Genomic DNA, 57671 nt, shown 5'->3' on the forward strand with positions numbered 1-57671 from the left:
CCAGAGCGAACATTGCCTTGAATGCATCCGGCTCAAGCTGCTGTATGTCTATTCTGTTTTCCATATTTATTTTTTGTTTGTCATTATTTAGCTTTTGAAAGCACCATTTTTATGGCTAAAAAAGTCAGTACACTGGCCATAAACCATTTTTGCGCCCTTACCCAAAGTGGATTTCTTGTAAGGAAAGAAGCCATTTTTGCAGCGGTCATTACAATAATAAAATTGATGGTGAAGCTGATAAAAATCTGTGTAATACCCAATGCCATACTCTGACCTAATATAGAGCCATATTCCGGTTTGATAAATTGAGGAAAAAAAGACAGGTAAAATACAGCCATTTTAGGATTCAACAGATTGGTTAAAAAGCCCATCAGGAACAATTTTCGAGGTTTGTCTTTGGCAATATGCTCATTCACTTCAAAAAATGTTTTGCCATTGGGTTTAATGGCCTGATACGCCAAATACAACAAGTAAATAGCGCCCGAAATTTTCAGTATCCCGTAAGCAAAGGGAACAGCCAGTAATATGGCAGTCAATCCAAATCCCGCCAGGACGATATGAAATAAAAAACCACAGATAACGCCAACTAGTGAAACAAGCCCGGCTGTTTTACCCTGCGTAATGCTTCTTGAAATAAGATAAATCATATTCGGCCCCGGGCTGATAACCATCAGGAAGGCAGCCAAAGCAAACCACAAAAGTTCATGAATCGGGATCATCGTTGTTTAAATTTAAGCTGTGAGTTTTTTGGATATCAAATTGTCCAGTGAATATTTTCCACTTCCCTGAATGAACAGTGCCAGACATAAGCCGAGCATCAGCAAATGATATTCGAATCCTTCACCTTCCTTATCGCCAAACCAGTTCATGAAAAAGCCATGCTCGAGATGTCCGCCAAATAAAATTATTCCGATAAAAAGTCCACCCAATGCAATTGCCCAAAAACGGGAGGCAAAGCCCATTATTATAAAAATGGGTGCAAAGAACTCTATTACAATAACCAATAGCCCCACCAACCACGGCTGTCCCATCTGTTGCAGCCCCTCCAAAGTTTGGGTAAACCCATAGCCATCAAACCAGCCCAACATAGCCCTCGCTCCGTGTGGAAACATAACGATACCGATTGTCAGGCGAATGATCAGACCTGTATAATCATTGTGTGTACTAAAAAATTTCTGTTTCATCATTTTCTTTTTTTATTCTAGTTCATATCTTGTTTACATTCCCTTCAAATATTGTGGTTAATGCAGGTAATTGCTATTGTTTCCCTAGTAGTTCGAATAAACTCGAAAATCCCTGCGCTCCATGCCCATCAGCTATTCTACGGTCCATGAGGTTTTTGATTTCTTGCATGCGCAGAGTTTCCACATTTTTTGATTTTCGATGATTGATGAGGTCATCAAACATCGCGGCTTGAACCTGAAGCGGCCCCAAGTCGGGCTGGTATGTACCCAACTTAATTTCATTGACCATTAGGGACAGCAGCGGGCCATAGCCCTGTAGGGTGCCCGCAACCCGTTGTGCAAAAGCGGTTAAATCCACACCTTCTGTATGCACCAATTGAAGGGTATGCAAAAAGCCGATTAAAAATTCATAGCCAATTGCTACCTGCGCTAAAAAATCTACAGCCGCGGCTCCTGCGTCCTCTCCGTAGTAAGTAATGGCACCTAGCTTTTCCAACAGCGGATACTGCGCATCAAAAACGGTTGGCTTACCACTGAATAATAACTGTGCTTTGGCGGTTCCGATGTCTATCGGGTCTGCCAATATTTTGCCATCGATATAGGAAGCGTTCTCTCTTTCAGCCCACTCAGCAAAATCACGAGCCTGAGCAGGCGTGCCGCTCGTTAAATTGATGAATACTTTTCCGGCAACCGCACCAGCTACCTGTTTGAGCACTTCATACACAGCCGTATTGTTTAACAGGCAGGTCACAACCTGGTTACTGGCAGCAACTGCCTCACTAAGTATTTCTATTCCAGCTGCACCTGCTTCAACTAGTGGTTTACATTTTTCCGCATTACGGTTCCACACAACCGTATCATAACCTCGATTGATAAATGTATGGGCTATCGCGGCTCCCATATTACCCAATCCAAGTACCGTTACTCTCTTCCTTTTGTTGTGAGGTATTTCAGTTTTGATGTTATCTATATTCATATTTAATTGTATTTTAAAAGTTCTGTTAGAATACTCTTCGCACAAAAAGTCCAAAGTTGCTGTAGTGTTCCGTATTTGACCCGTATTGGTCAAAGTTTACACCCAAACCATATTGTACACCTTTATTGTCCACTCCTAATCTTGCATATTGAACACTCTTTAAGTGCCCGTTCCAATGCATTGAAGTAATATATTGAAGCTGCAAACGCGCATAAAGATTGAAATCCTGATTTTTGCTACCTTGATATTCCACAGAACCGAACAGCTCAAGACTGGGGTTAGACCAAACATCCATTCTCGTAAAAATGAGATACGATAAGTCATTTTTTTTATTGAAATACCAAACAAAAGCCGAAGGCACAAACCGATTTCCCGGTGCATAGATAGAACCCAAACCGGTTGCCCAGCGTTTATTTATTTCGTAAATAAGATACGATTGGCTCATCACTTCAATCCCCCGCTTTTTGTCGTAAGGAAGCAAAATAGAAGACGTGTTAAAAAATCCAAACGGCTTTTCCGCAATGATTTTGCCGGAAAACATATGCTGATAATAGTAACTCGAATGCCCTGCAGTGATTTCCACAGGGACTTGCGCCTCGCTGTGCAAGCACCACATGCAGAAAAACAGGCAGGCCAGCAAGTGTATTATTTTCGTTGTTTCTTTAATCGTTCCCTTCAAATTTCTTTTTGTTAGGCTGTGGTCGGATAATTATTACAGTCAACCACTGTTTAAAATATGGACACATGAAGTGCTGAAAACGTGACAACCTATTCAGGATATTTTCTTCCGTTGGTGATTTGTCTTGTCTTTTCGTAACGAAAGAAATGCATCTTATCTAAACTTCATTGTACGTTTTCTGTAATACCATACGAAGATATGAAGGAGCCTAGCCGTCAATACTGTAAGTATGACGGCAAAAAATGTAGTTTTTTCTGTTTTTGATGTAGAACTCGCGATTATGCAGGAATTTCAATTGTATTTTTGAACTCAGTGGGGAGCTGACCTTCGTAGCTTCTGAATGCCCGGGAAAAATGAGAAGAGTCTGTGTAGCCAAGTTGAAACGACACCTCTTTGACAGACATATTCCAAAAGCTCAACAGGTACTTTGCCTCCTGCATGATATGAAACTCAATCCATTTTTTCGCCGAAAGCCCGGTGTATTCTACTAATATTTCGCTCAGGTATTTTGGTGATATATGCAACTGTTCTGCATAAAAAGCGACATCTTTATACTGCGAGAAATTCTTTGAAACTAATTCTCTAAACTTTACAACGGTATGTTCTTTACCGTTGAGTTCCTTTTTATTGCCCCGGTACAGGTTCCAGAAATATTTCTGTGAAATAATCAGGATTGAATATAGTATTCCCGATACCGCTTCGGGCTTATCAGCGATTGCCCGAAGCGTACTGAAAAGCTGTTGCATTTCTTCAAATTGACTGTCGGAGAGTTGGATTACACTCTTTTCATCGGGGCAAAAAAATTCAAGGGAATAGAAAAATGACCTACTGAAATTATTCACGAAAATATCATCATAAAAAAACAGGGTGTCATTTGATGGGAAACTGGTATTGAGCCATTGGCAGGTCATTCCAGGGCCAATCGTCAACAGGCTTCCTCGTGTTAAATCATAATCGGTAGTGCCTATCCTGATGCGAGCTCCTTCACCATAATACAGACCGATAGTATAAAAGTAGTTTTTAAAGGGATTGGTGATTTTCAAGTCTTCAAGACACGTTTTTGATGCCAGATAATAAGGCGCTATATGGCCATCATTTTTTTGAGACCTTAAATATCGGAGCAGATCAAAGTTATCTGAATGTTTTTGTATCATAAGGAAGATGTCTAAAAATTAGTATAATCCTGGGAATGCTTTTCCGTCCAAATTGAAAAATGATAATTATGAAATGTGAAGTTTATTCTCAAGTCAAACTTATTATATCAGAAAATACTAAAATACGCAATTATTATCATTTGATAATGTATGGTTATTTATACTTCGTTGTATATAAATGTCCAGAATAAACAAGGAGTAGATACTACTTATCCACTCCTTACTGTGACTGGTTTTATTTTCGTATTACTTTTCCCAATCTGCCAGCGCATCAGCCAAAGCAATGGCTTCAATCTCAATCAATGCATCCGGCGAAAACAATGACGATACTTCAAAAATAGTATCTGCCGGATAAGGGGGGGTAAAGTATTTGCCTCTCAATTCGACAATCTTCTCAAAGTTCTTCATGTCGCGGAGCATGATAGTGACCTTAACCACGTTTTTCAGACTTGAACCTCCAGCTCTCAATACCTTGTCCAGATTTTCAAAAGCCATTTTTGCCTGTGCATCAAAGTCACCTATGCCTATAAGCTTTCCATCCTTGCCAATAGCGGTTTGTCCCGAAATAAACAACAGATCGCTTACACGATGTCCCTGTGCCAGACGGAATGGTTCATAAGCGTCCGGCGTAATTTTAATTTGTGAAATTTTCATGATAATAATTTGTTTTTTAATGGCAATGAAGCTTGCTTGAGTTGATTTTTATGTATCCTTTATTCAATGGTGACACAAGCAGGTTTCATTTTTTATTTATTTGAAGTTATAGATGTGTTCCTTTGTGCGAACGTTTTTCCTGTGATGGCCTATACTGAAAGTTAAGTGCCGATTATCAAGAATCTGTTCATTTTCATTGTTCTCTTTCTAACTATTTTCAAGATTTAATTCTTTGACGATTTTCCGGGTATGGCTAAGGGTTGCCTCCGGCCATAACATTTCACGGTGAAAAGGAATCAAGGGTAACCCGTTCATCGTTTTCATCACCCAATGGGGATCTGCTAAGGCTGCTTTTCCGATAGCAACCAGCGTTGCATGGTTGTCCTTCAAGGCAACTTCCGCCTTTTCAAGATTATGGAATCCACCGTTGGCGATTACAGGAATGCCCGTTGCCTGCAGGATAACCGATGCCAGTGATATTCCGTCTCCAAAAAAGCTGTCCCGTTCCCATTCGCCCGTCTGCACCGCTACGTGAACAAAATCGGGTTTGCTTGCCTTTATTTCTTCTGCCAGTTCTTTTGCAGTTTCAATACCGTGTGTCCATCGGTAGGTACGGTCATTTACTTTCCCCTCTGAAACCCGTAAACCGACAATGAAATCCTTTGGTACGGATGTTTCTATGCCAGCGATAATTTCAGCAATAACACGGAAACGGTTCTGCATAGTGCCACCATACTGGTCGTTTCGATGGTTCAGTTCCGGTGTGAGGAACTGGTCTAACAAATAACCATTTGCCCCGTGAATTTCTACACCGTCGAAGCCTGCCTTGTAAGCGTTTACAGCTCCATTGACAAAACCCTGTTTCATTCTTTCAATATCCATCAAGTCCATTTCTTTAGGGGTAGGAAATGCCCCCTGGCCACCGTAGGAAGACATTTTTGTGCCAATAGGTTTTAAGGCAGACGGGGCTAAGGTGTTCTCACTATATTGGGATAAAGCACCTGCGTGCATCAACTGGGCGAAAATAAGGGAGGGAGATTGATGGACAGCACGGGTTACCTTTTCCCATGAAGCGCTTTGCGCATCGTTTACAAGTGCAGGTTGGTTGTTATAACTCTGGCTACCGTATACATCGGTGTAAATACCCTCGGTAATGATAACTGCAAATCCTCCAATTGCAAATGCGGAATAATAGTCCTTCATTTCGTGCGTAGCCAAGCCGTCCGCCGTAGCGCTCACGCGTGACATGGGGGCAACTACCGTCCGGTTGATCAGTTCTCTTTGCCATGTAATGGCGTTCTGAAAAATAGGATGATGTTTCATTTGCTTCTTAATATTATGAAGCAAAGTTGACGGTAATTGATGGAGAAAAAATTGATCTAGGTCAAGACGGTTTATTTTTTTTCTTGATGCGGCTTATAAATTCAGCTGATACACCCAAATACGATGCAATCAGATATTGGGGTACTTTGGATGCTATGTTTGGGTAGTTTTCCAAAAAGGCATAATATCTGCTTTTGGCATCCTGAACATTGTTATAGATAATTCTTTTTTGCAATGCGCCCAGATAACTTTCTAATATTATCCGAAAGTACCGCTCCAAACGGGGAAGTTCAGCCAGTAACTGCTGAAAAGAATAGTGGCTAATCTGTAAAACGGTCGTTCTTTCTATGGCTTGTATGTTGTATATTGAGGGCTTCTGTTTGGAAAAGCTATCTAAGTCAGAAGCCCACCAGTCGTCGATAGCGAAAAACAAGATTTCCTCATTGCCATTGTCAGCGTTGATGTAAAATGCTTTTAATGCTCCCGAAACGACATAACTATCATAACGACAGGTATCGCCATTACGCAAAAGATAGTCCCCCTTTTCCAATGTTTTCTCCGTCCAAAAACGCTCGAAAGCTGAAATTTCATCCTGCGTAAGATCTATATATTTCGAGATGTTTTTTAATAAAGTATTTTCGACCATATAAGTATTTCATTTTCGTTTACAATTTAGTAATTATAAATACCTGTCAGCCTCTTTTATTTCGAGGTCATTGATACTTGCGTACCGTTTTTTCATTAAGCCGTTTTCATCGAACTCCCAATTCTCGTTTCCGTAGGCTCTAAACCATTTACCCTCTTTGTTTCTGTACTCATATTCAAACCTAACGGCAATTCTATTATCGGTATGCGCCCAATACTCTTTTTTGAGCTTGTAACCCAATTCTTTTTCCCATTTCTCGGTCAAAAATCTTACAATTTCTTTCCGACCATTGATAAACAGGTTTCGATTTCGCCATTCACTATCAATGGTATAAGCCATTGATACCTTTTCGGGATTTTTGGTATTCCAAGCATCTTCTGCCATTTGGATTTTTTGCTTTGCTGTCTCCAAAGTAAATGGAGGTAAGGGATGTTTCTGTTCCATTGTCTTAAATTAAATTGTTTACGATTTTTTTTGATTTCTCGACCAACTCATTTGATTTAAAGAGCTGGCTTTCTATAATTGAACTTTCAAATAACAGGTAGATGTGATCGGATAGCAATTCCTCTCCGAGTTCTTTTTCAAAGAATTTTCTAAGGTCGTTTTTGTGTGCCTGTATAACTGAAAGTATAGTACCTTGTTCTTTTGATATTTCCGACAGGATGTTCAAAAAACTGCACCCCCTAAAACCTTCCTTTTCGTTCATATAAATAATGAAATCAAAGGCGTTCAATATTCTTTTTTTGGTGCTTTTCGATTTTGATACGTATGTTATCAATTCAGAAAACCAATATCCATGTCTTGCATTTAAAAACGCAACACATAGGTCATCTTTTGATTTAAAGTGTTGGTAAAAACTTGCTTTGGCAACATTGGCTTCACTGATAATCTGATTAATTCCAGTGCTATTATATCCCTGTTGATGGAACAGTAGTGAAGCGGTATCAATAATTCTTTCTCTTGGGGTATTCATGTTTATATCCTTTATGAAAGCAAATGTATAGAATAATAACTGAACAGACAAGTCTGTCTATTTATTCTTTTTAGAATACCCATTATTTTAGCCGTTATCCATCTTGCTGTATCAAGTGCTGTAAATCGGGGTCATTCTTAATCCGCTCCATTTCGCTTTCCACAATATGTACAACGTCCGCTTTGACCTGCCTGTAATTGGCTTCGATGACCTGCTTCATATTGTCGTTGCCGTCTTCATCGGTAAAGGATAATATCTGCGGTATCTTTTTGTAGGCTTTGGTTTCGGCAGACACCTTTTCATTGTCCACCACGATAAATAATCTTTCAGTACGTTTAATAACTATTAATCTTCCAAAAAAGAGTTCGAGTTTCGTACCAGTAAGTTCACAGTAACTTTAAGCCTTCAAAATCCTTGATTTTGAAGGCTTTTTTGTGTCCGATCATTGATCCTGGCAAAGTTAGGGAAACATAATCAACTAATACGGAATTCATAATGAGTTCGAGGGATGGTTCGATTATCTATCAAGTTCCACAAAGAAAAAACCTTGTGTTTCAATCAGGGCTTTTGCTTTTATTTATTAACTATTCTTCCTTTTGAACCGAGGTGCAATGATTTCCAAATTGGTACCAACCTGATCGCGGAAGTAAGCAACTGCCGTTCCGAAACCCGCTTTTAAGCCATCCTGTTCCTGAAAAACGATCTGTGCACCTTCGGGTTCAACACCGACTTCCTTTAAACGCTTCATTGCAGGATCCATATCATCTACTTCAAAACAAAGATGCATGGCATTGATTTGATTATTTTTATATGATACTTTTTCAGGTGCGGGAAGTACATACTATAAAATATCCATATTCAAATTATCCAATTGAAGGTTGCCTTTGAAAAGGTATCATCCTGGCCTTGTGTTTTAGCCATTCTCGGACCACCGATTTCATCATTGTTGGCTATTTTAACACCTGTTAATCCTTCGTAAAAAGCAACGGATTTTTCCAGACTGCTTACGGTGATTCCTACATGATTGGCACTTGAGAACCCTGCTGTTTTTTCGTTTTCTATTTGATCAAATGCTGAGCGAATTAATGTGCTTGATGTTTACTTAAATCTTTGAAAGCCCATTAGCAATCACCTGCATTTCTTGTTGTGTGATGTTTATATCCATCGCTTGCGCGTTGGCTATCGCTTGTGCTTCATTCCTGGTCCCGGCTAAAACCACGGTAATGGTGGGTTGCAGGCTTGTCCAACACAATACTAATTGAGCAAGAGTGGCATTTCTCGCTTCAGCTATCGGGGAGCTTGTGTCTAAAAAAGTACTTACCTTTTCCAAGTTGAACTGTTTGAAATAGCCATGTCTATGGTCATTTTCTTTCAACTTTCCGTTTTTAAAAAATTTTCCGGTAAGCAACCCTCTTTCCATTGGGCTGTATACGATAACTCCGAGACTGTTTTTTTGGGCATAAGGCACCAAATCTGCTTCTATACTGCGATTGAGCATTCTGAAACTTATCTGGTTGCTCGAAATTGGCTATGTTTTTCTTGCTTCCATTACCTGTGCTACCCTGTAATTACTCATACCTGCTGCATGAATTTTCCCCTGTTGAATCAACAATTCCAACGCTTCCATTGTTTCTGCAATTGGTGTTGTGTTGTCGGGCAATTGGATTTGCAAAAGATCAATGTAATCCGTCCCTAAGCGTCTCAAACTTTCTTCCGCTTCTTTAATCACATTGTTTTTTGAAGCGAATTTGTACACGGATTTTTTTTCCTGAGTTTTCCGAATCAAAAAAATTCACCTTTTCCGTTGTTGCTACCTTCCCATACCAAACCGAATTTGGTAAGTAGTTGAATCTTGCTTCGGTCATATCCTTTTATGGCCTTCCCCATTATTTCTTCACTCAGTCCAAAACCATAGAATGGAGCTGTATCAAGAGTTGTAACCTCATTATCAATAGCATCTCTCACTGCAGCGATGCTGTCTTTTTGTTCGTTCCCGCCCCACATATTGCCTCCTATGGCAAAAGCTCCGCAAGCGATAGATGATAATTTTAAGTCGGAGTCACCTAATGTTCTGTATTCCATTTTTATAGTTTATTAATAAAATAAATTTGTGATGTAAGCTGTTTAGACTTTGTCTATATGGCTGCTGTTAAATAAATGTTCATGACAATTGTTTTTTTAAAATGAAAGCCTCTCTTATATGTTTCAAATAATCGCGATGATACTTATCGACGCGCTCAGCTGTTGCGTTTTTTTCCAGATCGTGAAAATGAAATCCATCAATTCTTTCCATGCCGACAAACTGATTCATCTTATGAAAACCAAATAATATACCATCATCCACAGCGGTCTGATCGAAAAATTCTCCCGGCAACGTGAAAGCCGTAGAGGGTGCATTCCAAGTGGAGGTAACCATGTATTTTTTACCTTGCATTAACCCACCTGTCCCATAATTGATTTCAGGATGGTTGCGGCTTCTTCCATCGCTTCTGTAAATGCCGTTTTGATGACCGGCGGAGAAAACTTCATCGATGTATTTTTTCAAGCGATTCGGTACCTGAAACCACCAAATAGGTGTATGATAAATGATAACATCAGCCCATTTAAAATGCTCTACTTCTTCGAGCGCATCAAAATCATCATTGATATTGGTGATCCGTAATTCAAAATCGTTTTTCTCGAAAAACGATTTTGTCCACTCCGTTAAGGTATTGTTGAATGTCCCGCCTGAATGTGCGAAGACCTGTCCGCCGTTTATAATAAATATCTTCATTTTATATAACCATATTAGTTGATTGTGCAAAATTCTATCATAATATTATATTATCAAAATAATTTAAATTGCATATTTGTATCATAAAAATAATAGATATGAAATGGAATTTGGAATGGCTGCGCACCTATAAAGCGATTTATGAAACAGGAACGCTCTCTGCTGCAGCACAGCAATTGTTTATTTCCCAACCCGGCGTAAGCCTGCATTTGAACTCACTGGAAGCCTTTACGGGTTATAAATTATTTGATCGCTCTGCACGAAAAATGGTGCCCACGGAAAAAGGAAAAATCCTATATAACTATATTTTAGATCCGTTAAAGAAACTGGAAACGGGCGAGGAACATTTTCATAAACATTCACAGGATGAGCGTGCCACAATCAGCGTGGGCATGTGTTTTGAGACTTTTCAATACACATTGGAAGAGCATATTTCCGGATTGCCGTTTAACCTGATTATTAAGTTTGGTGAATACCCGCAAATGCAGCACGATTTGGACAGCGGTTTGCTCGACTTGATTATTACGCCGCAAAAAGGCGATCAACAAAATTTGGTATATCGTCCGTTTTCTAAGGAAAGGATTGTGCTGATTGCCGGCAGTGAAACCGACACGACTGCACTGGAAAGGCTATTACAAAAGAATGAAATAAAAGCAGCAGCCGATATACTAAAAAAGCAACTTTGGTACAGCACGGCGGCGGATATGGAGCATTTAAAGAATTTCTGGTTGAAGCACTTTGGTGAGCATCCCGATTTTAGTCCGAATTACATTGTACCCAATATCAGTTCCATAATTCGTTGTTTGAGCGAGGGTAAGGGTTTTTCGATTGTTCCCGATTTTCTTTGCAGAGAAGCCATTGCTTCAGGGAAAATAATATTGGTTTGGGAAGGCAATCATCCGATGGAAAATATTCTTTATTTCGGAACAAGGAAAAAGACGATGTACTGCGATGAAATAGATCGATTAGAACATTTACTCGAAAAGAGATGGGAATTAGTGGACTAAAATTCATGGAATAATAGTTCTCGGGTATAAATTTAAAAATTTATTTAACATTCTGAATATCAATGCCTTTCAATTGATTTAGTCGTCTTAAATCATCCAAAAAGGAGTTCGAGTTCTGTACCAGCGGGTGCACAAAAACAGGCTGTCTAAAAAGGTCTCTTAAAAAAGAACCCTGTCATTAAAAAATGGCAGGATTTTTCTGTTTTTTGTCCCTAAGATTTTGTATCTTAAGGTGCACCCAAAAAAATATGTGAAACATAGAATTCAAAGCGCTTCCCGCCAATAGTCTGAGGCTTTTTCCTGAGAATATTTTCGAGCGTATCCCATTGAACCATCCGTTTCGGTTGGTGAGTGAGGTTGTAGAACGGTTGGATCTTGAACATATCACACGACCAGTTTCCATCCCAGGATGCTCATCAAGGTATAGTTCTACGACTATTTGAGAAATATGTATTCCTGCCGCAAGATCGAGCGTGCCCTTCACGAGAACATCGTTTCATGTTGCATTCGGAGAACAGTCCCCCGGATTACCATACGATCAATTATTTCAGGGGAAAGCATCTTAAGGGACAGATACAGGAGCTGTTTGCCAGGATTGTTCGGTTGCTGCATAATATGGAATATGTCAACTGAAAGTCCAGTTTGTAAAAGGTACCAAGATCGAATCGGCTTCTGGTCGCTATATCTTTGTTTGGAAGAGATCGATGGAGAAGAATAAGGTAAAACTGGAGACGAACATCGCTTCGGTCCTTGCGGATATCGACGTACAGATCGCCAAAGACCAACTTAATTAGGGCATCAAGAGGTCAGCAGGGCCATTGATAGTATCCAACTGAAGGAAAAGTTCAAAGCGATCAATGCCAGGCTCAAAAGAGTGGATAAATCCACCGTTAAACAGCTGAGGAATCTTGAAGAGGACTATCTGGCCCGATTGGAGAAATATGAGGAGCAACAGGAAGTACAGGGAGATCGCAACAGTTATAGTAGGACCGATACCGATGTAGTGTTCATGCGGATGAAAGTGGACCACATGAAGAATGGTCAGCTTAAACCGGCCTACAATACACAGATCAGCACCGAAAACTAGTTCATCACCCATCCATCAAACGACTGCCGACACCAGAACCCTGCCTGAACATCAGAATCACAAAATATAGACTTTCTGCTAAAACCCAAAAATGAAATCAGGATTGAAATTGCAAAAGCAATAAAACCGAAATAGGTGACTTTTTAGACACCTGCTATTTTTATAATCCATTTATTATTCCATAAACTCCTTCGTACAGCTATTATACACTTGTTTTACATCCTTCACCTTAGAAAACTCTTCAAACATTACCTTTTTATCATCACAAGTATATCCAAATTGAAGAGCTGCTGTATTGCAACTAGGACACATAATATCTACAAAATAAACTTTTTGATTATTATAGATACCCTCATATAAATTACTTTCCATAGTACCCTTTTCTGTACACACAAGTTCCTTTTCAAATTTATGTTTCATAGATAAAGCGCAGGCTGAAATGTTTTTATTATTCCTATCCTTTTCGCAGGCGAGATGGAATAAAGAGCTAAAAACAACAAGCGAGACCATTAAATTTTTCATAGATATAAGTTTAAATTAGAATTAATTGTATTACTTCAACGTGAACTAAAGCAAAACTGCTACATTACATTTTTTAATTCTCAGCTGTCTTAGCAACCCGGAAAATTCCTGATGACAGCTTTTTTATGAAGAATATATTTTCTTCATTTCAATTTAAAACTTAAATTAGGAAAAAGCAATCTACCGAATTTTCCTAATTGACTATGAAAACCTCCAAAATAACCTATAAACTATTTTTTCTTATTATCCTTATCCTTCAGATCTTTCCATCTTTTGCACAGAATAAAGATAAACCCAACATTGTGGTGTTCTTTGTTGATGATTTGGGCTGGCAGGATATTTCCGTTCCATTTTATAAAGGAAAAACAGCAATCAATAAGAAATTCCATACCCCTAACCTGGAGTTACTGGCTAAAGAATCCACAAAATTTACCAATGCCTATGCTACACCTGTTTGTACACCTTCCAGGGTAAGTATGTTGACCGGTGTGAATGCTGCCCATCACAGAATTACAAACTGGACCCATCCATTGGCGAATAAACCCACGGACAATCCAGATGACCTATTAACCCCTCCAGATTGGAATATCAACGGGATGAGCCCAGATCCAAACATACCAAAAACCTTTCATGCTACCCCTTTCCCTATGATATTGAAAGATCATGGCTACTATACGATCCATGTTGGAAAAGCACATTGGGGATCGGCAGGTACACCTGCTGCAAGTCCGAAAAACGTAGGTTTTATGGTGAATGTGGCAGGACATTCAGCAGGACATCCACAGAGTTATTACGCCCACCAGCATTATGGGAATATGCCAGGGAAAGCAAGCCTTCAAGCCGTTCCCGATTTGATGGAATATTATGGTAGCGAAACATTTCTCACAGAAGCCCTAACATTAGAAGCGATTAAAGCCATCTCCGAACCCATAAAACGAGGGGAACCGTTTTTCTTGAATTTCTCCAACTATGCTGTTCATGTTCCGATCCAGCCCGACCCAAGATTTGTCCAAAAGTATTTAGGCAATGGTTTGGACGCTACGGAAGCAGCTTATGCATCACTTGTCGAAGGATTCGATAAGAGTATTGGCGACATCATCCATGTGCTTAAAGAAAAAGGGGTATATGAAAATACGGTTATTATATTTTTAAGTGACAATGGAGGACTGAGCCTTAAACCGATGCGGTCTGGAGCGAATCATACCCAAAACTTACCCTTGCGTGCCGGCAAAGGCTCTATTTATGAAGGTGGGATTCGGGTGCCTTTGCTAATTAAGGATGTTCAGGATGGGAAGGAAAGAATATCAGATGTTCCTGTAATTATCGAAGATCTTTTCCCTACGATACTGGAGTATGCACATATTAAAGATTACTCCCTGGTTCAAAAAAATATAGATGGAAAGAGCTTGGCAAGTTTGACCAAAGGTAAGACAGATGGTTCTTGGAAAAATAGGAGTTTGATTTGGCATATCCCCAATAAATGGACTGTTCCTGATGGTCCTGGAATAAACTTTTTCTCAGCTATCCGAAGAGGAGATTTCAAACTGGTCTATGAAATGAAAAAAGGGAAATTGGAATTGTATAATATAACAGAAGACATTGGGGAGATGAATGATCTATCGGATAAAAACCCAAAAGAGCTGAGGGCATTAAGCAAGATCCTAAGCGATCAATTAAAAAGATGGGAGGCACAAATGCCCGTTATTAAAGCTAGTGGTAAAAAAGTTCCTTTTCCAGATGAATTGAATTAAAGGACAAAACTTTCTCTAATTGTTGGAGACTGGGTTCAAGGAGGTGTCTAAAAAGGCACCTTCTTTTATTTTATAGCTTTTGCTATTTCATTACTGTTTTCATTTACAATTTTTAAGCAGCAAGTCTATATGTTGTGGTTTTGACGATCCTGACTGCTGTTTTTATCGTGTATAGGACTTTATGGTCATATCCATTCCCAAATAAAGGGTTGTTTGCCCACTTTTTCGCCCATTTTCTGAGGTTATGGGCAATGGCCATCAAACCGAATTCCACAGCGACTTTATCCAGTCCTTTCATTGTGAACCGGGTAAACCTGTTGTTGCTTTTCATCTGACCAAATACAGCTTCCACTTCTATGGGTCGCTTGCTCCGATGGTACATTCCCTCTTCCGACAGCAGTCTTTCCCGGGCTTTATCCTTGAGCTTATTGAGCCTGTGGTTCACTTCAATGAGCCGATCGCCTTTAGCTTTATGGCACCCACTGCGCATCGGGCAGCCCTCACATCGCCGAGCCTGGTAACAGCTGACCTGGGCAGTGTATCCGTTGGCACTGACTCTGGTTGCATGACCGATAAAGCTGAGCTTCTGTCCTTTTAAGAGACCTTTTTAGATTCTGTGTTAATATACAAGTCAATTTTATCTTTTTTTTGTAATTTCGGGTTTTAGGCGGTCTATTGCCAGCCTGTTTAGGGTAGCCGTTTTTGGCCGCCCTAATTTGTATCTACTTTTTCGTTCTGATACTTTTGGAGATGGTATTGTGGATCATACCGCTGTTCGTTTTTATAAATTATAAACATCAGCTCTAGAAGTTTCCTTTGCACAGCTACTGCTGCTTTCATTTTGATGCCATTTCTTGAAACAAGCCTTGTAAATGTATTAGAATAATGTTCATCATGCCTTATGGCGGCCAATGCAGGTAAATGAAGGGATTTTCTCAGGTATCTGTTGCCCCGTTTGGATATGGTAGGTTTGCTCTGGATCGATGTTCCGGACTGTTTTTCCTTTATGTCCAGGCCGGCATAGCTTACCAGTTGCTTTTTATTTCGGATCATCTCAAATCCATTCGTTTCTGCCAATACTGTTACTGCTGTCAGCAGTCCAATTCCAGGGATTGTGGTCAGGTTATCTGTTTGTTTTTTGAGTAAGGAACTCTCCTTAACAATGAGCTTTAACTCGGTCATTATTTCCTTTTCCTGTCTTTGCAGTACTGCTATGCGTTCCTTTATCCGTCCTATAGAGTTTTCATTGGGTTCTGCCTCTGCCTGTTCTGCATGTAGCTGGTTCTTGACAGCAGTACGTTCCTGTACCAATTGGTCTCTCTCCCGGGTCAGCTGCTTCAAACGCTTATAGGTGGGGTCTGGCTTGCGCCACAACTCCAGGTTGCGCTCTAGGCCAAATAAGGTGATAGCTTCCGAGCAGGTACTATCCGTTATCGTCTTGATCTCTAAGGTACGGAAATAGTTGCTGATCTTGTTTGGCAGGACAATACTGATATTGCACCCCTTGCTTTCCAGAAAATAGGCTAGCTTTTCGTGATAAACGCCTGTAGCCTCCATGACAAAATGAAGAGGACTATCCTCACAGGTATGGGTCTGTACCCATTCGTAAAGCTTTATCAAACCTTTATCCGAGTTTCGGAAATTACCATATTGGCACAGCTTTTTATCCAGATTGGAAAAGATCTTGCCAAAGCATACGACCAGTTCCTTACTACCGACGTCAATGCCAACGACCTGCTTGAGTGTTTTCATGTTAATTTTTTGATGTGAAACTGAAAAATCAATAGTGAAACTTCCCTTGGACTTGTCTCCTTATGGATATTCAAGCTGGACTGTAATTCCGCCTTACATTCTGTTCTGTCTTAGGAAGCGAAAAAGAGGAAGGCCATCTCTAAAAATCAGTATGCTAAAAAAGCTACTAAGACAGCCCTAGGCTCTCCCTCTTTTCACTAAATACAGCAAATCTATAAAACAAAAAATGTCTCCTACATTTGCTTGACACAAACATAGGAGACAGCCCCTTGAAAAGTGCTTACAGCCCCGATTTACCTCGAACTAAGTAGGCTATTATATTATCTATGTCAGATTATCACTTCCTGGAATTAATGCTCCCTACTAAAGGAATTTATTCCTTTAAAATCCTATCTTTACAGAACCTATTAAAACAAACACAAACTAGTACTGAATTGAAATTAATTTAATCTTTATATTTCTTATTCATGAAACGTGTTTTTTTATCTTTTATCATTTTTTCTTTATTCGCTATCGGTTGTGCGGGCAATAAGTCCCAAAACGATCAAAATGGTTGGAAACCCCTATTTAATGGAAAGGACATTAAGGATTGGTTCGTGAAGATCCATCACCATGAAGAAGGCGAAAACTTTGGAAATACCTTTCGGGTTGAGGATGGTATTATTAAAATCCGATATGACCAGTATGGTGATTTCAACGACCAATTTGGCCACTTATACTATAAAAAGCCTTTTTCCTATTATCACTTAAAATTTGAGTATAGGTTTGTTGGAGAGCTGCTTCGTGGAGCCCCTTCCTATACCCTTCGGAATAGCGGGGTGATGTTCCATTCCCAAGATCCGAGAGGCATGTTAAAGGAGCAAGACTGGCCAATTTCTGTAGAAATGCAATTGTTGGGTGGACTTTCTGATGGAAAGCCCAGGCCAACCGGTAATATGTGCTCTCCAGGAACCAATGTGGTTTATCAAGGAAAAATAGCTTCTACCCATTGCTTGAATTCAACCTCCAAAACCTATGATGGAGATCAATGGGTAAAAGGAGAATTAATTGTTTTGGGAGATTCTCTGATAAAACATATCATTAATGGAGATACGGTTCTGCAGTATGCCAAGCCCCAAATAGGCGGTGGTACCGCCAATGGATATGATCCGAAAATAAAAATCGATGGCAAGTTACTTAGCAGTGGATTCATCGCACTTCAGAGTGAGGGTCAGCCGGTAGATTTTAAGAATATTTGGATTAAGGAATTGAAAAAATAAAAAATCACACATGAAAAGAACTTCTTTTTTAGCCATACTATTAACAACCCTGGCTTTCACCTCTGTTTTTGCCCAAACCAAAAGCATCAACATCATTCCCCAACCAAAGGAATACTGGTGGGGTGGGGCAGTGGCGCTAGGATCCACCATGCCATTTGAAATGGAAACCAAAGGTTTTGATCTGGAATACCAGAACCTCAATAATCAAGTTGTGCCCTTATTGATTTCGAATAAAGGGAGGTTCCTTTGGGCGGATAAGCCATTCAAATTTCAGATAACCGAAGAAAACAGCATCGAAGTAGTCTCCAAATACGAAGATCTAAAATTGCAAACGGAGGGGAATACCCTTCGATCAGCTTATATGGCAGCCAGCAAATTGTACTTCCCAGCAAACCCGATTCTTCCCGATTCCCTCTTTTTCCTAAAGCCTCAATATAATACCTGGATCGAATTGATGTACAATCAAAACCAGGAGGATATCCTAAAATATGCAAAGGCTATCGTTGATAATGATTTTCCTACAGGGGTATTAATGATCGATGATAACTGGCAGCGCTATTATGGAAATTATGATTTTCGGGCAGAGAAATTCCCTGATCCTAAAGCGATGGTCAAACAGCTTCATGATATGGGTTTCAAGGTCATGTTATGGATTTGTCCGTTTATAAGCCCTGATAGTCCGGAGTATAGGGAACTTTCCGCCATAGGCTATCTGATCAAGGAGAAGGCAACAAAAAGCCCAGCGATCATTTCTTGGTGGAATGGTAAAAGCGCCTGTCTTGATCTTACAAATCCTGACGCCAAAGCCTATTTTGTGGGCAAACTGAAGAAGATGCAACAAGATTATGGTATCGATGGGTTTAAGTTTGATGCCGGCGACAATGAATTCTACAGGATGGATCGATTGGCAAGCTTTGACAGCAGTGCATTATCCATAGACCATACCATGGCTTGGGCAAAAATAGGATTGGAGTTTCCGTTTAATGAATACCATTCAGGATGGAAAATGGGTAATCAGCCCTTGGTACAGAGATTGGGCGATAAAGCCTACTCCTGGCGGGCAATGCAGATGTTGATTCCGGATATGCTCGCTTCAGGTCTTTTGGGCTATGCCTATACCTGTCCGGATATGATCGGAGGCGGTAATTTTGCCACTTTTCTGAATATCAAAGAAAATGAATTCAATCAGAAATTGATTGTTCGCTCTGCCCAGGTGCATGCCCTGATGCCGATGATGCAATTTTCGGTGGCACCTTGGCGGATTTTGAATCAGGAACACCTGGAGATCACCAAGAACATGGCCAAACTGCATGAAAAATTTGGAGCCTATATTTTAGACCTGGCAAAATATTCCATTAAAACTGGAGAGCCAATAGTAAGACACCTGGAGTACGAATTCCCTAATCAAGGATTTGAAACCTGCAAGGATCAGTTTATGCTTGGCGATAAATTCTTGGTCGCTCCGATTATAACAGAAGAAGATAGTCGCCTGGTCAAACTGCCTAAAGGTAGATGGAAAGACGATCTTGGAAAAATACACAAAGGTGGGAAATCCATCAAGATCGATGTTCCGCTGAAAAGATTGCCATACTTTGAGAAGATCTAAGATTAGATCTTCTCAAAAACATACCTTTCTCCTTTCTTGGTTTTGAACTGAAAGGAGTTTCCTGTTTGATTCTTTGATTTCCACCTTACCCTATTCGGGAACAGCAGGTTACAGTCTTTCCCGGCCAGCGAAATTACCTCTAACCTTACAATCTCCCCATCTTTCCACTCCATATCCAGTTCGAAATTACCCCTAGCCTTAATACCCTTTATCCTTCCATTTTTCCAAACACTTGGCAAGGCAGGTAGGAGCCGTATTTCACCTAAATGACTCTGCATCAGCATTTCGATGATTCCCGCGGTTACCCCAAAGTTCGCATCAATCTGAAAAGGAGGATGCCCACTGAACAGGTTGCTATACAATCCGCCGCCCGATCGTCTTTTTTCCACCTTCTTTTCAACAGGCTCTAAAAACCCGAAGGACTTGTTCAGGATCTGGTATGCCCGATCACCATCCCTTAATCTCGCCCACCAATTCATTTTCCAAGCCATGCTCCAACCCGTACTGATATCACCCCGATGCGCCAAGGTCTGTTTCGCCGCATTTACCAGATCATCCGAAAAACCGGGGGAAATCTGTGTTCCAGGAAAAAGACCAAAAAGATGCGAGATATGTCGATGAGTATCCTTGGGATCATCCAGGTCATCCGACCATTCCTGCAATTGTCCATATTTGCCAACCTGAAATGGATATAACCTCTCCTTAAACCCAATCAGTTCCTTTCTAAATTGCGCATCTGATCCTAGTTCCTCTGAAGCTTGGATCACCGCAGTAAAAAGTTCCCGAACAATGGAAATATCCATGGTGGTGGCTTTTCCAATACTATACCCTTTTCCTTGATAATTGAAATGGTTTTCGGGTGAGCTGGAAGGGGCAGTTACCAGGAACCCTGATTCGGGATCTTCCACTAGCCAATGCATCATGAATTGTGCAGCACCCTTCATCAGTGGATAGCCTTTTTCGGATAGGAACGTTTTATCTTGGGTATATTGGAAATGTTCCCAAAGATGGAGGGAAAGCCAAGCTCCGCCCATTTGCCAACAGAAAGCCTCCGGATAATAGGTCCGGTCCTGATCGAAGTTTCCAACGGGGGAGGTTTTCGCCCAAAGGTCTGAATTATGATGGGCGACCCAACCTTCATGGATTCCATAATTGACTTTCGCAGTTTCCTTTCCATTAATGGCCAGTTCCCCAATAAAATCCAATAGCGGTTGATGACATTCGGATAAGTTACTATTTTCCGCTAGCCAATAGTTCATTTCGGTATTGATATTGATCGTATAGTTACTGCCCCATGGCGGTTGAACCTTATCGTTCCAGATGCCCTGCAGGTTGGCAGGACGGCTGCCTGGTCGAGAACTGGAAATCAACAGGTAGCGGCCGAATTGAAAGAGCAAGGTCTGTAATTGAAAATCCGTGGGATCTTTCTCAAAATTCCGGATTCGATCAACCGTCATCAGGTTATTCTGATCCATGGAAACACCCAATTCAAATTCAACCCGATCAAATAATCGGCGGAAATCGCTGCTATGTTCTCTCTTTAAGGTTTGATAATCCTTTTTCAGCACCAATTTCATTTTCTTTGCTGCTTCTTTTCCAGGATCTTTTCCATCTGCCATAGCAGAATTATCAAATCCATTGAAGCTGGTGTTTTCTGTGAGATAAAGGGTGGCCTCATCTGCATCTTTAACTTCCAAAAATTCCCCATTAGTTTTCAGGGTACCTCCTTTATGTTTGATGGCCAGTTTGGCCTCAAATAGCATCCCTTCCTTTTCCTTGTATACTACTTGCTCGGGGAAATAATTCCGATGCGCAACGATGGATGGCGTACGGCCTTTTAATATCAATTGATCGGATACGATGCTTGAGGAAGCCTCTAATTTGCTGCTCATCCTTACACGAAAACTGACACTTTTTTTCTCGTCTGCTTTAATATGAATGATCAATGCTTTCGCGGGATGACTGATAAAAGCTGATCGTTCGTAGGTAATCCCATTCAATTCATAGCTAACCGTGCTTACGGCTTGTTGGATATCCAATGTTCTTAAATAATTCTTAGCCTCTTGGGTTTGATGGTCAAATTGAAGTTGCAAGTCACCCAAAGGAAGATACCTGGCCGAATACGGTCCCTGCATTTTCCGCCAGGTAGCCTCTGCATTTGCATATTCCTTCGCAAAAATCTGTTTCCTCAATACAGGCAATAGACCCGCTGCAGCAGGATTGTTGCCCGGATCTGGGGTTCCGGACCATAAGGTATGATCGTTGAGTTGAATCAACTCTTCGGATATTCCGCCAAAAACCATGGCCGCCGTTTGACCATTTCCCAAGGGAAATGCCTCCTCCCAAAATTCGGCAGGGCGATCTGCTTTGATCATATATGCTGAATTGCTCTGGGCATTCGACTCGATGTTAAAAATGCTCAGCAGAAATAAGATAGGTAGATAGATTCTTTGCATGGAATAATTTATAGGTTATGAGGATGAATACTAAACTTACAAAGTAAAATCCCAATTCCCTTAATTTAATTAAGAAATCGTTTTCGTGAATAAAACATCTTTTATTGTTAAATGCTTATTAAATTGGAACTCCATTATAACGCAAAATCATGAAAAGACGGACTTGGTTACAACAGGCAGGATTATTATTTGCAGGATTAACCATGCAGAGGGCCCAGGCAACTAGCAAAGTAGACCCTTTTTCAAAAAACCATTTACCTGATCATAAACAAGTAGATGATCGGGCCTATTGGGTTTCCGTTCTGGTGAAGATGGCTAGTCCAATTCTGGAGAACATTAGTAAAGGTACTTTTCAGATAAATATGCCAATGATTGTTTCCAGCAGTTTTGATGGCCGCAATCCGAAAGTGGGCTACCTGGAAGCTTTTGCCAGATTGATAGCCGGTATTGCGCCATGGCTGGCATTACCCGATGATAATACTTCCGAAGGCAAGCTTAGAAAAAAGTTTAGGGAGCAGACCATCCAAGGCCTGATTCATGGTGTAGATCCGAATTCTCCCGATTATTTTGCCTGGAGGGACAAGTCCTCTCAGACCTTGGTCGATGCAGCCCACCTTGCCTTAGCGTTTATGCGTGCTCCTAAAGCCCTATGGGATCCCCTTCCTCAAAAAACAAAAGATCAGCTGATCAGCGAATTCAAACATATCCGTTGGATAAAACCTGGTCCGAACAACTGGATATTGTTTGCCGCTATGACCGAGAGTTTTCTGTATAGTGTCGGGGTAGAACCGGAAAGAACAAAAATAGATCATGCGGTTGATACCTTTGATACGGAATGGTATGTTGGCGATGGATGGTACAGCGATGGAAAATCCTTTTCCTTCGATTACTACAATGGCTATGTGATCCACAGTATGTTGGTGGAAACGCTAAGACAGAATTTAAAAGCAGGGAACTATCAGGAAAAATACGATAGAGCCTACAAGCGCATGCAACGATATGCTACCCATTTGGAAAGATTGATCTCGCCGGAGGGTTATTTCCCGGTCATCGGCCGGAGCTCTACCTACAGAAATGGAGGTTTCCAACCCTTAGCGCAAGTGGCATTGGAAAAAAAATTACCGAAGGACCTAAAACCAGGCCAGGTAAGAGCGGGCTTAACAGCCATCATGAAAAACATCTACCAACATGATATTTATGATAAACATGGATGGTTAGTGCTTGGATTAACCTCTGATAAACAAGGCAATTTAGCCGACTACTATACCAATGTTGGCTCGCTATATGAAGCTTCTTTAGCTTTTTTGCCTTTGGGACTGCCTGCATCTGATGAATTCTGGAGCAGCCCAGCCGAGAAATGGACTTCTCAAAAGGCTTTTTCCGGCGAAGTATTTCCCAAAGATTATTACGTAACTTATTAAAGAATAGACTTTGCTAATCAACTAAAAATATAAACTATGAGAATCAACCTCCATAAATTCAAAAAAACAGGCGTTGCAGCCGTAGCATCCCTGTTGTTAATAAGTATGGCAGCAAAGCCGCCATCTTTTATTAAGGAAAGCTTTGTAAAAGCCGAGAAGCAGTATGAATTTCTGACGAAAGAAGCGGATGCAATCAAGTTATTTCCAAGAACGACCAATAAATCAGGTAAACTCGTGGGAACCAATGAATGGGATTGGACCGGTGGGTTTTTCCCAGGATCCCTATGGTTTTTATACCATCAATCTGGAAATGAACAGACAAAGAATGCTGCCATTCGATGGACTGAGGCGTTGGAAAAAGCAAAGGATTTTACCGTAAACCACGATATTGGTTTTGTGATGTATTGCTCCTATGGTAATGCCATCAAATACCTGAAAGATCCAGAAAAAGTTAAAACCTATAAAGATTTGATCATCTATTCGGCAAATACGGCTTTAAAACGTTATGACCCTAAGGTAGGCTTGATAAAATCCTGGGATTCTAAAGGTGGTTGGGACAAATCCAAACCTTGGAAATATCCTGTTATTATTGATAACATGATGAACCTGGAAATGCTTTGTTATGTATCCGATCTTACGGGAGATCCCAAATTCAGGCAAGTGGCGATCAGCCATGCCGATAAAACCATGAAGAACCATTTCAGGCCGGATTACAGCACCTATCATGTGGTGGATTATGACCTGTCTGGTAATGTGGTGCATAGACAAGCGAGCCAAGGCTATGCCGATAATTCCACTTGGGCACGAGGACAGGCATGGGCGATCTATGGCTTCACGATGATGTATAGAGAAACCAAAAAACCGGAATACCTGGAAACGGCGCAAAAGGCGGCTAAATTCTATATGAACCACCCAAACCTACCAAAGGATAAGATTCCGAACTGGGATTTCAATGCTGGACAGGAAGGATATACACCTGTAGTGGATTTTTCGAAACGGAACTTGAATTACATCCCTAGAGATGCTTCGGCAGCGGCTATTGTTGCTTCAGCTTTGATCGAACTGTCGACCTTCTCCAAAGGCAAGGATAAAAAAGCCTATTTGAACTTCGCCAAGGAAACATTGGAAACCCTTTCAAGGCCTGAATATTTTGCAGGATATGGTGAGAATGGTGGTTTTCTGTTGAAACACTGTGTAGGGAGTCTTCCCCACAACTCTGAGATCGATAGGCCATTGGTCTATGCCGATTATTATTTTCTGGAAGGCTTGACCAGATTAAAGGAATTGAAATAAAAAATGGAGGGAAAGACCTAAACCTATCTTCCCATCCAACCCCCATCCACTGTAAGGATGGCTCCATGAACATAATTGGATGCTGCAGATGCTAAAAATACAGCGGGACCTTTGAAATCTTCTGGGTCCCCCCATCTGCCGGCAGGGATGCGGTCTAATATCGAAGCCGATCGATCAGCATCGTTGCGTAAGGCCTCAGTATTGTCTGTTGCAATGTAGCCAGGCGCGATCGCATTGACATTGACCCCCTTGGATGCCCACTCATTCGCAAAAGCCTTGGTCATGGAGGCAATCGCACCTTTGGAAGCAGCATAGCCAGGCACATTGATTCCGCCTTGAAAAGATAATAGAGAAGCCGTAAAGATGATTTTACCAAATGAACGGGCAATCATTTCCTTCCCAATCTCTCGAGTAAGGATAAATTGTGCATTTTGATTGATCTCTATAATTTCATCCCAATATTCATCGGGATGTTCTGCAGCTGGTTTTCGGAGGATATTCCCCGCATTGTTGAAAAGAATGTCGATCTGTGGATGGTCTTGTTTTACCTCAGAAATAAACTGATAAAGGTTCGCTCGGTTTGAAAAGTCACATTGATACGCGAAAAACTTTCTTCCCAATTGCTGGATGGATTTTTCCACCTCAGAACCTTGGCGTTCCAGACTTGCAGAAACACCAATGATATCCGCTCCGGCTTCGGCCAATCCTTCGGCAATGGCCTTGCCAATCCCTCGCTTACAACCTGTTACCAAAGCGGTTTTTCCACTAAGATCGAATGTGTTTAATACCGACATATCGTTTATTTTACAGTGACTTTTATTGGTTTTTCAATTTTTTCTTTTTCGCTTTCTACTGCCTTTGCCCAAGCCTTTTCATCCGTAATTTTTCCTGCCCTGTTCCACGTGGCACCATTGTAATAAACAAAGGGACGATTATTTTTAGCCTTGCTTAACAGTAGAAACTGTTCTGGTCTATCGTTTATAAATTCTACCTTTTGGTCTGGAATGATGATGGCGACTCCTGTTCTTCCGCTCTTATTGATCTCAGGCTCCCAATAGGATAAACTACGGTTCCCTTTACCCAAAAGGAACAAAGGCTCTTTTTCCTTTCGTTTTGCCAAGCCGATTACAAAGGGCGTGTTAGCTGTACTTGCATTGTGCATGGATAATTCGATGCGATTGAAATGACTTCCTGCATCTAAACTGATCTGCTTTTGAAATCTTATCTGCTGGCCTTGGATATTTTCGGGTTCATATATTAGTAAAAAGGTACTTCTTAATGGACCATTGTCCAAAAGCTTAAAACTTCGATAATGTTTGCTGTAATGGATTTTCCCTTCTGGATAAAAAGCCATATCGCCCATACCCAAGGTCTGTCCTACCGAATAATAATCCAAGCCTTCGCCATGGTCTTTATGGTAATCCCCAGACTTATACCAGGCATCAATAATCAATTTATCTGTTCTTTTTGCCCAATAGTCCATGCCTTGCGCATCATCTGGTCTTCCTTCTAATGCTTTGCCATACATCCGAAAAGCAACCACATCGTTTTCCCAAGCAAAATCATCGTAGCGCTCAGGAACATAGCGAGCATAGGTTCTGGCTGGATAAACTTTCCCGCTCGTTCCACTAACTGAGAGCTTTACTTTTTCCTTCGCCTTTAGATCCACTAATATCAACACATTCTGTGGGGAAGATTGTCCTAGTTTTTCCAATTGATGGGGTAATTCATTTCCCTGTTCATCCCATATAGAAAAGACGGTATCTACTGAAAAGCTTGCCTTGAATTTCTCGAAAGGAATAGCGATCAATTCCTTTCTCACATGGGCAGAAGGATTTTGGACGATGATCTGTTTCTGTGCAAAGCTCGAAATAGAGCATGCGAGAAGAAAAAGGATTCCAAAAAGCGCTTTCATGATTATTTCAATTCCGTTATCGGACTTTTGTCCATATCGTCATAATCCAGGTTTTCACCTGCCATTCCCCAGATAAAGGTATAATTGCTGGTTCCCGCGCCGGCATGTATAGACCATGGTGGTGAAATAACCGCTTGGTCATTCCCCAACCAGATATGCCTGGTTTCATTTACAGGGCCCATAAAATGGGAGACCGCCTGTCCTTCGGGAATATCAAAATAAAAGTAAACCTCCATTCTTCGTTCGTGGGTATGTGCCGGCATGGTGTTCCATACGGAACCTACCTGCAATTCGGTCATCCCCATCTGCAGCTGGCAAGTTTCCAATACGGTATGCAATAACATCTGATTGATGATCCGATGGTTGGCCGTTTCTAAGCTTCCCAGTTCGATTTTGTTCGCCTGTTCCTTGGTTACTTTTTTTGTTGGATAGGACCTATGTGCTGGCGTAGAATTCAGGTAAAACTTGGCAGGCTTGGCCGCATTGTGGCTGCTGAAATAAACTTCTTGGGCTCCCTGTCCAATATAAAGCGCTTCTTTAAAACCCAATTCATAGGTTTCTCCATCTACCTCTACCTTTCCATCGCCGCCTACATTGATGATACCGATCTCTCTTCTGCTCAAGAAAAAGGGCTCTTTCAGTAGTTCATTGATCGTTTCCAATTTTACCCTTTCCTGAACGGGCATAGCACCGCCAGTCATATAGCGATCAAAATGGGAGTAAACAAAATGTACACGATCTTCCCAGAACAACTGCTCGATCAAGAAGTTTTCACGAAGTCCCTGGGTGTCCAAGGTTTTCGTTTCTTTAGGACCGATTGCGTATCTGCTTTCAAATGTAGTTTTCATATAAGACTTAATTTGTCAACAAGTTAACATTAGAAATGTGTTAATTGTTGCTTTTATTGCGAAATCGATTTCGAAATGTTCCGAAAACGTTCGCGTAATTAGGTCTTTTTTATTTGAACTTTTATTAGCAAATTGGATTTTATTATACAGGATGTTTTGCATTTACCTAAACATCACACCAATTACAAAACTAATGAACCATCAAAAAGCTGGAAAATACCGTTGGACCATATGCGCATTATTGTTTTTTGCTACTACCATTAACTATTTAGACCGACAAGTACTCTCCCTAACCTGGAAAGATTTTATAGCTCCCGAGTTCCATTGGACGAACAATGATTACGGATTGATCACGGCGTTATTCTCAATTTTTTATGCCGTCGGGATGCTTTTTGCGGGTCGATTTGTAGATTGGCTGGATACCAAAAAAGGCTTTATATGGGCAATTGCCATCTGGTCGGTGGGAGCTATCCTACATGCCTTTTGTGGGATTGCAACCTCGGGTATAATAGCAGGCGAATGGTTCGTAGGCTTCGAAGGAGCAAAAGAGGTGATTGCTGGCATTCATGATTTCTCCAGGGTAGTCAATGTCAGTGTGGTGCTCTTTATTTTTGTGCGCTTTGTCCTTGCCATTGGTGAGGCGGGAAACTTCCCCGCGGCGATCAAGACCACAGCGGAATATTTTCCGAAAAAAGATCGTGCCTTTGCAACCAGTATTTTCAACGCCGGTTCTACCATCGGAGCTTTGGCGGCTCCATTAAGTATTCCAGTTATTGCCAAATGGTATGGCTGGGAAATGTCCTTTATCATCATTGGTGCTTTAGGTTTTGTTTGGATGGGATTTTGGGTATTTATGTATGATAAACCCGAAGTACATCCGAAGGTGAATGAAGCAGAATTGGCCTATATCCAACAGGATGATATTCCCCCTGCAGAAAATGAACAGACAGTTCCTGTAACCCAAGGAAAAGTCTCCATCTTAAATTGTTTAAAACATCGCCAAACTTGGGCATTCGCTGTGGGTAAATTTATGACAGATGGTGTTTGGTGGTTCTACCTATTTTGGATGCCTGCCTATCTGAGCTCGGTGTATGGCATTAAATCTTCCGAATGGAGCGGTCAATTGGCTCTTTTTGTACTGTACAGCATTACCATGCTTTCCCTGATTGGAGGTTGGTTGCCATCCTTGTTCATTAATCGAGGCATGAATGCCTACGAAGGAAGGATGCGAGCGATGCTGATTTTTGCCTTCTTTCCTTTATTGGTTCTTCTTGCCCAGCCTTACGGACATTTGTCTTTTTGGGTGCCGACAATACTGATCGGTATAGGTGCCGCGGCGCATCAATCTTGGTCAGCTAATATTTTCTCCACAGTAGGGGATATGTTCCCTAAAAAAGCCATCGCTACGGTAACAGGAATTGGTGGTTTGGCAGGTGGATTGGGATCCTTCTTCATCAACATCTATTCTGGGAAATTATTCGATTATGCAGAAACGCATTGGAGCAAGGTAAATGGGGTGAACCTACTTGAAAAGTATCCGGAGATTGCCAATGTGGATAGCAGAAAAGCTTTCTTTGAAAAGTTTGATGTAGCAAATATCGACGAATTCCTAAAATATTTGACCAAACAAGGGGAAACTGTGGCTAATGGGATTGATAAAGGTTATATGCTCGTCTTTTCCTATTGTGCCGTTGCTTATCTCATCGCTTGGTTTATCATGAAATTATTGGTGCCTAAGATGAAGCAGGTTAAGCTTTAGTCGATTTCCTTTCGATAATCCGGCTTTCGAGCATTGTGGTGTTAAATGCCATTTCAAAGCGGTTTTTGGATACAATGGTTTCTATTAATTTGCTGACGCCGAGATATCCGATTTCAAAGGCCGGTTGTACAATGGTCGATAGGGATGGGTTTAAGGATTCTGCCATTTCGGTGTTGGCAAAACCAATCACAGCCACTTCCGAAGGAACTTGAAGGTTTAATTGGGAAAGGATTCCTAAACTGGCAACCGTAAGGGTATCCGTTGTGCCGAGGAGGCCTATGGGATGGTCCAATTCCTTTATTCTCCGCTCCAATAAAATACGCAGGTTTTTAATCAATTCCTCTCGGGTCTGTCCGTATTCCACCTGTATAATGTTGCTGGGATCCAAAGGGATATAATTCGCCAAAAGCGCTTTCTTATAACCAGCAATCCGATCCTTATTGATGCCTATGTTCTTACCACATAACAAAAGGATTTCCTTTCTACCCATATCGATCAAATGTTGGGTGGCATCATAGGCTCCCTTCTCACTGTTCACCCCGATTTTAAAGGTATCCAATTCAAAATCAATCCGATCTACCAATACGATGGGGAACTCCTGGTTATATTGTTTCAGGGTTTTGATATGGCTTTCTGCTGCTGGGGTAATGATGATCCCATCGATGTTTTGCTGCCGGAAAGTTTTTAGGGCATCCTGTTCCATCTTGGAATTCTCACGACTCTGCATGAAAACCAATTTGAAATTATTTTCATAGGCCGCCTGATGGGCCCCTTCCAATACCTGCGACTGAAAAGGATTGGATAGATAAGGGATTATGACACCTATGGTATTGCTTCTACCCATCTTCAGGCTCTTGGCCAATATATTCGGGCGATAATGGTATTTCTCCGCCATCGCTCGAACCCGAACCTTGGTTTCTTCACTGATTTCAAAACTATCATTCAAGGCTTTGGAAACAGTGGATACCGAAAGTTCCAGTTTTTTCGCCAGCTCCTTAAGGGTAATATTGCTCATAAGGATAAATATCGCTCTTTTTATCCAAAGATCTTGCGATATATCCTTTTTAATAGGGGTTTCTTCCGCTTCCTTTCCGCATAGGCGTCCCAATCCTGAGAATCCGTAGCATCACTTTTCCTTTTTACAAAAATGGAGTTATGACCATCCTTGAACGCAATGGCTTCTTCATCTGGGCGACCATTCGAATAATAATACAAGGCTAATGATTTTCGGCTGCGATCTGCCGGACAGGTTAATGGATTTGGATGCCCGTGATAGGAAATGGAAGTTGTGGAAAATATTGCGATGGAATTGAATACGGGCAAAAATCTATTCACACATTGGCTCATTTCCTTATCCCATAGTTCAAAATGTCCTCCATATTCCTCCTTCCAATCCTTATTCAGATAAACGATAAAGTTCACTCGGCGATCCAGATTATTTACCGGATGTTTATTAAAGTCGGCATGGACTTTTAATAATCCTCCTGGTTTGATCTCATGAAGACCGGCCCCAGAGAAATACGAATCACTGAATAGCTGTTCTTCAATCCCTGTAAGTTCATTGATGAACTTTAAAAAGGGTTCGGAGTTGAGGTAATGCATCAATGCTTTGGTCTTTTCGCCAAAAAGTGCTTCGCCTTGCCCTGCAAATTTCTTTTGCAAAGGATCGTTATACTCGATATTATCCCCTTTAGAGAGATCCGGAAATTCCGCTAAAACTTCTTCCAGTAATTCCGCATTGAAGAAATCGTGGATATGAATACTCGGAAAGGGTTTTGCAGATGCATATTCCTTTTTGCGCTTTTGGGCAAAAAGCAATAAGTCCTGGTTTTTTGAACTTAGGTAGGGAATCATACTGGCAGATGTGTGTTAGTGTGTAATATGTTAAATTGATTGTAAGTTTAATCAAAAACCATGATTACAGGAATATTTTCCTTACACGAAAAGCCATTAAAAATTCTTCTGTCGAATTATTACTACGTATTAATACCTTTGATCACTTTTACATAAGTGGTTCGATTGCAATTATTGCATTTATACCGACGTAGAGGAAGATAAAAGAGGAATGTCTTTACCCACCAAGGTCTTCGGACTCGTACATAGAGGTCTGCCTCTTGACAATATGGGCATAACAAGCCAGGGTGATGCTTGTCTGAATTTATCGGACTAATTATTTTCATTGTGTGTTGTGTGATCTACTGTAGGAACAGTATGTTATATGTTCTGATTATAAAAACGTATTAATAGCACCTTTTGTATGCCAAGACTTCTTTTTCTATTCATATCTGTTTATTGCTTTGAATGTGTAACTGGAAAATTGTTGAAAATTAAGGGATTAATATTAACTTACAGTAAACACTATTAGAACTTTCGGGTTTTATTGTAAATTGGCAACAAATTGATGTGTATGAAGAAGGCAGTTTATTTATTTTTGGTACTTTTTTTAATGGTCCAATTGGGATATGGACAGCGAAGATACCAACAGCACACGGGTTGGATATTTGGTCCTTCCATTGGGTATCAGTATCAAAGTGGCAGTTTTCTGAAAGCTTCTGCCTGGGGGCTTTTCGCAGCAAACCAAAGCCAATATGTAAAGATTGATGCCGGAGCTAATTTTACCTGGATGATGGATAAAACTACAGTGATCCCGGAATTAGGAGTTACTTATTATTTGAATAATGTTGCGGTATGGCCGTTTATAAAAGGGGAGATTACACCCCATACAGCTACGGCGAAGGCAGGAATCGGACTTTTTAATTTACTGGAGTTCTCCGCTGGTTATGGCTTTGATATCAACACAAAAAAGGATTTTAAGCCTATTGATGGCTTTACTTTTGGGGTAGGCGTGAATATCCCTTTAAATTTCCATCTCTATTAATCGATCCAGCTTTTAAAATCATTTACCCGCTCCCGACTTACAATTCCGTCATCGGTCTGAAACTTATGGAAGTAGATCTTCAACCGGGAATTACTATGAACAGCAATGTTCTTGATAGCATGGATATGAATGATCTGCCCTCGGTTAATTCTAAAAAATAATTTAGGATCCAAAACTTCTTCCACCCTGTCTAAGGGTTGATCCAACAAAAAATTATCTCCTTCCTTGGTAAACAGATAGGTGCCCTTGTTTTCAGCATATATACATTCGATGTCTTCCACAGGAACCAAGCGGATCTGTTGGCCGATCTTTACATTGAACCTGGTCTTGAACTGATCTTTCACAAGTAGTTGTTTGAGATCATGCAACATGTACTTATCAGCCCTGTTTTGGTTTTTCAGATATTTATCCACGGCAAAGGCCAATTCTTCTTCTACAATCGGCTTTAAGAGGTAATCAATGCTATTCAACTTGAAGGCTTTTAAAGCGTATTCATTGTAAGCCGTCGTAAAGATGATCTTGGAATCTACAGGGTGATTTTCCAGTATTTCAAATGAAAGACCATCAGAAAGCTGTATATCCATAAAAATAAGATCCGGTTCGGAATGGTTAGCAAACCATATTTTCCCTTGATGAACGGAATGGACCATATCGATATGCGAAAACCCCATGGTCTCTAACTTGCGTATCAGCGATCTTGCTGCGGGTTTTTCATCTTCGATGACCAATACTTGAATTTCGTTCAGGTTCATATAATAGGGATTTTGACTTTAAAATAGGTATCGGACTTCTCTATAATAACTTCCTCTTTACTTAACAGTGCATATCTGTCAACAATATTAGCCAAGCCTATCTTTGTGGATGGATTCGGTGAATTCTTCTCCTGAAGGTTATTCGATACCACTAATTTTGATCCTTCTTGATAGATGCTGATCGTCAATGGGTTCTCCTCAGAAATGCGGTTGTGCTGAATGCAGTTTTCTAATAGCAATTGCAGGCTCAAAGGAACGATTTCCTTGCTTTCGGCTTCGATAATTCCTTCTTGATAATTTATTCCATCTTCAAAACGTAGTTTTAAAAGAGAAATATAGCTGCGGGCAAAGGATAGTTCTTCTTGGATGCTTGTTAATTCTTTATCTTTTTGGGTGAGGATATAGCGGTAGATGCTTGATAGTGATTTGGTATAGGTTATGGCATTCTGTTTATCTTCTTCGATCAACCCGATCAATACATTCAAGCTATTGAACAAAAAATGCGGATCTATTTGGTTTTTTAGTGTTTCTAACTGTGCTGTTGCTTCCCCAGCAATGCTTTTCTGCTTTTTGATCTGTTTATTTTTATAGCTGGAGTAAAAGAACAAGCCATAAAATATAGAACCAATGATGATAAAGGTAAAGGTCGGAAAAAGGGCGAAATCCCATCTAAGTTCGGAAACATAGGCTTTTATCCCATCCAAACTCCTATCGGTGAATAAGAGAATGTTCATGCCTAAAATCACTATTGGAACGATTATAAAAGACAAGAGCAAGTAATAGAAATACCTTTTCCAGGCCAAATCTTCCGCTGGCATTGCCTTATGCAGGGAATAGGAAAGATAACTGCCTACTATTCCTAGACCAATCCCTCGAAGCAGTCCGGTTTGGGCACCCTTAGATTGGAAGAAAGCAATCTCCAATGTTCCATCATTGACCAAGTAAAACCCTGCAATAACCAACATCAGGACTATCGTGATCACTATGGAATATAAGACGGTCAGGAAAAAGTACTTCATAATTAATTTTTACAGGAAGCCAAAAGTGCCGCAGCGCGTTCCTTTCCCCAGGAAGGATAGAATTTTGTGGCGTTTTTTTCCTTATCGAATAAAGATACCGCTTTTTCCAATTGCTTACATTCCTCTTTCGTATCTCCGCCCATGTATTTTTTGGATTGCATGGAAAAGTCAGCCATTCCTGAAAGCGCTCTTGGGTTGTTGGGCTCTAAAGCTAAAGCTTTCTGATATTGTTCCATGATCTGCGGGCTCAAGGTCATTGCCGTTGCCATTGGGTCGATGGTCAGTTCGGAAGTTAATGCCAAGGCATTCAAGACATACCATTCGGCATTCAGGCTTTTTTCGTCTTTGGGGATCAGGGCTTTCGCCGCATCAATGGCTTTCAGTTTCTCCTCATTATTGGTCATCATAAAAGAATTCGTAATCCCCACCATGGCTTGGTAATATTTGGGGATCCAGTTATCCTTCTCAACCTGCGCAACTCGTTCAAAGGTCGCCATCGCTTCTTGGGATTTGCCCGCTTTCCAGCTTGCCAAACCTTCGGTCATCGCTTTTTCGTAAGGGGTCTGTGCCAAACCGGAAAGGCTCCATATTGTTAATAAACAAATCATTAATGTTTTCATGTCTTTTTGTTTTAGTGTTATTTACGATTAAAGTTCTATGATGCTGTCCTATATGTCAAGTCAAATCTGATGGATTGTTGATTTTTAGGGATGAACCGTTAAAGGTTCTCCAATTGATTGTCTTTTTTTTTGTTTTTACTGATGGTCCAGAAGAATCCCACAAACACAAAATGTTTTGCGGTAGGAACAACGGCCTTTCGCGCAAACTGACCATTGGCATCTGCATGGCTACGGTATTGATAACCGTAGATAGGTTCATTTCCAAGCACATTGGTCATGGAGAAGAAGAGGATTTTCTGTTGGGTCAACAGATAGGACCAACTAACGGATAGATCATTCTGCCCTTTGGTCATGGGCATTAGATCCGGTTCATTAGGGTTAAAATAGGTACGGCCAGAAGAGTAGGTATTGGTAATACTGGCCTGAGATCGAATGGAACTTATCCAATATTTGGCCACCAAAGAGAGTTGATGCTTGGCCACATAGGTAGGCTGTACCGCATGAGTAAAATTACGTTCCAATTTCTGCGCATCCGTTAGGGAATAAGACACCCAATATTGAAGAAATGGAATACTCTTACTGTCCCTCCAGAATATATCAATACCCTTTACCCTCCCAAATCCCTTGTTTTCAAAACGACTCTGGTATTGGGGAGTCTGGGTGTCATAAGTGATCAATTGGTCATAATCTTTGGAGTAGGCTTCCAACCGAAGTAATTGCCCCTTTCCGATATAGCTGTAATTGAGCACATAATGTGATGCGGAAGTCCAGGGGAGATCATTTTTGAACTTGGCAATCGCAGATGTCGCCCCCTGGTGATACCTGCCATAAGCAAAAGACGCCTGATGGTTGCGGTTGATCGCGTAGCCTATCGATGCTCTTGGCTCCAGAAATTGTTGCTCCGAAAAGGTCTGTATATAACGCAGCCCAACCCCCACTTGCAAGCCAGCAAAAAGGCGGTACTGCCCTTCTGAAAATGCAGCCAACTGCTTTCTTTCGTAGCCATAACTATACCTGGGTAGGCTTGGTTCTTGGAGGTTCTCCGCCAGTTTCTCATAAAGGAATTCCGTCCCGAACATCCATTGCCATTTGTTCCCCATGGATTTGCGCATTAGGGTTTTAACATGACTTCCCCATTGCTCCGTAGGTATTCCAAAACTGGAAAACTGAAGATCCTGTTTAAAATATCCAAGACCCAATCCCGATTCCCAAGTCCAATTGTTGGGTAGGTATTGTTGGAAACTGCTATTGAGATAGGCGTTGTGCGATCGGATAGCGGTTTTTATCCGCTCATCATACTCAATGCTGTAGTCCTCGAATTGAAAATCTTCGAAGGCATAATTGCCATACAGGTTAAAAAAAGACTGTTTTCCTTTCTTCCTCCAAATGGCTTCTCCGGATGCTTGTTGATAGGGTCTGATCCAGGTGATATCTTGCGGGATCAAGGACATATACGGATTCAGGTTGGTATAACTCCCATTGAAGCTTAAAGAGTTGTCCTTCCAACTTTGCGTATTGCTTAGGCCCAGGCCAACGGTGGAAAAAGAGAGTTCTGTTTTAGGTTCTGCCAACTCCAAGGCGGTACTCAGGTTTAAGATCCCGGAAAGTGCATTCCCAAATTCAGCACCATAGCCTCCGGTCGAGAAGTTGGTGCCCTTAAATAGAAACGGGGAAAACCTTCCCCGCACAGGAACACCATTGGCCGAGGAAGTATAGGGTTGAAAGACCTGAATACCATTTACAAAGGTTTGGGTTTCGGTAGGATCACCGCCTCTGACCATCAATCGGCCGTCCTCACCGGCGATCTGAGCTCCAGGAAGTTTCTGTAGCGCAGCGACAATATTCCCCATGCTTCCTGCGGTCGTCACAATATCCAGAGGCGATAAAACCGCATTGTATTTATTCCCCACCATGATCTGTCCGGCACGGATCTCGATGGCTTCAATTTCTTCAATAGGATAGAGGGTAACCTGAAGATCCAAGCTATCCTTTAACGCTATTTCCATCTCCAATTGGTTATATCCCGCTTTGCTAAAGATGATCTTCTGGTTACCAAGCGCAGAACTGCTAAACTGGAAATTTCCTAAACTATCACTGATGGTCCCATCGTAGGTTCCAGCAATAAATACATTGACATGCTGAACGGGGACTTTTTTGGGATTCTTGATCGTGCCTTGAACCTTAATTTCCAGAGCCATCAACAGGGTTGGAAATAAACAAAAGAAAAAGAATAATAATCGCATATTTGGTTTTTTTAGGAAAGTTAATTCCCTGTTACAGCTGTGAAAAATCTTTAGGGATGAACCGTTAGGATGTTCGGATGAACTGATGGATTTCCAGTTTGAAAGGATTTTGTATTTTTGGATATCATATTTCAATAAACATGACCTCTTTCCGAAAGCTGAACCAGCCTACAGGCCGAATTATTCACCAAGATGATGCCTCTTATCTGTTTTTTGGCGGTACGGCCTATCTAGGGCTGCTCCAAAACCCCGATTATATCGAATTATATAAGGATGGTATCGACAAGTACGGATTGAACAATGGTACTTCAAGAACCAATAATGTACAATTAGGGATCTATGAAGAAGTAGAGCAGGACTTGGCACAACGATTCGGATTTGAGGATGCTGCGGTACTTTCCAGTGGTTATTTAGCCGCACAGATTGCCGTAAAGGTTTTGAGCAAAGGCAGAAAAGTTTACTATGCCCCCGACTGCCATCCCTCGCTGTGGTTGGATGATGATCCAGGGGTAGCGGTAGGATTCGAGGATTGGTTGACCAACAGCATCGAGGAAATCAATGCCTCAGATGAAGAGGAGTTCGTCATGATTTCCAACAGCATGGATAATCTCACACCGAGATTAAACGACTTTTCCCCATTAAATCAACTTTCTAATAATAAGTATGTTACCTTGATATTGGATGATTCCCATGGCATCGGGGTACTTCGGAAAAACCAGGTTTCCACTCCTGTAGAAACCTATAAAGCAGAAAACCTGAACATCGTTGTTCTGGCCTCCTTGGCGAAGGGAATGGGGACGGATGCGGGGGTAGTGCTGGGCAATTCCGAGACCATTATAGCTATTAAAAAGCATCCCATTTTTTTGGGGTCATCACCTTCTGCCCCGGCGGCGTTGTATGCCCTTAAAAACGGGAAAGCCATTTATAACCACGCCTTCGACCAGATGCAGGGCAATGTTTCCCAATTGGAAGGCCTGGTCAAAGGGCTAAAATTAAGTCACATTCCCCATTTTCCCGTGTTCTCCACTCAAACACCGGCGCTCTATAAACACCTTATTAATCACAAGATTGTTATATCAAGTTTTCCCTATCCGTTGGCGGACAGTCCCCTTTTAAATCGTATTATTGTGTCCGCCCTACATAGACCAGCCGATATAGAGTGGTTAGGGGAGGTTTTATCCAGAGAAAATATTTTAAAACTTTGATTGTCAATAAAATAATTGTAGCTTTGCAAGCCTTTTGGAATGTAATATTGGGGATTCATCTACTAATTCGTTGAATGATAACGATTTGGTTATTAAAAAAACGCAAAAATATTTTCATTACTCAATATAAAAAGATACTTTTGCAACCCCAAAAGGCCTATGAGGTACAGGGTTTAGATTAATTAGAGTAAAATAGATATGACTAAAGCAGAAATTATTGCAGAGATCTCTAACAAGACTGGGTTAGAGAAGGTTGATGTACAAGAGACCGTTGAAGCATTCTTCAAAGTAGTTAAAAGCGCCATGGTTGGTGGTGAAAATGTTTACGTAAGAGGCTTCGGTAGCTTTGTGGTAAAAAAGAGAGCAGAAAAAACAGCTCGTAACATCTCAAAAAATACAGCTATCATTATTCCTGAGCACTACGTGCCTAGCTTTAAACCAGCAAAAGTTTTTGTAGAAAAAGTGAAAAACGGAAATAAAAAATAATCATTTAACATGAAGAACACCAGACAAATACAGATCGTCGTAGCTTTAGTAGTAGTCATTATCATGGGCTTTCTATTGGTACGTCCTGTAAAAGGTTTGGTGACAAAAGAAGAAACAGCTGCAGCAGCTACTGAACAAGGCGCCGCTGCAGATGACTTTACCCTATCTAGCGTTTCGGAAGCCTCCAAACGCGGATTAAACCCAGCAATTGTTTCTGAAATTACTGACCTGGAGAAGAAAGCTGATAAAGCTTCTGGGGAAGAGAAAATTGCGATCTATCAGCAATTGGCCGATAAGTGGAATGATGTGGAAAAAGCTGTCCCTCAAGGATTCATCTATGAGGATATGGCTACCATTTCACCAAAATTCGACTATTGGTTGAAAGCAGGTAATGCTTACCGTAAAGGATATACGAATTTGCAGGATAGTGCTTTGGTTGTTGCGTTGAACAAACGTGCCATCACTGCCTTCCAAAAAGCAGTTGACCTGGACGGTAAAAATTTGGAAGCTAAAACAGGTCTTGGTGCTGCCATGGTCACAGGAACAAACAATCCTATGTCTGGTATCGCCCTTTTAAGAGAAGTGGTTGAAGCTGATCCAAAGAACATCGAGGCAAACAAAACTTTAGGTTTGTTTTCATTACAATCACGTCAGTTCGATCGTGCTATCGATCGTTTCAAAACAGTGGTTGAATTAAAACCTGATGCAGAGTCGTATTTTTACCTTGCAACAGGATATCAAAATATAGGGATGAAGAATGAGGCTATCGCTGCTTTTGAAAAAAGCAAGTCGCTGGCGGCTGACCCTTCTCTCTCGCAGTTCATCGATCGCGAGATCGAAAAACTCAAGAAGTAATTAACACATTCGTTTAAACATTTTAAAAAATTAAGCTATGCCAAGCGGAAAGAAAAGAAAAAGACACAAAATGGCTACTCACAAACGTAAAAAACGTTTAAGAAAAAATAGACACAAAAAGAAATAAGCATTTTTAGGGCTTAGGCCCTGTAAAATCATGTGTACAATCTATGATGAAAACACTCATCATAGATTGTTTTTTTCATAAACGGTTTTTAGGTTTAACCGGACAAAAACGTTGTAGAGCGAGTCTACAACCGTCCTTAATGAAGTAGCTGTTGGTAAAGGAATTAATTATCGATTCAGTCCCCGATAAGGGGGTGACTATTGCTTTACTACAGGACAAGCAACTTGTTGAGTTAAATCGAGAACAGGTCGGCAATAATTACGCGGTAGGAGATATTTACTTAGGGAGAGTAAAGAAAATCATGCCCGGATTGAATGCCGCTTTCGTAGATGTAGGTTACGAAAAGGATGCTTTTTTGCATTACCTCGATTTGGGACCTCAGGTTCAATCCTTGATCAAACTGACAAGGGTAGTAAAGAATGGCAGTTACCAAGAAAAACTGCTCAATAGTTTAAAGCTTGAAAAGGACATTGACAAATCAGGAAAAATTTCGGATATCTTAAGCCGGAACATGCTGTTGCCCGTACAGATTGCCAAAGAGCCAATCTCTACCAAAGGGCCAAGGCTGAGTTCTGACTTATCCATTGCTGGAAGGTTTGTTGTATTAGTACCTTTCTCAAGCTCGGTATCTATTTCCAAGAAAATCAAAGGAAGCACTGAACGTAATCGCCTAAAAAAGATTGTCGAAAGTATTAAACCGGCAAACTTTGGTGTAATAATCCGTACGGTGTCGGAAGGAAAGGGAGTTGATGAACTCCAAAAAGACCTTCTCGATCTGATCTCTAAATGGGAATTGTTTACCAAACGTCTTAAAACAGCCGAACCTCCACAAAAAGTGCTTGGAGAAATGGATCGCGCATCCACTATTTTACGCGATATCTTAACAGATGAATTCACCCATATTTATGTGAATGACCAGGACATCTATGAAGAGGTTAAATCCTATATTCAAGAGATCTCTCCAGACCTGGAAAAAATTGTAAAGCTCTATAAACATAAGGAGCCGATTTTTGACCATTACGGTGTTGAGAAGCAAATCAAGGCGTCCTTTGGCAAAACCGTCAACCTGCAAGGAGGTGCTTACCTGGTGGTAGAACACACAGAAGCCCTACACGTAATTGACGTGAACAGCGGAAACCGCATTGCCAACAAGGAAAATCAAGAAGATAACGCCCTCCTGGTGAACAAGGAAGCGGCTAAAGAAATTGCCCGTCAGCTTCGGTTGCGGGATATGGGTGGAATTGTAGTCATCGATTTTATCGATATGCACAAACCCAACAATCGGAAGGAACTGTATGGTTTCTTAAAAGAGTGCATGGCAACTGACCGCGCTCGACACACCATTCTCCCTCCTAGTAAATTTGGTTTAGTACAGATTACTAGGCAACGTGTCCGTCCTGAAATGAGCATTGTGACCAATGAAAAGTGTCCTGCTTGTGACGGAACGGGTGAAATTAGATCTAGCATCGTGTTGCTGGATGACATTGAAAACAATTTGAGCTTTATTTTGCAGGAGCAAAATGAAAAGGGTGTAACACTTTGTGTGCATCCTTACATTGCCGCCTACATTAAATCGGGTTTAATATCCCGCAGAATGAAGTGGTTTTTCAAATATGGTCGATGGATTAACGTGAAGGAAATGAGTTCGTATCATCTAACTGAATTCCACTTCTTTAATTCCAAAGACGAAGAAATAAAATTATAAAGGAAAAGCTGCATTGGAAAATGCAGCTTTTTTTTGTTTCATGTTTTATTTCATGGGTTTTCTATCCCCGTCATTGTGGGGGATGAGGGCCCTGTCATAGCTACGGCCGCGTCATTGCGAGGGTCGCGTCATTGCGAGGAACGAAGCAATCTTTCTTTCCATGTCATCCTGATTCCTTCCCATGTCATCCTGAGAATTAAAAATTTGAACTAAATTTATCGGAAGGTGATGACATTTAGTAACTTAGTTCATTGACCATTCTGCAGTTTGACCGGACTATCGTATAGTGCATCTTGCCTGTCCCTGAGCTTGGTTCCATAGATTGAGGCATTGGAGTTTGGTACATCTTTTAGATTGTCCGTATGGTAGCCTGCCGTTTATTTTTCCTCTATGGGCTTAATGGTTTCACATTTTAATTGATGTGCCATGAAAATCATTCACGATCATGCTGCGGGGATCGATATCGGTTCACGCAGAATCTTCATCTCCGTCCAGGGGCAGGAGGTCGTTTCCTTCGCCACTTTTACCCGTAACTTTCGCGAAGCCCTGGACTATCTGCTCTCCCATGGTGTGGACACCGTTGCGATGGAGGCCACGGGTTCCTATTGGTTCATCCTTTACGATATCCTCCACGCCGGAGGGCTTGACGTCTGGCTGGTCGACGGCCGCCAGACCAAACAGGTCCCCGGACGGAAGACCGATGTAAAGGACTGCCAATGGATCCAGCAGCTGCACAGCTATGGACTGCTGAACCGCTGCTTTGTGGCCGAAGGGGACCAAAAGGAGATCCGCAGCTACCTGAGGCTGAGGGAGGACCTGCTGCGGAACGCCGCCATGCATGTCAACCACATGCAGAAGGCCCTGGTGGAAATGAACATCAGGCTTCCCGAGGTACTGAGCCAGATCCATGGAGCAAGCGGTATGGCCGTCATCGGTGCCATCCTGTCGGGCGAGCGCGATCCTGGTGTCCTGCTGTCCCTGTGCCATACCAGGCTGCGCAGGACCAAGTCCCAGGAGATCCTTGCCGCCCTGGAGGGTTTCTATACAGAAAGGGGTGTGTTCGCCCTAAGGATCGCCCATGAGGCCTATCTGTTCTACATGAAGCAGATTGCCGAATGTGACCATAAGCTGGAAGCCCTGCTGCAGAAGGGCGGCGATGGCGGCAAAGGGACCCAGTCAGGGCCCAGGAAACCGATACGGCACAACAGGCCGGACATCAGGGACCTTGGCGCCCATCTGCTGGACCTCTTCCAGGGCAGGGATGCCACCATATTGCCCGGGATCACGGACTATACCTGGATGCAGATCTACAGCGAGACGGGAAACGATCTGGAACGATGGGCCACGGAGAAGCATTTCACAAGTTGGCTGGGGCTATCTCCGGGGCAGAACAGCTCGGGCACAAGTAGCAGAAGGGTCAAGCGGAAGGGGAAACCGCTGACCGGACAGATATTCCGGGTCATTGCACAGGGACTCCTACAGAGCAAGAAAATAGCGATCGGGGAATTCGGACGAAGGCTTCGGGCCAGAAAAGGGCCTATGATCGCCATCAAAGCCATGGCCAACAAATTGGCAGCACAGTATTGGCGACTGATGGTAAAGGGGACCACCTATGTGGAACAAGGGGTGCAGACCTATGAAACACAATTGAAAAAGCAGAAGGAAAAGTACCTGAACAGGTTGGCACTGGAGTTCGATATGAAATTAGAGAAGATACATTGACCTGATTAACAATAGGTTATACAACATGTCATTGGTAGCGCAGTCGAAGGATCTCTACGTTAGGTTATTTACGAACAGATGCTTCGACGATGCTCAGCATGACATGCGGGAAGATTGCTTCGTCGTGCCTCCTCGCAATGACGTGGTGGGGCGATGCCTGACTTTTCAATCAAAATGCTATCCAATTAATCTCCACCCCATCTTTTTCCATCTTCCGAAAAAAAGTCATTTGCCGTTTCGCAAAACGATGGATCTCCGTTTTAAGCTTTTCCACAAATTGTCCATAATCCAGTTCCCCATTCAAATACCTCCCTGCAAACTTATATTCCAATCCAAACCAGTCCAACTTCTCCAAGCCAATCCCTTCCTCCATCAATTTTTCCACCTCAGGAATCAACCCCTCCCTTAACCTACTGTCCAACCGCCCATCAATTCTACTCCTTCGCAACTCCAAAGAAGGGTTTAGTCCAAAAGCAATATAATCCTTTACCAAAGGCTCCTTAGCTTCTGGAACATCATTTTCCTTCAAATAATTCAAAATCTCCAAGGCCCGGATCAATCGTTTCTTACTATCCCAATCAATCTGGAAATCTTCGGGAATCTCCATCCGCTTTATCCTCGAAATCAGTTCCGACTTCGATAAACCCTCCATCTCAAACTGAAAAGCCACATCCTTTGGTACAGCACTATAAACCTGCTCCTTCAACAAAGAAAGTATATAAGACCCCGTTCCACCACATAATATTGGTCTCTTTCCCGTGGATAAAATATCCCGATATGCCCTCTCAAAATCCCGTTTGAACTGTTTCACCTCATATTGACCCGAAGGTGGAAGGATATCGATCAAATGATAAGGTACCTCCTCATATTCCTTCAGATCTTTTCCGGTTCCGATATCCAAAGACCTGTAAACCTGCCTGGAATCAGCAGAGATAATCTCGCCATCAATCTTCCTCGCCAATTTAACCGCCAGCTTCGTTTTCCCCGATGCCGTAGGTCCCAATAGGATAACAAGAAAATCAGGCGAAAGAAAATCCTTCGCCTGATCTATTTTTTGCAATATGTAATCTATTGGTTCTAAATCACAAATTTTGTCCATTTTTCATTGCTTTCGTTGCTCTTCACAACGGTTTCGATAAAGGCCATTCCACGAACACCATCATAAACATTTGGAAAATCCAATGCCTCTGCCGATGGTTCTGTTCCTTCCTTCTTCGCCGAAACCGTCAAGGCAAAATTCCTATAGATATTCGCAAAGGATTCCAACAATCCTTCTGGATGACCCGCTGGTATACGTGTATTGTGAGTCGCAAAAGAACTCAGAGTAAATGGAGCAGCATATGCATTTCCGGTACGATAGATTTGTCTTGGTTGATCCAACATCTTAATGATCAGGTTGTTCGGATCTTCGTTCGCCCATTCCAAACCACCTTTTTCACCATAGATACGGATCCTAACGGCGTTTTCCTCGCCCGCAGAAATCTGGGATGCCATCAAGACACCTTTTGCTCCCTGCTCAAAATGCAGCAATACCGATCCATCATCATCCAATAAACGACCTTCCACAAAAGTGGTCAGATCCGCACATAATTCCGTAATCTTCAATCCCGACACGTATTCCGCCAAATGCGCAGCATGCGTACCGATATCACCCATTACCAAGGATTTTCCGGAACGTTTTGGATCAGCACGCCAAGCAGCGCCCGCATTCCCCTCTCGCTCGCTCAAGCGGCTTAACCAACCTTGAGGATACTCCACAACGATCTTACGGATCTTACCAAAATGACCGTCCTTCACCATCGCTTTCGCCTGTTTCACCATCGGATAACCCGAATAGGTATGAGTCAGGCAAAGCGTTTTACCTGTACGCTCTACAATTTCCTTCAATTCTTGCGCCTCTTCCAAAGATACTGTCATCGGTTTTTCTACCACCACATCAAATCCATTCTCCAATGCCAACTTAGCCGGACCAAAATGCAGAAAGTTTGGTGTAACGATGGTCACAAAATCCATGCGTTCCCCTTCAGGAAGCTTGGCCTCTTCCGCGATCATCTGCTCATAAGTTTCATAAACGCGTTCTTCAGGCACAAAAAGATCCTGACCCGATTTTAGGGAAACTTCACGGTTTACACTGAAGGTTCCACAAACTAATTCTATTTTTCCATCCATAAAGGCAGCAATTCGGTGTACGGCGCCAATAAACGCGTCGTTTCCTCCACCGACCATGCCCATGCGTAGTTTACGTTTCATAAGGTGTGAATTTCGATTGATTAAGCGTTAAATATAAGAAATTAAACAAGCTTTTAAACAGTATAGACCAATTTAATGCTTCCAGAATTGGAAAATAGGTAGCCTTCCGGATAGTCTGATCGGATTTGCTCCAACTCGGCAAAATCATGGATAGGAACCTGTCTACTACCACTTACCCAAAATTGTTGAGGCGGTTTTTCGGCTATTTTCCGAAATCCAATAACAGCCAGCGAGGAGTCTTGGCTCCAATCCTTATCGCTATAGGTCATAATATCGCCAGGCTTAAAATCAGCAATAAATCCCTTCAGCAGTTTGGAAATGCCCCCTAAGACTAAAAAATCTGCTTTATGGCAGAAACGGAGCAGTTCAAAGGATCGGTAATCCGAAGGTTTGTCCAGCATTTTCCTTCCTCCACTGAACACGGCCAATGAAACCAATTCACCCTGATGGAAAAGCCCATACCGGTACTTGCCGGGTAAAGGGATTTGGAGATGATGTTCCTCTTGGAAATCTAGGGCAACCTTTTTGTCCACCCGTGCAAGGACCGTATCCCGGGCATAGATTTTTTTTGCTATGCCGGCCATTACCTTCAACCTATTGATCAACTTATCCTGCTGGGCAACAAATTGATGAACGTTCAGATAGACCGTTTTTTTAGCTTGATTGAGCATAGGATCCTTGGCCTGCCCCTCATCCATCAGAATTTTAAAGCTTAATTCCGGAGCATCGAATACCACCGCCTTATCGATAGACACCATCTCCAAAGTAACCTCCAACTTGGAAGAAAGTGTCTGAAGGATAACCTGGTAATCGATCTGTTGCATGCCGCAAAATTAGCTTAATTCAATAGAATATCCGCTAATGCCAAATAATTAATAACTTTGTGCTGAAAATTGAAATAAATGAAATTACCTATAGTAGCCTATGGCGATCCAGTTTTGCGTCAGAAGGCCGAAGAGATTGAAGAGGATTACCCTGCATTGAAGGAACTGATCGATAACATGTTCGAAACCATGTATGCCGCCAATGGGGTAGGCCTTGCCGCTCCACAGATCGGTCTGCCGATTCGTGTATTTGTTATTGATGCCAGTCCTTTTGGCGAAGATGATGAGGATGGACCAGGAGATCCTTCTGCAAAGGATTTCAAACGGGTATTCATCAATCCCATCCTCGTGGAGGAATCTGGGGAGAAATGGGCATTTTCAGAAGGCTGCCTAAGTATCCCGCAGATCAACGAAGAAGTGTTGCGTAAGAAGAATGTGGTGATCAATTACCTGGATGAAAACTTTGAAGAGCAGGAGGAAGAATTGACAGGGCTAGCGGCTCGTGTTGTGCAGCATGAATATGACCACATCGAAGGAAAGCTTTTTATTGATAAGATCGGACCGCTGAAAAAGGCCATGTTGAAAAGTAAACTGGATAATATCGCAAAAGGATTGGTTCGCGTAGCTTACAAGATGTCCTTCCCGCAGATGAAAAAGAAACGGTAAGCACACCTAAAAAATAAAAGAGCTGGTCATGGACCTGCTTTTTTTATGATTTGTTTTCCATCATGGGTACACTCGGTAGGGAAAGGTTATATTTAACCGATACAAACCGGATGGTAAAGACAACAGATGCAGAAATAAAGGCGACGATTCCATCGGATAGGGGAGTGAGGGAAAGCAGTACATAGATGATGGCACCTGCCAGACAGGCCGAAGCATAGATCTCTTTTCTTAATATCAAAGGGGTCACATTCATCAGCACATCCCGGATCACCCCACCCATGCAGGCGGAGAACATCCCCAACATGACCGCCGATATGGCACTACTTTCATAGGCAATGGATTTCTCCACACCTACCACGGTAAAGAATCCGATCCCGATGGCATCGAATAAAAACAGGGTCCTCGCAAAATTGTCCAATTGTTTGTTCAGGATGATGGAAAGGATCACGCCGATAAAAATAGCGATCAGGTAATTGCCATCCTCCACCCATACTGGCCGGATGTTCAGGAAAACATCACGAAGCGATCCGCCACCAATGGCTGTCACAAAACCCATAAAGGTCGCACCAAAAACATCAATACCATTTCTGTTTGCCGCCATTGCTCCGGATATCGCAAACACCATGGTACCTAAAAGATCGATGTAATAAATAAAGCTCATTGATTCTGCCAGTATCGTCCTACAATAATAAGAAATATTAAAATAAAAAAGTGGACTCCGCAGAACCCACTTTAACTAAACAACAAAACAAATGATTTTTAACTAAATAGCTTTTGATTTTCTGTCCCTTTTTAATCGGTTCAGATCCTCTTCATATTTTTTCTGGAGCTCTTTATACTCTTCGGAGTTATATAGCTCCTCCTTTTCTTTCACTTTTTGCTTCCATTCTTCACTCTGGAAGTATTTCTCGATCTCTTTTCCTCCCTGTTCAATCTTTTGCATCTTGTTTTTCCACTCCGGAGATTCAAAGTATTTCTGAATGTTCTTTGTTTCTGCTTCAATGGACTTCATCTGATCTTTCCAGTCATCAGATTCAAAATAAGAAGCGACCTGCTTTGAATGATCTTCTATGCTCTTGATCTGATCTTTCCATTCCTTACTATTAAAGAATTTGTTGATCTCGTTGGATGACATATCGGCCCATTTTTTATCTTTCATTACTTCCTTGATCTTTTCATTGGAGATATTGATGGAAGCCATCTTGTTTTTCCAATCGTCGGATTTGAAAACCTCGTTCACTTTTGCGGTCTGTTCGGTGATAGACTGCATCTGTTTTTTCCATTCAGGCGAATTGGTCATTTTTGCCACATCCTTCGAATTAAGCTCCATCTCTTTGATCGCCTTGCGAACATGAGCTGGTAATTCGGTGGTGTCTACGATTTCATGGTTGGTAACCTTGATTTTATTTACCGTATTTACAGGTTTGATCGTGTCTAAGCATACTTCAGCGGACATGGGTTTCAATGCTGCATGTGGTGCTGGTACGATAGGATCGATCAGTTCGATTTCTTCTGCAACGCTCTGTTGCGCGGGTATCAACATCGCTAAGCTGATCATGGCAACTGAACTTGCCAAAACCGCTAGGAGTTGTTGTTTTACATTTCTATGGTTGGTTTCCATGTTGGTGATTCTTTTGATTCTTTGAAATAGGTGGTTTTTATTTCCGGTTGCTGCCATACTTAGGGCAGGGGTATTCTTCATTCTTAATTCTTCCAATTCTACCAATGCCTTGGCATAATGGATTGGCGTGCTGATCTGCTTCAACACCATATCGTCGCAGGCGTTTTCCCTTTCCTTCTCGATCATTTTTGATAAGGCCCAAACAAATGGGTTGAAGAATAGGAGGGTCTCCATCACTACTTTCAATAAGTTGAAGAGGTAATCCTGTCGTTTGATGTGTGCCAATTCATGTAGGATGATCGCTTCGACCTGTGTCGTATTCAGGTTGTTCACAAAGGCAATCGGGAAAAGAACGAAGGGCTTTAGAAATCCTACGGTCAATGGAACTGAAATATGCTTGGAAAGAAATATCGATACGCGTTTATTGATCTGCAGACTTTCCTTTGATTTGTTGAACAACTGGTTCCATTCTTTAGGGATGCTATCCAAACCTGTATATTTTAATTGACGTAATTTGAGGTAGCTGTTGCAAAGGATCAATACCTGGATGATAAAACCGATAAGGTAAGCGGCTACCAGGTAGGGGAACAAGCGTTCCAAGCTGAATGGGCTTCCTTCCTGGAAATTGATCGCGGGGATCATCTCTGGCGGAGTCGCTTGGTAGAGGTTCTGCATGGCTTTATATTTACTATAGTATAATAGAAAGCTGGTCATAAAACCTAAAAATATGCTGACCTGCAAGAAAAATGCGGTATTGTACCGTGCTGCTGCGCTTTGTTTTGGATTGATGAGCTTAATGATATTGACAAGAATATAGCATATCGCTCCTAACCAGATGGAATGTAGGATGCTCCATCCCAAGGCTTGTATCAAGTTATATGTGGTAGTTTCCATGGCTATTTATTTAATCGAAGGGTATAAACCTATTTATTTTCCAAGTTTTTCAGGAATGCCTTGATTTCGTCCAGTTCTTTTTGGCTCGTTCTTTCATTGCCTAATGCCTGCATCACTAATCGGGCGGTTGAGCCGTTATAAACTGAATCTATCATTTTATCCAGGAATTGTTCCTGGGTAGACTCTTTTTCAATTTCTGCTTTATATAGGTGTGTTTTGGAGCTGGTATCTCTGCTCACCATACCTTTATCATGCATGATCTGCATGAGTTTTAATATAGTGGTATAGCCCACATCCTTTTTGTTCAGGGTTTCAAAAACCTCGCGAACGCTGCTTTCGCCCTTATTCCAAAGGACCTGAAGGATTTCCATTTCGCTATCTGTAGGTTTCATGTTTTTTAGATTTATCTACGAATTATTTCGTACTCAAATCTACGAAGGATTTCGTAAGTACAAAATATTTTTTTGAATTCTTTTTCAATATTAGTGTAAAATATTGATAATCAGTAGTTAAAATTTGTAAAATTTATCATCATTGGGAGAATGTAAAGTCACGTCATTGCGAGGAGGCACGACGAAGCAATCTTTGGACTTTGTCATCCTGAGCATCGCCGAAGGATCTGTACGTGTACCAAATGTAGATGCTTCGACTCCGCTCAGCATGACATGCGGGAAGATTGCTTCGTTCCTCGCAATGACGCGGGTCCGCAATGACGCAGAGCCCCGCAATGACGCAGGGCCCCAAGTTGCCTTCGATGCAAAACCATGGTGAAAGCAATGCTAAAGTATGCTTTTCCTATGGTCAACATCCATTTCCATGCTTTTTCCCTGCTTCCACCCTGCTTCAGATACCCACCAGGTGGGTTCCCGAGCAAAATATGTTTCCCTATCAGCAGGCCAACATAGATAAATGGGATAAAATCCCTCCGGTACAAACCTATCCTGCACCCCCGGGTACAAATTTATCCACCATTGCCACAGCGCTTTACAGGGTAACCGTAAAAAATGTTCCCCGGGGGTCTTGGAAATATGGATGGGAAGTCCCTATCTTTGCACCACTCCGCAAGGGAGGGACGGCCGAACGGCCACTGAAATAAGGGTAGCTGCAGGTTGCTATTTGGGGGATTCCCCGGGCCAACGATACACGGAAAAAAAGCCCCAAAAAATTATTTTAAAATAAATTTTGCGGAACCGAAAAAACCTTCTACCTTTGCAGTCCCAACCACGGGGAACGGCAGCCGGCGCGACGCTGGCAGCCCACAGAAATGACAGTTCGAGACCAAGGAAACGAGGTCGGAAAACATACAGAAGCCGAAGCGCGAGCGGAGGCGGAGAGTTCTTTAAGATTTTATGATCATGTAACGCAGCGAGTAGTCGGAAGACGAAAGCTGAAAATTAAGACGATCTACAGATCGATCGATTTCAGATTTCCGGGAGCAGGACAGAGATACAAAAAACAAGACGTTTCTATTTTTATGAATAGTCACGGTCTTACACTTCATTCTACAATGGAGAGTTTGATCCTGGCTCAGGATGAACGCTAGCGGCAGGCCTAATACATGCAAGTCGAACGGGATCCGGTGGTAGCTTGCTACCATCGGTGAGAGTGGCGCACGGGTGCGTAACGCGTGAGCAACCTACCCATATCAGGGGGATAGCCCGGAGAAATCCGGATTAACACCGCATGCAACCATTAGATGGCATCATCATATGGTTAAATATTCATAGGATATGGATGGGCTCGCGTGACATTAGCTAGTTGGTGGGGTAACGGCCCACCAAGGCGACGATGTCTAGGGGCTCTGAGAGGAGAATCCCCCACACTGGTACTGAGACACGGACCAGACTCCTACGGGAGGCAGCAGTAAGGAATATTGGTCAATGGGGGCAACCCTGAACCAGCCATGCCGCGTGCAGGATGACTGCCCTATGGGTTGTAAACTGCTTTTGCCGGGGAATAAACCCCTCCACGAGTGGAGGGCTGAATGTACCCGGAGAATAAGGATCGGCTAACTCCGTGCCAGCAGCCGCGGTAATACGGAGGATCCGAGCGTTATCCGGATTTATTGGGTTTAAAGGGTGCGTAGGCGGCACTTTAAGTCAGGGGTGAAAGACGGCAGCTCAACTGTCGCAGTGCCCTTGATACTGAAGTGCTTGAATGCGGTTGAAGACGGCGGAATGAGACAAGTAGCGGTGAAATGCATAGATATGTCTCAGAACACCGATTGCGAAGGCAGCTGTCTAAGCCGTTATTGACGCTGATGCACGAAAGCGTGGGGATCGAACAGGATTAGATACCCTGGTAGTCCACGCCCTAAACGATGATGACTCGATGTTTGCGATATACAGTAAGCGTCCAAGCGAAAGCGTTAAGTCATCCACCTGGGGAGTACGCCCGCAAGGGTGAAACTCAAAGGAATTGACGGGGGCCCGCACAAGCGGAGGAGCATGTGGTTTAATTCGATGATACGCGAGGAACCTTACCCGGGCTTGAAAGTTACTGAAGCATCCAGAGACGGATGCGTCCTTCGGGACAGGAAACTAGGTGCTGCATGGCTGTCGTCAGCTCGTGCCGTGAGGTGTTGGGTTAAGTCCCGCAACGAGCGCAACCCCTATGTTTAGTTGCCAGCACGTCAAGGTGGGGACTCTAAACAGACTGCCTGCGCAAGCAGAGAGGAAGGCGGGGACGACGTCAAGTCATCATGGCCCTTACGTCCGGGGCTACACACGTGCTACAATGGATGGTACAGCGGGCAGCTACACAGCAATGTGATGCCAATCTCGAAAAGCCATTCACAGTTCGGATCGGGGTCTGCAACTCGACCCCGTGAAGTTGGATTCGCTAGTAATCGCGTATCAGCAATGACGCGGTGAATACGTTCCCGGGCCTTGTACACACCGCCCGTCAAGCCATGAAAGCTGGGGGTACCTAAAGCATGTAACCGCAAGGAGCGTGTCAGGGTAAAACCGGTAATTGGGGCTAAGTCGTAACAAGGTAGCCGTACCGGAAGGTGCGGCTGGAATACCTCCTTTCTGGGGCCTGTACCCGGCCTCGCTGCATAACAGATCATAGATGATGGATAACAGACTCATAAAGAAGAAAGTGCCCGCCCGGACGGAGTCCAGGACGGTGTCGCGAGAAGAGATGAAGATAGCCAGTCCCGTAGCTCAGTTGGTTAGAGCACTACACTGATAATGTAGGGGTCAGCAGTTCAAATCTGCTCGGGACTACCAGGATACGGAAGGGGAATTAGCTCAGCTGGCTAGAGCACCTGCCTTGCACGCAGGGGGTCAACGGTTCGAATCCGTTATTCTCCACAGGCCTTCCCGCAAGGGGAAGGGATGAGAGTTCTTTGACATATTGGAAGAAAAGAGATAACAAGAGAAGACAACAGAGGAGAAGTGCCCACGGGCATGGATCCAAAGCAACGCACCATCTGGCAAAAGGGATGGTGGCGTGAAGAAAGTAAACAAGGGCACACGGGGGATGTCTAGGCTCTCAGAGGCGATGAAGGACGTGATAAGCTGCGATAAGCCACGGGGATCGGCAAATGCGACTCGATCCGTGGATCTCCGAATGGGGCAACCCGGCATGTTGAAGACATGCCATCAAATGAAGCGAACGCGCCGAACTGAAACATCTAAGTAAGCGTAGGAGGAGAAAATAACAATGATTTCCCAAGTAGTGGCGAGCGAACGGGAAAGAGCCCAAACCATACCTGTTACGGCAGATATGGGGTTGTAGGACCACGATATTGTACTGTGCTATGAACTGGAAGCAGGTGGGAAACTGCGCGATAAGGGTGAGAGCCCCGTACAGGCAAAGAATACAGGCATAGTGGTATCCTGAGTACCGCGGGACCGGAGAAATCCTGTGGGAATCCGCCAGCACCATCTGGCAAGGCTAAATACTCCTGAGAGACCGATAGTGGACCAGTACCGTGAGGGAAAGATGAAAAGAACCCCGAACAGGGGAGTGAAAAGAACCTGAAACCGTGTGCTTACAAGCGGTCGGAGCGGAGCGATTCCGTGACGGCGTGCCTTTTGCATAATGAGCCTACGAGTTACTCTTGTCCGGCAAGGTTAATCGATTAAGTCGAGGAGCCGAAGCGAAAGCGAGTCTGAACAGGGCGCACAGTCGGATGAGGTAGACGCGAAACCTTGTGATCTACCCTTGGGCAGGTTGAAGGTGCGGTAACACGTACTGGAGGACCGAACCGATAAACGTTGAAAAGTTTCCGGATGACCTGAGGGTAGGGGTGAAAGGCCAATCAAACTGGGAAATAGCTCGTACTCCCCGAAATGTTTTTAGGAACAGCGTCGGCATATGAGTCTAGCAGAGGTAGAGCTACCGATTGGGTGCGGGGGAGTCAAATCCTACCAAATCCAGACGAACTCCGAATGCTGCTAGATATGGCCGGCAGTGAGGCTTTGGGTGCTAAGGTCCAAGGCCGAGAGGGAAAGAACCCAGACCATCAGCTAAGGTCCCCAAATCCGTTCTAAGTTGAACTAACGAGGTCCGGTTGCCCAGACAGCTAGGATGTTGGCTTGGAAGCAGCCATTCATTTAAAGAGTGCGTAACAGCTCACTAGTCGAGCGGCCGGGCGTGGATAATAAACGGGCATCAAGAACGGTACCGAAGCTATGGATTGCAGATGAATCTGCACTGGTAGGGGAGCATTCCATAGGGGGCGAATCCGGCAGGTGACTGTCGGTGGACCTTATGGAAAAGCAAATGTAGGCATAAGTAACGATAAGGCGGGTGGGAAACCCGCCCACCGAAAGACTAAGGTTTCCTGATCAACGCTAATCGGATCAGGGTCAGTCGGGACCTAAGGCGCATCCGAATGGAGGCAGCCGATGGACAACGGGTCAACATTCCCGTACTGTTCCTTACTGCGATGTGGTGACGGAGTAGTGACACTGCCGCGAGCTGACGGAATAGCTCGTTGAAGCGCAAAGGTATTGGACCGGTAGGCAAATCCGCCGGTACAGCCGAAGCGCGATAGTACTGCAAACCTCCGGGGGCGCAGATAGTGCAGGTAATCAGACTTCCGAGAAAACCCGCTAAGCTTCAGGTAAGGAACACCCGTACCGTAAACCGACACAGGTGGTCGAGGAGAGGATCCTAAGGTGCTCGAGTGAATCATGGCTAAGGAACTCGGCAAAATGGCCCTGTAACTTCGGGAGAAGGGGCGCTTCCTCCAGCGATGGAGAAGCCGCAGTGAAAAGGCCCAGGCGACTGTTTAGCAAAAACATATGGCTTTGCGAAATCGAAAGATGAAGTATAAGGCCTGACACCTGCCCGGTGCTGGAAGGTTAAGAGGGGATGTCATCCGCAAGGAGAAGCATTGAATCGAAGCCCCAGTAAACGGCGGCCGTAACTATAACGGTCCTAAGGTAGCGAAATTCCTTGTCGGGTAAGTTCCGACCTGCACGAATGGTGTAACGATCTGGGCGCTGTCTCAGCCATGAGCTCGGTGAAATTGTGGTATCGGTGAAGACGCCGGTTACCCGCAACGGGACGGAAAGACCCCATGAACCTTCACTATAGCTTAACATTGAGATTGGGTACAGGATGTGTAGGATAGGCGGGAGTAATTGAAGCGGTTTCGCCAGGAACCGTGGATACGACCTTGAAATACCGCCCTTTCTGTATCCGGTTTCTAACTCGCCCAAGGCGAGGACATTGTTTGGTGGGTAGTTTGACTGGGGTGGTCGCCTCCAAAAAGGTAACGGAGGCTTTCAAAGGTAAGCTCAGTACGCTTGGTAACCGTACGTGGAGTGCAATGGCATAAGCTTGCTTGACTGTGAGACCTACAAGTCGACCAGGGTCGAAAGACGGACATAGTGATCCGGTGGTTCTGTATGGAAGGGCCATCGCTCAAAGGATAAAAGGTACTCTGGGGATAACAGGCTGATCTCCCCCAAGAGCTCATATCGACGGGGAGGTTTGGCACCTCGATGTCGGCTCGTCACATCCTGGGGCTGGAGAAGGTCCCAAGGGTTGGGCTGTTCGCCCATTAAAGTGGCACGCGAGCTGGGTTCAGAACGTCGCGAGACAGTTCGGTCCCTATCTGTTGTGGGCGCTGGAAGTTTGAGTGGATCTGACCTTAGTACGAGAGGACCGGGTTGGACGGACCGCTGGTGAACCTGTTATGCCGCCAGGTGTACGGCAGGGTAGCTACGTCCGGGATAGATAAGCGCTGAAAGCATCTAAGTGCGAAACTAGCCACGAGATGAGACTTCCTCATAAGGGCCGTCGGAGATGACGACGTTGATAGGCCACAGGTGTAAAGGTTGAGAGACCAAAGCCGAGTGGTACTAATAACCCGAAGCTTTCCAATGCGGATAGTACTGTTGTCCTCTCTCTTTTTTGATCCTTTCTTCCAATAACATGTCAATGACGTGTTCAGTAACTACTATCTAGTAGTTAGTATTTAGACTGCTGCATGCGTGCTACAGTGTCAATTTCAGACAGAACATAGAACAATATCTCATAAAGATCTTCAGGTGCCTATATCGGCGGTGTCCACCTCTTCCCATTCCGAACAGAGAAGTTAAGCCCGCCAGAGCCGATGGTATTGCCGTAACAGGTGGGAGAGTAGGTCGGCGCCTAATTTTACAAAGGAGCCCCGTTATCGATAGATGACGGGGCTTTCTGTTTTTATGGGTTTCTTTGTGTGCGGGACTTCCGAGCCATTGCGGCCCACGCGTCATTGGAGGCCTTGTGCGTCATTGGAGGCCTTTCGTTATTGCGAGGAACGCCCCGTCATTGCGAGGAACGAAGCAATCTTCCCGCATGTCATGCTGAGCGGAGTCGAAGCATCTACATGTGGTACCCGTACAGATCCTTCGACTGCGCTCAGGATGACATAAGGCGCCGCATATCCAAGGATTGCTTCCTCGTACCTCCTCGCAATGACGGAGGGCGCCATAGGTCTAACTACTAAATACTAAATACTAACTACTAAATACTAACTACTTAATACTCAAAGTAAGGAAATCAAAGATTTCCTTACCCTTACCCCTCTTCTTCTTCTTCATAAAAATCTATCAGCGAAGCAACATAGGTCTCGTTCCAGCCTTCCACGATATCCTCATAATCTTCATCAGGGATATTCGTATGCTTAACCTCCAATGACGTTCCTTTTTTATGTTCATGTAGTTTGAAGGTCACGATAGATTCTTCCTCTTGTTCACCAAAATACCATTGTTGCACAATCTTACTATAAGGTTCCATTTCGAGGAACTTTCCCTGGATGGCGCCATCCCACATGGAGAATTCACCACCTACTTGGGGGTCGATTTCAACAAGGTCTCCGGTCCATAGCCTGATCGTAATTTCGGTGGTCAATGCGCGGTATAAATCCTCCGGTGGAGCCGTGATGATATAATATTTTTTAAATTCTTTCATGTGATATAAAAAGGGATTTAGATAATTCCTGTAAATTTACGGGAATTTATTAGCAATAGCATGAGTAATTTACTTCCAAATGCCCTCGTAAGAAAATTAGGCTCCAACCCTTTGTTTGATGAAAAAGCATTCTTAGATGCCCATGAACGAGGAGAAAAGCTTACTTCTATTCGGCTCAATCCTAACAAACCAACATCCTTAGACTTTGAAATGGCAGGAGAGGTGCCTTGGTGCGAGGAAGGTAAATATCTAAAGGAACGCCCTAAATTCACCCTTGATCCCTTGTTCCATGCGGGATGTTATTATGTGCAGGAAGCTTCTTCCATGTTCATAGCACATATCATTGAAACCTTAAAATTAGGGGATAAGGCCATTAAGGCTTTGGATCTATGTGCTGCGCCTGGAGGGAAATCTACCTTATTAAATGCCTCCTTTAGTCCGGATAGCTTCTTAATCGCTAATGAAATCATCAAAACACGGGTGAACATCCTTCGCGATAATCTCATGCATTGGGGATTACCCAACACGGTGGTATCCAATAACGATCCCTCCTCTTTCCGCAGACTGCCAGGCTTCTTTGATTTCATCCTGGTCGATGCGCCATGTTCTGGCTCAGGCATGTTCCGAAAGGACGAAGATAGTATAGACGAATGGTCAGAAGCCAATGTGAAACTCTGTAGCGAGCGTCAGAAACGTATTTTAGCGGATGTGATGCCGAGTATTTCTACCGGAGGTATATTGGTCTATTCGACCTGCTCTTACTCCGAGGAAGAGAACGAACAGATACTGGATTGGCTGCATGAAGAATATGAATTTGAAACGATCAGGATTCCATTGGAAGAAGCTTGGGGTGTAGAAGAAACGCTTTCATCCAAGCATCAGGCTTATGGCTACCGTTTCTACCCGCATAAGACAAAGGGAGAAGGTTTTTTTGTAGCTGTACTAAAGTTCAAAGGCATCCAACCGATGTTTTCCATGAAGAAGATAAAAATGGAGAAATCTCCACTTCCAAAGGAAGCATTGGTCAATTGGGTGGAAAATCCGAACGATTATGCTTCTTTTATCCATAATGAAAATGTTCATCTGTTTCCAAAATCTGTGGAAGCCTATGTAAAAGCAGCACAGCAGGTCCTATACCTGAAGAATGCGGGAACCATGATCGGTAAATGGTTAGGCAAGGAACTTGTTCCATCCCATGATTTGGCCATGAGCGTATTGCAGGCAAAAGACATTTCATCAGCTGAAATTGGATTAGCCGATGCGCAGAACTTTTTGAGGAAAGAACCCTTAGATCCGGCTTTGTTTCCTGCGGGGATGAAGGGCTGGTGCTTAGTGAAGTATAAAGGAATA

General features: G+C 42.7%; 50 protein-coding genes, 2 tRNA genes, 3 rRNA genes and 3 pseudogenes (2 of these 58 cut by a window edge). 21 read left to right on the forward strand and 37 right to left on the reverse strand.

Annotated features, from left to right (window positions below; all coding sequences use genetic code 11):
* The 17 genes and pseudogenes from E3D81_RS00495 to E3D81_RS00565 form a co-directional block, all read right to left on the reverse strand.
* A protein-coding gene (locus E3D81_RS00495; RefSeq protein ID WP_134776056.1) for a carboxymuconolactone decarboxylase family protein crosses the window boundary here: on the reverse strand, positions 1-64 show its 5' end (the start). It extends 374 nt beyond the left edge of the window; the window shows 64 of its 438 coding nt (coding positions 1-64); the start codon lies at positions 62-64; the stop codon falls past the left edge of the window.
* Positions 65-83: 19 nt separating this feature from the next.
* Positions 84-719: a LysE family translocator gene (locus E3D81_RS00500; protein WP_093364789.1), complete on the reverse strand. Its 636-nt coding sequence runs from the start codon at positions 717-719 to the stop codon at positions 84-86.
* Between the two features lie 12 nt (positions 720-731).
* A complete protein-coding gene (locus tag E3D81_RS00505) occupies positions 732-1187 on the reverse strand; it encodes a DoxX family protein (protein ID WP_229678255.1) in 456 nt (151 codons plus the stop codon).
* A gap of 70 nt (positions 1188-1257) precedes the next feature.
* A complete protein-coding gene (locus tag E3D81_RS00510; protein WP_134776057.1) occupies positions 1258-2160 on the reverse strand; it encodes an NAD(P)-dependent oxidoreductase in 903 nt (300 codons plus the stop codon).
* Positions 2161-2185: 25 nt separating this feature from the next.
* On the reverse strand, positions 2186-2839 hold the full coding sequence (locus tag E3D81_RS00515; protein ID WP_134776058.1) for a hypothetical protein: 654 nt from the start codon (positions 2837-2839) through the stop codon (positions 2186-2188).
* 278 nt (positions 2840-3117) lie between these two features.
* Entirely contained in the window at positions 3118-3993 is an 876-nt protein-coding gene (locus E3D81_RS00520) for a helix-turn-helix domain-containing protein (protein WP_134776059.1), read from the reverse strand.
* Positions 3994-4239: 246 nt separating this feature from the next.
* On the reverse strand, positions 4240-4647 hold the full coding sequence (locus tag E3D81_RS00525; RefSeq protein ID WP_134776060.1) for a RidA family protein: 408 nt from the start codon (positions 4645-4647) through the stop codon (positions 4240-4242).
* 207 nt (positions 4648-4854) lie between these two features.
* Positions 4855-5970 carry a tRNA-dihydrouridine synthase gene (locus tag E3D81_RS00530; protein ID WP_134776061.1) on the reverse strand — a complete coding sequence of 372 codons (1116 nt, stop codon included), beginning with the start codon at positions 5968-5970 and terminating at the stop codon, positions 4855-4857.
* A gap of 61 nt (positions 5971-6031) precedes the next feature.
* Positions 6032-6616, reverse strand: a complete 585-nt coding sequence (locus E3D81_RS00535; RefSeq protein WP_134776062.1) for a Crp/Fnr family transcriptional regulator — start codon at positions 6614-6616, stop codon at positions 6032-6034.
* Between the two features lie 33 nt (positions 6617-6649).
* Positions 6650-7060 carry a nuclear transport factor 2 family protein gene (locus E3D81_RS00540; RefSeq protein WP_134776063.1) on the reverse strand — a complete coding sequence of 137 codons (411 nt, stop codon included), beginning with the start codon at positions 7058-7060 and terminating at the stop codon, positions 6650-6652.
* A gap of 4 nt (positions 7061-7064) precedes the next feature.
* Positions 7065-7589: a TetR/AcrR family transcriptional regulator gene (locus tag E3D81_RS00545; RefSeq protein WP_134776064.1), complete on the reverse strand. Its 525-nt coding sequence runs from the start codon at positions 7587-7589 to the stop codon at positions 7065-7067.
* 94 nt (positions 7590-7683) lie between these two features.
* Positions 7684-7905: pseudogene (locus E3D81_RS00550) on the reverse strand (conjugal transfer protein TraG); the annotation flags it as partial.
* Positions 7906-8169: 264 nt separating this feature from the next.
* A complete protein-coding gene (locus E3D81_RS17425) occupies positions 8170-8376 on the reverse strand; it encodes a VOC family protein (RefSeq protein WP_245153255.1) in 207 nt (68 codons plus the stop codon).
* Positions 8377-8447: 71 nt separating this feature from the next.
* Positions 8448-8672, reverse strand: coding sequence for a VOC family protein (locus E3D81_RS17620; RefSeq protein ID WP_410528430.1), 225 nt, complete (start codon positions 8670-8672; stop codon positions 8448-8450).
* A gap of 19 nt (positions 8673-8691) precedes the next feature.
* Positions 8692-9345 (reverse strand): annotated as a pseudogene (locus E3D81_RS00560) (aldo/keto reductase).
* 26 nt (positions 9346-9371) lie between these two features.
* Positions 9372-9671 (reverse strand): aldo/keto reductase, encoded by a 300-nt coding sequence (locus E3D81_RS17545; protein ID WP_262708798.1) that lies wholly within the window; start codon positions 9669-9671, stop codon positions 9372-9374.
* Between the two features lie 79 nt (positions 9672-9750).
* The gene (locus E3D81_RS00565) at positions 9751-10362 is read right to left on the reverse strand and encodes an NAD(P)H-dependent oxidoreductase (protein ID WP_134776065.1); all 612 of its coding nucleotides are present in this window, start codon (positions 10360-10362) and stop codon (positions 9751-9753) included.
* Between the two features lie 98 nt (positions 10363-10460).
* Here E3D81_RS00565 and E3D81_RS00570 point away from each other — a divergent pair, with 98 nt between their 5' ends.
* Complete coding sequence (locus tag E3D81_RS00570) at positions 10461-11369, forward strand: LysR family transcriptional regulator (protein WP_134776066.1); 909 nt, start codon at positions 10461-10463, stop codon at positions 11367-11369.
* 874 nt (positions 11370-12243) lie between these two features.
* On the forward strand, positions 12244-12456 hold the full coding sequence (locus E3D81_RS00575) for a hypothetical protein (protein WP_134776067.1): 213 nt from the start codon (positions 12244-12246) through the stop codon (positions 12454-12456).
* Positions 12457-12630: 174 nt separating this feature from the next.
* Here the strand turns inward: E3D81_RS00575 and E3D81_RS00580 are convergent, their stop codons facing one another.
* Positions 12631-12978, reverse strand: a complete 348-nt coding sequence (locus E3D81_RS00580) for a hypothetical protein (RefSeq protein WP_134776068.1) — start codon at positions 12976-12978, stop codon at positions 12631-12633.
* 203 nt (positions 12979-13181) lie between these two features.
* Here E3D81_RS00580 and E3D81_RS00585 point away from each other — a divergent pair, with 203 nt between their 5' ends.
* On the forward strand, positions 13182-14729 hold the full coding sequence (locus tag E3D81_RS00585; RefSeq protein WP_134776069.1) for a sulfatase: 1548 nt from the start codon (positions 13182-13184) through the stop codon (positions 14727-14729).
* A gap of 112 nt (positions 14730-14841) precedes the next feature.
* Here E3D81_RS00585 and E3D81_RS00590 read toward each other — a convergent pair.
* A pseudogene (locus E3D81_RS00590) lies at positions 14842-15309 on the reverse strand (transposase); the annotation flags it as partial.
* A gap of 131 nt (positions 15310-15440) precedes the next feature.
* A complete protein-coding gene (locus E3D81_RS00595; RefSeq protein ID WP_003010395.1) occupies positions 15441-16481 on the reverse strand; it encodes an IS110 family transposase in 1041 nt (346 codons plus the stop codon).
* A gap of 467 nt (positions 16482-16948) precedes the next feature.
* Here E3D81_RS00595 and E3D81_RS00600 point away from each other — a divergent pair, with 467 nt between their 5' ends.
* Both E3D81_RS00600 and E3D81_RS00605 read left to right on the forward strand, forming a co-directional pair.
* Positions 16949-17740 carry a DUF1080 domain-containing protein gene (locus tag E3D81_RS00600; RefSeq protein ID WP_134776071.1) on the forward strand — a complete coding sequence of 264 codons (792 nt, stop codon included), beginning with the start codon at positions 16949-16951 and terminating at the stop codon, positions 17738-17740.
* Between the two features lie 10 nt (positions 17741-17750).
* Positions 17751-19346 carry a glycoside hydrolase family 31 protein gene (locus E3D81_RS00605; protein WP_134776072.1) on the forward strand — a complete coding sequence of 532 codons (1596 nt, stop codon included), beginning with the start codon at positions 17751-17753 and terminating at the stop codon, positions 19344-19346.
* A gap of 2 nt (positions 19347-19348) precedes the next feature.
* Here E3D81_RS00605 and E3D81_RS00610 read toward each other — a convergent pair whose 3' ends face one another.
* The gene (locus E3D81_RS00610; RefSeq protein ID WP_134776073.1) at positions 19349-21802 is read right to left on the reverse strand and encodes a glycosyl hydrolase family 95 catalytic domain-containing protein; all 2454 of its coding nucleotides are present in this window, start codon (positions 21800-21802) and stop codon (positions 19349-19351) included.
* A gap of 149 nt (positions 21803-21951) precedes the next feature.
* On the opposite strand from E3D81_RS00610, the gene E3D81_RS00615 reads away from it, so the two are divergent.
* Positions 21952-23223, forward strand: a complete 1272-nt coding sequence (locus tag E3D81_RS00615) for a DUF2264 domain-containing protein (RefSeq protein ID WP_099366058.1) — start codon at positions 21952-21954, stop codon at positions 23221-23223.
* Between the two features lie 36 nt (positions 23224-23259).
* A complete protein-coding gene (locus tag E3D81_RS00620; protein ID WP_099366059.1) occupies positions 23260-24516 on the forward strand; it encodes a glycoside hydrolase family 88 protein in 1257 nt (418 codons plus the stop codon).
* A 23-nt stretch (positions 24517-24539) separates the two neighbouring features.
* On the opposite strand, the gene E3D81_RS00625 is transcribed toward E3D81_RS00620, so the two are convergent.
* The 3 genes from E3D81_RS00625 to kduI are packed head-to-tail and all read right to left on the reverse strand — an operon-like array spanning position 24540 to position 27279.
* A complete protein-coding gene (locus tag E3D81_RS00625; protein ID WP_099366060.1) occupies positions 24540-25310 on the reverse strand; it encodes an SDR family oxidoreductase in 771 nt (256 codons plus the stop codon).
* 5 nt (positions 25311-25315) lie between these two features.
* Complete coding sequence (locus tag E3D81_RS00630; protein ID WP_099366061.1) at positions 25316-26431, reverse strand: DUF4861 family protein; 1116 nt, start codon at positions 26429-26431, stop codon at positions 25316-25318.
* Between the two features lie 2 nt (positions 26432-26433).
* Positions 26434-27279, reverse strand: a complete 846-nt coding sequence (gene kduI / locus E3D81_RS00635) for a 5-dehydro-4-deoxy-D-glucuronate isomerase (RefSeq protein ID WP_099366062.1) — start codon at positions 27277-27279, stop codon at positions 26434-26436.
* 193 nt (positions 27280-27472) lie between these two features.
* Here kduI and E3D81_RS00640 point away from each other — a divergent pair, with 193 nt between their 5' ends.
* On the forward strand, positions 27473-29038 hold the full coding sequence (locus E3D81_RS00640; RefSeq protein ID WP_099366063.1) for an MFS transporter: 1566 nt from the start codon (positions 27473-27475) through the stop codon (positions 29036-29038).
* Here the strand turns inward: E3D81_RS00640 and E3D81_RS00645 are convergent.
* Both E3D81_RS00645 and E3D81_RS00650 read right to left on the reverse strand, forming a co-directional pair.
* Positions 29028-30053: a LacI family DNA-binding transcriptional regulator gene (locus E3D81_RS00645; RefSeq protein ID WP_099366064.1), complete on the reverse strand. Its 1026-nt coding sequence runs from the start codon at positions 30051-30053 to the stop codon at positions 29028-29030. The two genes, E3D81_RS00640 and E3D81_RS00645, sit on opposite strands and share 11 nt — an antisense overlap.
* A 20-nt stretch (positions 30054-30073) precedes the next feature.
* A complete protein-coding gene (locus E3D81_RS00650) occupies positions 30074-30892 on the reverse strand; it encodes a 2OG-Fe(II) oxygenase (protein WP_099366065.1) in 819 nt (272 codons plus the stop codon).
* A 553-nt stretch (positions 30893-31445) separates the two neighbouring features.
* Between E3D81_RS00650 and E3D81_RS00655 the strand changes: the two genes are divergently transcribed.
* On the forward strand, positions 31446-31916 hold the full coding sequence (locus E3D81_RS00655) for a hypothetical protein (RefSeq protein WP_134776074.1): 471 nt from the start codon (positions 31446-31448) through the stop codon (positions 31914-31916).
* On the opposite strand, the gene E3D81_RS00660 is transcribed toward E3D81_RS00655, so the two are convergent.
* From E3D81_RS00660 to E3D81_RS00675, 4 genes are all read right to left on the reverse strand, one after another.
* Positions 31913-32668, reverse strand: coding sequence for a LytR/AlgR family response regulator transcription factor (locus E3D81_RS00660; RefSeq protein ID WP_245153256.1), 756 nt, complete (start codon positions 32666-32668; stop codon positions 31913-31915). The genes E3D81_RS00655 and E3D81_RS00660 overlap by 4 nt on opposite strands.
* Complete coding sequence (locus E3D81_RS00665) at positions 32665-33687, reverse strand: sensor histidine kinase (RefSeq protein ID WP_134776075.1); 1023 nt, start codon at positions 33685-33687, stop codon at positions 32665-32667. The genes E3D81_RS00660 and E3D81_RS00665 overlap by 4 nt, the downstream gene beginning before the upstream one ends.
* Before the next feature lie 2 nt (positions 33688-33689).
* Positions 33690-34307 (reverse strand): hypothetical protein, encoded by a 618-nt coding sequence (locus E3D81_RS00670; RefSeq protein WP_099366068.1) that lies wholly within the window; start codon positions 34305-34307, stop codon positions 33690-33692.
* 98 nt (positions 34308-34405) lie between these two features.
* Positions 34406-36550: a TonB-dependent receptor gene (locus tag E3D81_RS00675; RefSeq protein ID WP_134776076.1), complete on the reverse strand. Its 2145-nt coding sequence runs from the start codon at positions 36548-36550 to the stop codon at positions 34406-34408.
* Positions 36551-36690: 140 nt separating this feature from the next.
* On the opposite strand from E3D81_RS00675, the gene E3D81_RS00680 reads away from it, so the two are divergent.
* The 5 genes from E3D81_RS00680 to E3D81_RS00700 all read left to right on the forward strand — a co-directional run bounded on the left by E3D81_RS00680 (position 36691) and on the right by E3D81_RS00700 (position 42650).
* On the forward strand, positions 36691-37755 hold the full coding sequence (locus tag E3D81_RS00680; RefSeq protein WP_134776077.1) for a pyridoxal phosphate-dependent aminotransferase family protein: 1065 nt from the start codon (positions 36691-36693) through the stop codon (positions 37753-37755).
* Between the two features lie 198 nt (positions 37756-37953).
* Complete coding sequence (locus tag E3D81_RS00685) at positions 37954-38241, forward strand: HU family DNA-binding protein (protein WP_099366071.1); 288 nt, start codon at positions 37954-37956, stop codon at positions 38239-38241.
* A gap of 9 nt (positions 38242-38250) precedes the next feature.
* Positions 38251-39096, forward strand: a complete 846-nt coding sequence (locus tag E3D81_RS00690; protein WP_099366072.1) for a tetratricopeptide repeat protein — start codon at positions 38251-38253, stop codon at positions 39094-39096.
* Between the two features lie 278 nt (positions 39097-39374).
* The gene (locus tag E3D81_RS00695; protein WP_099366073.1) at positions 39375-40928 is read left to right on the forward strand and encodes an Rne/Rng family ribonuclease; all 1554 of its coding nucleotides are present in this window, start codon (positions 39375-39377) and stop codon (positions 40926-40928) included.
* Positions 40929-41354: 426 nt separating this feature from the next.
* Complete coding sequence (locus E3D81_RS00700; RefSeq protein ID WP_134776078.1) at positions 41355-42650, forward strand: IS110 family transposase; 1296 nt, start codon at positions 41355-41357, stop codon at positions 42648-42650.
* A gap of 169 nt (positions 42651-42819) precedes the next feature.
* Here E3D81_RS00700 and miaA read toward each other — a convergent pair whose 3' ends face one another.
* The 3 genes from miaA to E3D81_RS00715 are packed head-to-tail and all read right to left on the reverse strand — an operon-like array spanning position 42820 to position 45724.
* On the reverse strand, positions 42820-43710 hold the full coding sequence (gene miaA, locus E3D81_RS00705) for a tRNA (adenosine(37)-N6)-dimethylallyltransferase MiaA (protein WP_245153257.1): 891 nt from the start codon (positions 43708-43710) through the stop codon (positions 42820-42822).
* 17 nt (positions 43711-43727) lie between these two features.
* A complete protein-coding gene (locus tag E3D81_RS00710; RefSeq protein ID WP_134776080.1) occupies positions 43728-44900 on the reverse strand; it encodes a Gfo/Idh/MocA family protein in 1173 nt (390 codons plus the stop codon).
* 53 nt (positions 44901-44953) lie between these two features.
* Positions 44954-45724, reverse strand: a complete 771-nt coding sequence (locus E3D81_RS00715; protein WP_099367852.1) for a hypothetical protein — start codon at positions 45722-45724, stop codon at positions 44954-44956.
* Between the two features lie 78 nt (positions 45725-45802).
* On the opposite strand from E3D81_RS00715, the gene def reads away from it, so the two are divergent.
* Positions 45803-46390: a peptide deformylase gene (def, locus tag E3D81_RS00720; protein WP_099367853.1), complete on the forward strand. Its 588-nt coding sequence runs from the start codon at positions 45803-45805 to the stop codon at positions 46388-46390.
* A 43-nt stretch (positions 46391-46433) separates the two neighbouring features.
* Here def and E3D81_RS00725 read toward each other — a convergent pair whose 3' ends face one another.
* The 3 genes from E3D81_RS00725 to E3D81_RS00735 all read right to left on the reverse strand — a co-directional run bounded on the left by E3D81_RS00725 (position 46434) and on the right by E3D81_RS00735 (position 49297).
* Positions 46434-47051, reverse strand: a complete 618-nt coding sequence (locus E3D81_RS00725) for a trimeric intracellular cation channel family protein (RefSeq protein WP_134776081.1) — start codon at positions 47049-47051, stop codon at positions 46434-46436.
* A 102-nt stretch (positions 47052-47153) separates the two neighbouring features.
* Complete coding sequence (locus tag E3D81_RS00730; protein WP_134776082.1) at positions 47154-48905, reverse strand: M56 family metallopeptidase; 1752 nt, start codon at positions 48903-48905, stop codon at positions 47154-47156.
* Positions 48906-48934: 29 nt separating this feature from the next.
* Entirely contained in the window at positions 48935-49297 is a 363-nt protein-coding gene (locus tag E3D81_RS00735; RefSeq protein ID WP_099367856.1) for a BlaI/MecI/CopY family transcriptional regulator, read from the reverse strand.
* A gap of 1112 nt (positions 49298-50409) precedes the next feature.
* On the opposite strand from E3D81_RS00735, the gene E3D81_RS00740 reads away from it, so the two are divergent.
* The 5 genes from E3D81_RS00740 to rrf all read left to right on the forward strand — a co-directional run bounded on the left by E3D81_RS00740 (position 50410) and on the right by rrf (position 55525).
* Positions 50410-51937, forward strand: a 16S ribosomal RNA gene (locus tag E3D81_RS00740).
* Between the two features lie 124 nt (positions 51938-52061).
* Positions 52062-52138, forward strand: a tRNA-Ile gene (locus E3D81_RS00745).
* Between the two features lie 10 nt (positions 52139-52148).
* A tRNA-Ala gene (locus tag E3D81_RS00750) sits at positions 52149-52222 on the forward strand.
* A 142-nt stretch (positions 52223-52364) separates the two neighbouring features.
* Positions 52365-55251 (forward strand): 23S ribosomal RNA (locus E3D81_RS00755).
* A gap of 162 nt (positions 55252-55413) precedes the next feature.
* Positions 55414-55525, forward strand: a 5S ribosomal RNA gene (gene rrf, locus E3D81_RS00760).
* The 16S, 23S and 5S rRNA genes sit together here with 2 tRNA genes alongside, the layout of an rRNA operon.
* A 403-nt stretch (positions 55526-55928) precedes the next feature.
* Here rrf and E3D81_RS00765 read toward each other — a convergent pair.
* On the reverse strand, positions 55929-56321 hold the full coding sequence (locus tag E3D81_RS00765; RefSeq protein ID WP_099367044.1) for an SRPBCC domain-containing protein: 393 nt from the start codon (positions 56319-56321) through the stop codon (positions 55929-55931).
* Positions 56322-56381: 60 nt separating this feature from the next.
* Between E3D81_RS00765 and E3D81_RS00770 the strand changes: the two genes are divergently transcribed.
* Positions 56382-57671 carry the 5' portion of a methyltransferase RsmF C-terminal domain-like protein gene (locus E3D81_RS00770; protein ID WP_099367045.1) on the forward strand. Its footprint extends 78 nt past the window's final position, so only the first 1290 of its 1368 coding nucleotides appear in the window; it begins with the start codon at positions 56382-56384; its stop codon lies off the right edge, out of view.

The sequence above is a fragment of the Sphingobacterium sp. CZ-2 genome (assembly GCF_004526235.1).
GTDB lineage: Bacteria > Bacteroidota > Bacteroidia > Sphingobacteriales > Sphingobacteriaceae > Sphingobacterium > Sphingobacterium tenebrionis.

Coding starts and splice junctions, on each gene's coding strand:
- E3D81_RS00730 (WP_134776082.1), bottom strand. CDS start 48,905: ATGGAAACTACCACATATAACTTGATACAAGCCTTGGGATGGAGCATC.
- E3D81_RS00735 (WP_099367856.1), bottom strand. CDS start 49,297: ATGAAACCTACAGATAGCGAAATGGAAATCCTTCAGGTCCTTTGGAAT.
- E3D81_RS00645 (WP_099366064.1), bottom strand. CDS start 30,053: ATGAGCAATATTACCCTTAAGGAGCTGGCGAAAAAACTGGAACTTTCG.
- E3D81_RS00625 (WP_099366060.1), bottom strand. CDS start 25,310: ATGTCGGTATTAAACACATTCGATCTTAGTGGAAAAACCGCTTTGGTA.
- E3D81_RS00630 (WP_099366061.1), bottom strand. CDS start 26,431: ATGAAAGCGCTTTTTGGAATCCTTTTTCTTCTCGCATGCTCTATTTCG.
- def (WP_099367853.1), top strand. CDS start 45,803: ATGAAATTACCTATAGTAGCCTATGGCGATCCAGTTTTGCGTCAGAAG.
- E3D81_RS00510 (WP_134776057.1), bottom strand. CDS start 2,160: ATGAATATAGATAACATCAAAACTGAAATACCTCACAACAAAAGGAAG.
- E3D81_RS00600 (WP_134776071.1), top strand. CDS start 16,949: ATGAAACGTGTTTTTTTATCTTTTATCATTTTTTCTTTATTCGCTATC.
- E3D81_RS00570 (WP_134776066.1), top strand. CDS start 10,461: ATGAAATGGAATTTGGAATGGCTGCGCACCTATAAAGCGATTTATGAA.
- E3D81_RS00530 (WP_134776061.1), bottom strand. CDS start 5,970: ATGAAACATCATCCTATTTTTCAGAACGCCATTACATGGCAAAGAGAA.
- E3D81_RS00505 (WP_229678255.1), bottom strand. CDS start 1,187: ATGATGAAACAGAAATTTTTTAGTACACACAATGATTATACAGGTCTG.
- E3D81_RS00580 (WP_134776068.1), bottom strand. CDS start 12,978: ATGAAAAATTTAATGGTCTCGCTTGTTGTTTTTAGCTCTTTATTCCAT.
- E3D81_RS00665 (WP_134776075.1), bottom strand. CDS start 33,687: ATGAAGTACTTTTTCCTGACCGTCTTATATTCCATAGTGATCACGATA.
- E3D81_RS00535 (WP_134776062.1), bottom strand. CDS start 6,616: ATGGTCGAAAATACTTTATTAAAAAACATCTCGAAATATATAGATCTT.
- kduI (WP_099366062.1), bottom strand. CDS start 27,279: ATGAAAACTACATTTGAAAGCAGATACGCAATCGGTCCTAAAGAAACG.
- E3D81_RS00595 (WP_003010395.1), bottom strand. CDS start 16,481: ATGAAAACACTCAAGCAGGTCGTTGGCATTGACGTCGGTAGTAAGGAA.
- E3D81_RS00610 (WP_134776073.1), bottom strand. CDS start 21,802: ATGCAAAGAATCTATCTACCTATCTTATTTCTGCTGAGCATTTTTAAC.
- E3D81_RS00690 (WP_099366072.1), top strand. CDS start 38,251: ATGAAGAACACCAGACAAATACAGATCGTCGTAGCTTTAGTAGTAGTC.
- E3D81_RS00670 (WP_099366068.1), bottom strand. CDS start 34,307: ATGAAAACATTAATGATTTGTTTATTAACAATATGGAGCCTTTCCGGT.
- E3D81_RS00765 (WP_099367044.1), bottom strand. CDS start 56,321: ATGAAAGAATTTAAAAAATATTATATCATCACGGCTCCACCGGAGGAT.
- E3D81_RS00655 (WP_134776074.1), top strand. CDS start 31,446: ATGAAGAAGGCAGTTTATTTATTTTTGGTACTTTTTTTAATGGTCCAA.
- E3D81_RS00700 (WP_134776078.1), top strand. CDS start 41,355: ATGAAAATCATTCACGATCATGCTGCGGGGATCGATATCGGTTCACGC.
- E3D81_RS00500 (WP_093364789.1), bottom strand. CDS start 719: ATGATCCCGATTCATGAACTTTTGTGGTTTGCTTTGGCTGCCTTCCTG.
- E3D81_RS17545 (WP_262708798.1), bottom strand. CDS start 9,671: ATGGAATACAGAACATTAGGTGACTCCGACTTAAAATTATCATCTATC.
- E3D81_RS00640 (WP_099366063.1), top strand. CDS start 27,473: ATGAACCATCAAAAAGCTGGAAAATACCGTTGGACCATATGCGCATTA.
- E3D81_RS00650 (WP_099366065.1), bottom strand. CDS start 30,892: ATGATTCCCTACCTAAGTTCAAAAAACCAGGACTTATTGCTTTTTGCC.
- E3D81_RS17425 (WP_245153255.1), bottom strand. CDS start 8,376: ATGCATCTTTGTTTTGAAGTAGATGATATGGATCCTGCAATGAAGCGT.
- E3D81_RS00685 (WP_099366071.1), top strand. CDS start 37,954: ATGACTAAAGCAGAAATTATTGCAGAGATCTCTAACAAGACTGGGTTA.
- E3D81_RS00725 (WP_134776081.1), bottom strand. CDS start 47,051: ATGAGCTTTATTTATTACATCGATCTTTTAGGTACCATGGTGTTTGCG.
- E3D81_RS00545 (WP_134776064.1), bottom strand. CDS start 7,589: ATGAATACCCCAAGAGAAAGAATTATTGATACCGCTTCACTACTGTTC.
- E3D81_RS00525 (WP_134776060.1), bottom strand. CDS start 4,647: ATGAAAATTTCACAAATTAAAATTACGCCGGACGCTTATGAACCATTC.
- E3D81_RS00585 (WP_134776069.1), top strand. CDS start 13,182: ATGAAAACCTCCAAAATAACCTATAAACTATTTTTTCTTATTATCCTT.
- E3D81_RS00680 (WP_134776077.1), top strand. CDS start 36,691: ATGACCTCTTTCCGAAAGCTGAACCAGCCTACAGGCCGAATTATTCAC.
- E3D81_RS00615 (WP_099366058.1), top strand. CDS start 21,952: ATGAAAAGACGGACTTGGTTACAACAGGCAGGATTATTATTTGCAGGA.
- E3D81_RS00675 (WP_134776076.1), bottom strand. CDS start 36,550: ATGCGATTATTATTCTTTTTCTTTTGTTTATTTCCAACCCTGTTGATG.
- E3D81_RS00540 (WP_134776063.1), bottom strand. CDS start 7,060: ATGGAACAGAAACATCCCTTACCTCCATTTACTTTGGAGACAGCAAAG.
- E3D81_RS00520 (WP_134776059.1), bottom strand. CDS start 3,993: ATGATACAAAAACATTCAGATAACTTTGATCTGCTCCGATATTTAAGG.
- E3D81_RS00660 (WP_245153256.1), bottom strand. CDS start 32,668: ATGAACCTGAACGAAATTCAAGTATTGGTCATCGAAGATGAAAAACCC.
- E3D81_RS00565 (WP_134776065.1), bottom strand. CDS start 10,362: ATGAAGATATTTATTATAAACGGCGGACAGGTCTTCGCACATTCAGGC.
- E3D81_RS00605 (WP_134776072.1), top strand. CDS start 17,751: ATGAAAAGAACTTCTTTTTTAGCCATACTATTAACAACCCTGGCTTTC.
- E3D81_RS00620 (WP_099366059.1), top strand. CDS start 23,260: ATGAGAATCAACCTCCATAAATTCAAAAAAACAGGCGTTGCAGCCGTA.
- E3D81_RS00715 (WP_099367852.1), bottom strand. CDS start 45,724: ATGCAACAGATCGATTACCAGGTTATCCTTCAGACACTTTCTTCCAAG.
- E3D81_RS00710 (WP_134776080.1), bottom strand. CDS start 44,900: ATGAAACGTAAACTACGCATGGGCATGGTCGGTGGAGGAAACGACGCG.